The organism is Roseateles sp. GW835-FHT13E02, from assembly GCF_058794035.1.
Genome location: NZ_JBXAGJ010000010.1, coordinates 1 through 57,223, shown reverse-complemented (window position 1 = coordinate 57,223; position 57,223 = coordinate 1). Strand labels below are relative to the sequence as shown.

The following is a 57,223-nucleotide window of genomic DNA, read 5'->3' as shown; positions in this document are numbered from 1 at the left end:
GCGTCGCACTCCTTGTCGGCCTGGGCATGCCAGGTCTGGCTCTGGCCCAGACGGTCTACTACCACAACGACACCGCAGGATCGCCGATCGTTGCGACGGACGAGGCTGGAAACCTGCTATGGCGGGAGAGCTATCGCCCCTATGGTGAGCGCATGCTCAAGCCGGCGGCAGCGAACAACCAGTGGTTCCACGGCAAACAGGCGGACCCGGACACGGGCATGAGTGATTTCGGGGCGCGCAACTACGACCCCGTGCTGGGGCGCTTCTTGTCGATCGATCCAGTGGACTTCACCGAGAAGAACATCCACTCGTTCAATCGGTACAACTATGGGAACAACAATCCGCTCAAGTACAAAGATCCCGATGGGCGTCAGAGTATCGGGATAAATGGATTTCCCAATATTGAGGCGGAGATTAATTCATATAAGAGCGCTATGATCAGCGTCTATAAAGAGGCAGCTCTTTTTGTCGGAGGTAGTGCGGTGATTAGGGGGGGGGCGGCTCTATATAGATCCTTTAGAGCAACCCAAGCTGCTCCAAAAACTTTGGAGGCTCTGTCCGATATGACGCTTGCTGAAAGGGGTAGTGGTGGTGCGGCTTCCGAAATGAGCGTTGGAGAACACGTTGTTAGAGGTGTAAGCGGAGAGACTAGTGTTGATTCGCCGCGGGTACTGGCAAACCTAATGGGCAACCGCTCAAAGGCTAGCCGTGCTCCATGGCATGGGGGGTGCTCGGAAGTTGTGTGTGCTAATAAGTTGCTTGGCCAGGGGGTTGACCCCGCCGGTGGGACAGTTCGTACCGTCAATATTGGTGGTGAATTTCATAATCAGCCAAAAATGCCGTGTCCGAGTTGCCAGGATTTGCTTAAAAATTTAGGGGTCACCTGGTGAAGATATCAGATATAAAGTGGCCAGATGATCCGGCTGTTGCCGCTCGGCTGCTGTCGACGTATATGTTGGCTGTGGTTTCGAGTAATCTGGCGATTGCATCTGATCTACAGCTCGATATAAGCCTTCTTCGTGATTTTATTGAAGGCAATATTGAAGCGGGTAATTGTGTTGAGCGACGCGAGCAGTTGTGGGAATTTATCGAGAGCAATAATGGATTGTCCAATTTTTCAAGGCCCGATTTGTTGAGGGCGAGACTCTCGTTGTCAATTCTTGCTATTGAGCCGAAGAGTTTGGATGAGCTGAGGGAGCATCTGTCTTGGTTTTGGCAAATGCTCAGGGCATTGAATGGGGACGTGGATCATGCAATTGCATTGGCAAATGATCATTTTCAGACTATTTCCTAGTCGCGGTCTTCTTACGGGCCTTTTTGGCCTATGAAGTCCATGCGTCATTTCAAGGTCTGTGGGTTTACGCTTCTAGAGCTTTTGGTTGTTGTGGCGATTATTGGCTTGCTTGCTGCTTATGTCGGCCCAAAGTATTACTCTCAAATCGGGAGATCCGAACAAGGCCTTGCCAAGTCCCAGATAGAAGCCTTTGCCCGAGCTGCCGGGACTTATCGCGTGGATGTCGGCCGATTCCCGACGGGAGAGGAGGGCTTGCTGGCTCTACGAGTGAAACCCGCATCTGCCGCGAAGTGGAATGGCCCCTATCTGGACCGAGATGTGCCATTGGATCCATGGGGCCGCCCCTACTTATATCGCTGGCCTAGCACCCGCGGAGGCGACTTTGATGTCGAGTCTCTTGGCAAAGATGGTCAGCCAGGAGGCCTGGGGGAGGACGCGGACATAGGCAACTATTGAAGCCGCAATCAGTCCGTCTCTAAAGAGTTCTAGTAGGTGTGAGCCTCGGTTCGATTGAGTGGTCCCGATCGGGAACTGCGCAGAGTTTGTCGCCGGCTGGTTGACTAACTGGTGTAAGAGAAATACGCAGAAGCAAGGCCAGGGAGGCCATGAGTGCAGTTCAGAGTGCGCGCCCTTGATGCGCAGCAGCAGTTCGTCACATTGACCTTGGACGCCCCGGATGAGGCAGGCCTGCGTATGCGGCTGCAACAGCGCGGGCTCACGGGTGTGCAATGGCAGGCCGCCGATGTGCGAGCCCACAGCGCCCGGTTCCCCTTGCTGCTGTTCGCGCAGGAGCTTCACGCCTTGTTGGTCGCAGGGCTTAGCGTCATCGAATCCCTCGATGTCCTTGCGCGAAAGGAACGATCGGTTCCCGTGCAAGCGGTGTTGTTGCGCTTGACTGCGGGCCTGCGGGAAGGCCTGCGGCTGTCGGCTGTGCTGGGACGCGAACCGCAACTGTTTCCGCCGCTGTTCGTCGGTATTTTGCAGGCGGCCGAGGGCAGCAGCGATTTGCCGCGAGCGCTGGCCCGCTATGTGGACTACGAAACACGGCTCAGCAGCGTGCGACAGAAGATCGTGGCAGCAACCATTTATCCGGCCATCCTGATGGCGGTCGGTGGATTGGTGGCGGCCTTCCTGTTGGGCCACGTTGTGCCCAAGTTCGCCTTGGTCTATCAAAGCAGTGGGCGCGCGCTGCCCTGGGCTTCGCAGTTGCTGCTCGATTGGGGCAAATTCGCGAGTGCGCACGCGGGGCCGCTGCTGGCGTGTGTCGGCCTGTCGGTCGGGGCCATGCTCTGGTGGGGACGACGCCAGCTTCGTGAAGGGGCCTGGTGGCGCCTGCTGGCCGTCATCCCGGGGACGCAGTCTCGCCTTGAGCTGCTTGAGCTGTCCCGGCTTTATCTGACTTTGGGCATATTGCTGGAGGGCGGGTTGCCGATCGGGCAAGCGCTGGATCTGGCGTCGGCGGTGCTGACGCAATCACGGCGAGGCGTCATGGTTGAAGTGTCCCGCCGCATATCGCAGGGTGAGCCGCTGTCTGAAGCGTTTTCTGCGGCCGGACTCAGCACCTCGGTGTCTGAGGGCTTGTTGAAGGTGGGTGAGCGCTCGGGCCAGCTGGGTTTGATGCTGGTTCGAACGGCTGAGTTCTATGAAGGGGAGACCACTCGCTGGATCGAGCGCTTCACCAAGGCGTTTGAGCCCATTTTGATGGCCGTTATCGGCCTTGTTGTCGGCATGATCGTGCTGCTTTTGTATATGCCCATCTTTGATCTTGCGGGGAGCCTGAGGTGATCGCTCCAGAGACCCTGGAAGCAAGCACTTCCCCAATTGCGCTGTCTGCTGATTTGTTGGCGCAGGCTCGCGTGAGTCGCTCGCCCGTGACAGTGTTGGCACAAGCGTTGTCGCTGCCCGAGCGCGACGCCGCGCAGGCTTTGGCGGTTGCATTCGGCATGGACTGCTGGGAAACCGCCCAGATGCTTGAATGCACCGCCTTGTTCGAGAACCTGAGCCTGACGCGCGGGCAGCAACTGGGCGCGATACTGCTGGCTGCACCCGTCGATGCGGTGGGCGTGATCAGCAATCCCTTCGACGCGGATCTGCAGACACAGCTCGATAATCTGACTCAAACGCCCGTGCGTTTCGTGCTGGCAACGGCGGCAGACATTCATGCCTGGTTCAGCCAACAAGAGGCGCAGTCCCGTGCGGTTGATGGCTTGGCGGCTCATGCCGGCAGCCTTATGGCCGACCAAGAGTCCGGCTTAGAGGTGCTGTCGTTTGCTGCGCTCTCAGAGGCGGGCAGCCATACGGTGCGCATCGTCAATTCGACGCTGTATGACGCTTTGCGCGCGGGCGCAAGCGACGTGCATTTCGAAAGCACCGCGCAGGGGCTGGCGGTCAAGTACCGCATCGATGGGGTGCTGGATGCCATCACGCAGGTGGACAGTGTGGCGGTCGCCGAGCAGGTGATGTCCCGGCTCAAGGTGCTGGCGGAGCTAGATATTGCGGAGCGACGGGTGCCGCAGGACGGCAGCTTCCGCGTCTCGGCGCAAGGCCGGGAGATCGATCTGCGTGTTTCCATCATGCCCAGCATCCACGGCGAGGACGCGGTCATCCGCATTTTGGACAAGCAAGCCTTGCTGGCGGCGCATGGGAGCCTCAGCCTCGATGCCCTGGGTTTTGATGCGTACTCATTGAGTATCTTGCGCGACCTGATGGAGGCACCCTACGGAATGCTCTTGGTCACAGGTCCTACAGGCTCTGGCAAAACCACAACTCTTTACGGCGTGCTGTCCGAGACTCATACGGGACGAGACAAGATCATCACTATTGAAGACCCCGTTGAGTACCAACTGCCGGGCGTGCTGCAGATACCGGTCAACGAGCGCAAGGGCCTGAGTTTTGCGCGGGGGCTGCGCTCCATCCTTCGACATGATCCCGACAAGATCATGATCGGAGAGATACGCGACAGTGAAACCGCCGAGATTGCGGTGCAGTCGGCCCTGACCGGCCACTTGGTGCTGACGACCGTGCACGCCAACAATGTCTTTGATGTGTTTGGGCGCTTCCTGCATATGGGGCTTGACCCCTATGCGCTGGTGTCCGCCCTCAACGGCATTTGGGCACAACGCCTGCTGCGCCTGAACTGTCCACATTGCAGCGTCCCCTACGGTCCGAGTGAAGCCGAGCTGCTGAAGACTGGAGTTAAACCGCAGGACAGGACGCTCTACCAGTTCATGCAGGGTCGTGGTTGCGGAGACTGCCGCGGCACCGGCTTCAAGGGCAGGCGTGCAATCGCCGAAATTCTTCGACTCGATGATGAGTTGCGCGAACTGATTGTTGAACGTCACCCGATACGTCGCTTGAAGGAGCTCGCGCGAGCCAAGGGTACTCGCAGCCTGACGGATGCCGCACTCATGGTGGCGATGACAGGACAAACCACGCTTGAGGAGGTGCGCCGTGTCACGGTGGCTGCGTAAACCTGTTTATCTGGGGCTGGGGTCTACCAGTTTGGCGCTGTCCACCACGGACGGCGAGCAATTGTCATTGCAGTTGCCTTGGTTGCCTGAAATTAAGGCCAGGGGCGACGGCCAAATGCGGCTTGTCGCTGCCCTGACCGATGTGCTCGGCCGCCGACCAGGTGGGGCAGGGCGACCGCTGCGACTCGTGCTGGCCGACAGCCATGTTCGATACTGGTCGCAGACCGTACCTGTCGGCACCCGCTCACTTGCGGAGTTGCGAGCGGTCGCCATGGGGCGTTGCGTCCAGCTCTTCGGTGGTAGTGCGTTGGATTGGCGCCTCACAGGTGACTGGCACATGCAGGGGAGGCTGCTCTGCATGGCGTTTCCTGCCTGGATCGCTCGAGCGTTTGAGTCGGTGGGGAAGGGGTGGATTGATAGCGTGCTGGGACAGCAGCTGCACTCGGTCAAGACCGAAAGGTGCAAAGATGGATGGGTGTGCTTTGGGGGCTTGTCATCCGGAACAGTGGCGGCATTGCAGGCAGGGCGGGTGATCTCTGTGCGCGGCTTTGCACTTGATGCAGATCGACCGAAACGTGTCGAGCGGATCGCCTTGGAGCTTCAGCGTGCAAGCCTGCGAGAGGGCCTCGCTATTGGCGCAGAGGTTTCTTGGTTCGATGCGCTCAGCTCCTCGCCAGAAAGCATCGAGCTTGGCGAAGTCGTATTTGAGCGTCGCCCTCTTCTTTCTGGTCGGGCAGCAGCGAGTTGTGAGGCGGGGCTGGCTGCTCAGTTGGCGATGCCGGTGCCAGGGAAAGGCGGTGCCGCATGAGCTCGAGCCCATGGTCGGTGCAAGCAAGCTTTGCATCAAGCCTGTTCGGTCACGCGAGTAAGCGGTCGGCCAACCTGGCGGCGTTGATGGTTTTGATCGTCTGTGTTGCTTCGGCCGTGTTCACTGTTTGGCAGCACGAGAGTGCCAGTACCGAGCGCGCGAGCCGGCGTCAGGCTTTGCACCAAAACCAGGCTCGACTCGAGCAGCGAGTGAAGCCGGTCGCGAAGGCGCCTGTGCTGCTCAGCTCAGACGAAGTCGCTGCGCACAATCAGGCGGTCCAGTACTTGAACATCCCATGGTCACTGGTGCTGGATACGTTCGAGCGGCAAACACCCGGCGATGTCGGCTTGACGTTGCTGGAGCCTGACGGAAAGAAAGCATCGGTGCGTATCCAGGCCGAGGCCAAGCGGATTGACGCCTTGCTGGCGTACAGCAACGAGCTCGCCACTGATAGAGCCATCGAGGAAATGCGTTTGCTGCAGCATGAAACCAATGATCAAGACAGCAATCTGCCAGCCCGCTTGAGCTTCGATTTGCGCTTTGCGCCAGATGTATGGGCTGGGCGGCAATGACGAAGTTTGAAGAACAGCCCATGGGCAGGGCGCTTGCGGCCGTACGGCCACTGATTTACGGGCTCAGGCTGCGCGTCGAGGTGCTGGTATGGCGTCACGGCTGGATCTGGCCTTTGGCGACGTTGTCCGTCGTGACCGCAGTGGCAACCGCGTGCTGGGTCGATTTCGATGGCAGACGGTCCGAGGCGCTGTTGCAGGCAGAGGAGCGCAGGGTCGAGCAGTTGGTTGCCAGCAAGGACAGCGAGAGTCGACTGGAGCAGAGTTTGAACGCCGACGACGCGGCTCGCGAAGCGCCACTGTTGTCACGACACGATCGTCTACGGGCGGTGCTGCGTCAGCCCGATGAGGTCACGACAGAGTTGCGGCAGCTCTATGAGTTTGCTGAGAGCGTGCAACTGGTGGTTCAGCAGGCTGACTTCCAGCAAAGCGCAAGCAGCGGTGGTATTGGGCGACTGCAAGTCAGCCTGCCGATCAAGGGGTCTTATGTGCAGATGCGCGGATTCATAGAGTTGCTCCTGCGCAGCTTACCCAATGCGTCGGTAGACCGGTTGGTGCTCAAGCGCAATCAGGTCGGCCAAGCTCAGTTGGAGGCCAGCCTGCATCTGTCCTTGTGGCTCCGCGACAAGGCGGCGCGCTCAATCGAGCGCTACAAGACGGAACCAGCGCAATGACGGCGTCGCGGAGTACATGGCGCTGGTGGGTGCTCGGTCCCTTGCTCGCGGGCGCTGCATGGTTGGCTGTCTTTGGCGACAAGACCCCGACGGGTGATGCAGGCAAGCTGGCTCGGCCGATCCAACGAGTACCTGGCCCGACAACCCCGTCGGCCAGCGCGAGCGCCAGTAGCCCGGGTCTGTCACAGGAGTTGCTCGAACTTCGTCCTCGGGAGGAACTGATTACCGCTGCTGGTTCGCAGACTGGCGATTTGTTTCGCACCCACAACTGGACGCCACCGCCGCCGCCGCCCGGGCCAGTTGTCGTACCGCCCCCTACCGCGCCTCCCCTGCCTTACACCTATGCCGGAAAGAAGCAAGAGCAAGGCTACTGGGAGGTGTATCTGCTGCGGGGCGACACAGCGTTACTTGTGCGCGAAGGTTCGACCCTAGAAAACGCGTACGCCGTCGTGGCCATTCGGCCGCCGGTGATGACGCTGAAGTACCTGCCGCTGGGGCAGCAACAAACCTTGGCAATCGGAGAGGCTGAGTGATTCATTTTGTGAGTGAGGCCGGCGATCGTCATCGTCGTCGTCTGCTGCTGGGGGCACTGCTGGGATGCATGCTGTTGCTGGGCGGCTGTGCCGCGCAGATGGCGTACCGGGACGGTCGTGATCTTGTTGCCCAAGGTAAGGTGGTCGAGGGTATCGGGCGCTTAGAAGAGGCCAGCCGGCTTGAACCAGGTTCTGCCGAGTACCGATTGGCCTATATGCAAGCGCGGGAACAGTATGGCTTGCGCCTAACGACTCAGGCCGACTTGGCCTTGTCTGAGGGACGTTACGATGACGCTGTGCTCGGCTATCGAGAAGCGCAGGGTCTACGACTGAACCCCGAGCGTGCGGCTGCAGGCTTGCGCAAGATCGAGCAGATGCGCCGGCGCGATGCAGACATCAAGGAAGCCGAAGCGGCTGTGAGTCGCAAGGACTGGGACTCCGCAAGAGCCAAGCTCAGTGCCGTACGAGCAGAGGATCCGTCCAACGTCAGCGCAGCAAACTTGCTGCGATCGATCGATGATCAATTGAGTAAGGCCAAGCCTGAACCAGCCTTGGCTGCCGCCTATAAGCGCCCCATCAATATCGAGTTCAGGGATGTGCCGCTTCGAACGATCTTCGAGGTGATCTCTCGATCATCGAGGCTGAACTTCCTGTTTGACAAGGAAGTCAAAACCGATCACCGCACATCCATCTACCTGCGCAACAGCACCGTCGAAGCGGCAGTCAATTGGCTGCTCCTGACAAACCAGCTGGAGCAGCGCGTTCTTGACGGCAGCACTGTGCTGATCTATCCGGCAACACAGGCGAAGCAGCGGGAGTATCAACCGCTGATCGTTAAGAGCTTCTTCCTGACGAACGCTGATGCGAAGAACGTGGCCAACACGCTCAAGACGCTTCTGAAGCTCAAAGATGTGGTTGTGGACGAGCGTCTGAACCTCGTGATTGTTCGCGACAGTCTTGAGGCTGGTCGTATGGCTGAGAAGCTGGTGGCGTTGCACGACGCAGCTGAGCCCGAAGTGATGTTGGAAGTTGAGGTGCTGGAGGTCAAGCGCGGCAAGTTGCTGGATCTTGGGGTTCGGTGGCCAGATCAAGCCACGCTGGCATTGCTGCCGGCGAGTGCGGGCCGAGCCCTGACGCTCGAGGACTTCCGCCAAGTTACTCGCAGCGACGTCGGCGTGACTGTGGGCGCCACCACAGTGACGGCCAAGAAGCAGGACTCGGACACCAACATCCTTGCCAACCCACGCATTCGTGCTCGCAATCGCGAGAAGGCACGCATTCTGATTGGCGAGCGAGTCCCCAACATCACGACGACGTCGACGGCAGTGGGATTTGTGGCCGAGTCAGTGAACTATGTCGATGTCGGCATCAAGCTTGAGGTCGAGCCCACGATTTATCTTGATGGCGAAGTCGCAATCAAGGTGGCGCTGGAGGTGAGCAACATCATCAGTCAACAGCAGACCAAGTCGGGATCCCTGGCCTATCAGCTCGGCACTCGTTCTGCGCAGACGGTGTTGCGCTTGAAGGATGGTGAGAACCAAGTGCTGGCTGGGCTGATCAACAACGAGGATCGGCGTAGTGCGAACAAGGTGCCGCTGCTTGGCGAAGTTCCGATCCTCGGGCGCTTGTTTGGCAATCAATCCGAGGATGCTAGTAAGACGGAAATTGTCCTGTCCATCACGCCACGGATTTTGCGTAATGTCACTCGCCCTGAAGCAAAGGCGATGGAGTTTGATGCGGGCACTGAGGCCAGTCTGCGGGCTTGGCCGGCGGATGCTGGGCAGGCGCAGTTGGCGGGTGCCCCATCGTCACCGACCGCGCAAGCTCCAGCGACATCTTCGGGTGCGATGCCGGGAACTTCATCTCCTCCATCAGGGGTACAGCAACCAGACACAACCCTTGGCGCTCCAGAAGTCCAGGCACTGCCAAATGCCCTGCCTGCTCCCATGAGCATGGCTGTGACCAGCAACGCAGGGACTGTGACTGGGCTCAGTGTGATGCGCTGGGAAGGCCCAACGCGCGTGGCGCCGAATGAGGCCTTCTCCGTTCAGCTGTCGCTGCAAAGCGAGCAGCAGATATCCAATCTTCCCGTGATCGTCGGTTTTGACCCTGCGCTGGTCCAGTTCGTCTCCGCTACCGAAGGCGGATTCATGAAAGCTGGCGCAGCGCCAACGCGCTTCACTTCCAGGCTCCTCGGACCAGGTCAGCTGTCAATCACTTCGACTGCGACAGGAGCCGTGGGCGGCGCAGGTCCGGGTGTATTGGCAACGTTCAGCTTCAAGGCGCTGTCCGCGACCGCTTCCAGCACCCATATCAGGGTACTCAGCGCCTCGGGAACAGGGCCATCGGGCCAGGCTGTGAGCCTGCCTCTTCCCGCGCCATTGACCTTGAACATCGCCAAATGAACTGCGCCGAAGCGAATCGCATGCCTGGCGTGCGCAATGGATTCACGCTGATCGAGCTGATGGTAACTCTGGCAATTACCGCTTTGCTAGGAACCATCGTTGTGCCGTTGGCGCAGGTACATGTGCAACGACAGAAAGAGCTGGAACTAAGGCGGGCACTCTGGGAAATTCGTGATGCTATTGATGCCTACAAGCGCGTGGCGGATCAGGGGGGGATAAGGATTCGTGCTGGGCAGTCGGGGTATCCGCCCTCCCTGAGCATGCTCGTTGAAGGTGTGGAGGATCAGCGGGATCCAAAACGAAAAAAGATCTTCTTTCTGCGTCGGCTTCCCCGAGATCCGTTCGCTACGGATATTGAGATAGGTGATGAAGAGGCATGGGGGAAACGATCCTATGCAAGCGAGGCCGCCGCGCCGCAAGAAGGAGAGGATATCTATGACGTCTACAGCAAATCCGAGGCAATTGGATTGAATTCCGTTCCAATTCGGAAGTGGTGATGGATATGCACAAGAAGGGATTGAGGCTGGGATTCACACTAATTGAATTGCTCGTGGTCTTGGCAATTCTGGCAGTGATGATGACCCTTGCTGTGCCTCGATATTACAGTCAGCTTGATGCCTCGAAGGAGGTGGTCCTTCGGGAGAACTTGCGTGCTGTTCGAGAAACAATTGATCGCTTCTATGGGGACCGAGGAAGATACCCCGAGAATCTTGAAGAATTGGTTGAGTTGAAGTATCTGGCAGCAAAGCCTTTTGATCCCATCACCGAATCATCGTCGTCGTGGGTCACCGAAGCGGTGCCGGCGGGATATAAAGGAAGTTTGTACAACATAAGAAGCGGATCCAGTGCGCTTGATAAACAGGGGCGGCCGTATGCAAGTTGGTAGGTGCCAGGGTGGCTTTGGCTATATCTTCTTGTTGATACTGACTGCCATCTTCGGCTCGGCCAGTATTTGGTCGGTCCAGGTCGCCGAGAGTATGCAAAGACAGCATGCAGAAAAAGAGCTTTTGAGGATTGGTGATGAGTTTTCAAAGGCCTTACAATCATACCGATCGGCTTCAGTGATCGGCAGCTCAGGCGGACCAGCGGCCTTGACGGACCTTCTGATTGATCCTCGCTTTCCTTTCAAAAAACGGCATATTAGAAAGATCTTCTCTGATCCGATGACGGGGGGCGATGATTGGGGATTAGTACTTTCATCTGATCAGAAGATTATCGGAATATTTAGCAAATCAAATGAAAAGCCGATCATGCAACTGCAGCTACCCGGAAAAGATGATGGCCATGCGACAAGCTATGCGCACTGGGTTTTCGGGGCAACTGATGCTTGGTATGCGGAGCAGGGGCTCAGTAAACCTTGTCGCTGTAATTAATCGAGGCCGAAGGCTGCTGGTCCAGTAGGACTTTCATCAAGAGGTCGGCCATGAAAAGAAGTAAGTGCTAATCAATCGCATTGCGGCGATCCGCATATCATCGTCTTGCCCTTTAGTATGTGGCGTGGCAATTCTCTTTGGTTGCTTTCATGGGCTTCTGGTCGAAATTTGGTGCGCAATTTAAATCTAAAAGTCAAGTTTTCAAAAAAATTTGAAATGGTCGGGTAAGGCCGTGTTGGCCTGTTAACAGTTCATTGACGAAGAGTCGCCCTATGAAGAAATCTGAAAAACCAAAGGCTCGCTGCCTCACATTGTTTGTTGCAGCCATGGTCATTGCTCCTTTGTCTTTCGCCGGATCCCAGCTAGGGAGAATCACAAGCCTCGTCTTTCGCGCCTCGGATGGCTTGGTGTACTTCTATTTGGAGGGGAGTCCCAGCGCCAGGCCAGCATGCGCCCAGAGTCAGGTTTATTGGGTGATTCGCGACGAGAAGTCAGAGGCAGGCAAGCGGCAGATTGCCATGTTGCTCACTGCGCGAGCTCTGAACGCGCCCATTCATGTGAATGGGACCAATGCCTGTGAACGATGGAGTGATGGTGAAAGCGTGGATTCCATCAATTGGCTGACTCCCTAAGCGCACGCAATCTTCCTAATGAGAAGGCCTTATGTTTGACCGCAATAGTCTGAACGCCATGCGTTTTTTGAATGCCCAATCACTTCTTGTTTGCTGTCTTTTGATCGGTGGAGTGAAAACGCACGCCGCTGGTTATAGCGAGCCCGCAGTGCCCACCAGAATTGACATTGTCCGTTCCGAGGGTTTCATGCTTTTTGGTGCCTTTGGAAATCCAAGTGGATGCGTCGGATAAAACCAGTTGTTTATTAAATCAGACCATCCACAGTACAAGCACCTGCTTGCGCTAGCCATGATGGCCTTTAACACCAAGCAGAGAATTGTGGCTTATGTTCACGGCTGCGAGCCTGTGGTTTGGTACAGCGTTGCAAGCCATACCTATAACACTGTGATCGCCGCCAGTAGTTTGGCAATTCAGGACCCTTAACTGCTACATGAGAGACGCTATGCGGAATGATCGTTCAGTCTTATCGAAGGCAAATGCAACTGAGCCTAAATTAAATGTCGAGCGCAAATGGAATGTTCAATTCGTTGCGGGCTTGTTGTTTTTTGCTGGCCTGGCTAATGCGACGGGCCCAGGTTGGGTAGAGAACGTCGTCGTTGAGAAGATCGCCAACACGGCAGACGGTGGTGTCAATGTCTATGTCAAGCCGAGACTTGAGGGCTGTGTATCTAATTCCGGCTATGGGCAATACTATGCGTCGGTCTACCCCAATCACCCTGGGTTAAAAAATATAAAACTAGATCTAACCATTTCTTTGCTTACCCGTACACCCATCTCGATCTATTTCAATGACAGCACCTGCCGAGTGCAGGAAACAATCCTGGGTGGGTCGCATTGAATGGTTGCTCACTTATGAGTGCCCTGTACATAACGTCGCGCCGAGTACTAGCCACTGATTCGCATCTTGATTCGCTTGTTTATGGGAAAATTGGCTGGCTGAAGTGTGTGTATGTTGTTTAGTCTTTTTTGATGATGGAATTCGAGCCAAATGAAAGCCGCTAAGCCAAAGATGAACCGCTGGATCACCCTGACTGTGGCGCTGTTGACCGCCAGCACGGGTGCCCAAGCCGAACTCTATTGCGAAGGCAAAGTCCAGCGAGTGCTGATTTACGGCAATGGTGAATTGATGATCCTGACGGACTACGCCGGTAACTGGACGACGATCTGCAATGTAGAAGCCCCGCGCGCGGGCGTCAGCACCAACACCTGCAAAAGCTGGCAAGCCAGTTTGAATATCGCCCTGGCCGCCGATAAGACGGTCACCATTTACTACGGCGATGCTGCGCTCAAGTCCTGCGGCACCCTGCCCACCTACGGCGCTGCGCCAGCGCCGGGGTATGTGTCGGTCGTCAAGTAAACAGGTGGAAATCAATTGAAAAGGGGAGGGGTCTCGCCCTGGACACAGTGAAACTGCACTCGCCGGTTCGAACCGGGGCAATGATGAAAGTGATCCGCGCTTGGGCTTGCGTCATGTCGGCGCTCCTCGTGTCAATCCCTGCAGCGCAGGCGGGCAGCATCGCTGCAGCCCAGGTGACGAACATCCGGGTGGACCGCGATGGCCGGGCGATGGTGATGTTCGACAAGCCCGTGTCCAACAGCCCCTCTTGCATCAATGCGGCGGCTTACCCCAATGCCCTTGCCATTGACACCAACACCGCCGGCGGCAAAGCCGCACTCGCCCTCGCCATGCATGTCAAAGCCAGCGGCAAACGCCTCTGGGTGTATGGCACGGGTGCTTGTGCGATTTTTGGCGGTGCCCATGTTGAGGATTGGGATTACGGCGTGAGTGATTAATCAGCCGATTTAGCACTTAACGCGCAGTATTTGGAGAAGGTGATGCTGAAAGGAAAGCTTCCGGTCAAGTCCTTGTTGGGTTGCTTTGCCGGTGCACTGATGTGCACAACCCTTCCTGCATCTGCGGTTGTGGATTGCGCGGGAGAAGTCAGCAGTCTCAGCTTGCAACTCAACAACGTGGGCACGGTGACGCTGAGTTTGGCCGGAGGGCCCGCATACACCTATTTGTGCGATATCGACGGGCCTGGCAGGAATGGCGTTTCACCGCAGGTGTGCCGAACGATGTATGCCACCCTGCTCACAGCCAAGGCAACAAACAAAAAAGTCACCATCCGGTTTTACGACCACAACGCGTGTTCGGCCGTGCCGGCCTGGGCCAATTCTGGCGCGCTGGGTTGGACGGTTTTGTTGACCGAGTCATGAACAAGTACACCTGGAGAAAGTAGTGATGGTTTCGCCTTTTTTTCGTCTCTGCCTCAGCGCATTAAGTATTGCCCTTTTGTGCTCGGGCTTTGTGCCCGCCGCCACCGCGGCGGTTGCCGGTCATGCCCGGCAAATCACCGTGACGGGCTATTTTGTCTATCCCGAGTACGGCGGTGGCGATGTCTCGGTCACCGTGTCGGAACCGGTCGCAACGGGCTGCGAAGCGGGTTTTTGGCTGCGCCCCAGCGACCCCGGCTTCAAAGCCGCCATGGCCACCATCATGATGGCGTATATCAACAAGTCACCGGTCAGGGTTTGGGTGCTGGACGATCAAATCTGGCAAGGCTCGGGCGCGAAGTTCTGCAAGCTCTACACCCTCAATCCGGTTTGAGACGAGTCGTTAAGAGGATTTGTGCGATGGGCTTCAGGAACGCGGGTGTATGTTTATCGTTCTTAGGCGCTTTACTTTTCCCGTGCGTGGCATCGGCTGCCGTTGACTGTGTTGGTACCGTACATGCAGTATACAAATGGTATAACTTTGAGCGCCTTTCCATGCAGCTCAAACTCTTCGATGGCCGAATCACCCGCTGGATTGCTTTGCCCACTCGTTCAGATGAAGCTATGGCATTGGCTGCAATCAACAGCAGCAAGGCTGTGCATGTCCATTGGGCGCAAGCAGATGTGACGCAGTGTATTGATGGCTGGGAACATAACCGCCCGCTTGTTGGGTACTTTGTACTAACAACCAATTCCGGTCCTGGTTATTCCATGAATTGAAATGAAATCTACGGGAGATGAAAGCGATGGCCTTGCTCCGAAAATTGTTGGCGCTTGTGGTGTGTCTGGCATCGGCGCACAGTGCCTTTGCCATTGACTGCCCCGCAGCCAAAGTGTTGAGTGTGCAGGTGGAAAATAACGCAATAGTCATTCTTTTGGAGGGGCAGAACTGGCATTTGCTGGGTTTCAACGAGCATGTCGCCACCAAGATGAAACTGGCAACGGTGCTTGCCGCTCAGAGCTCAGGCAAGCGCGTGATGTTGCGTTACCCAGATGGCTACAACTGCACCGCGTATGAATTGGACACGCCGACCATGGCGGTCAGAACGGTCGACTAAGGTGGATTCAGGGCGAATTTGATTCCGATTTGAAGGGGCGGATATGCACGTGATGAATTCGACGCTGCAAAGAAGCGAGGCAAGGCGCTCGCGCCCGTATGCGCAGCGCTTGTTGGTGGCTGCAGCGGCGCTCTTGACCGCAGCTTCCAGCCAGGCCAACTACACCTGCGCTGGCCGCGTTCGGGGTGTTGCCATGGATGTGGTGACCGGTGACGTCCTTGCGGAAAGCCTCGGGCCTCTTGTTTGGCCTCGGCTCTGCAGTGTCAACACCACGGTCGGTGGGATCAGCCCCGAAACATGCAAGCGAACTCATGCCACCTTGATGTTGGCCCAGCAAACGCAGAAAAGCGTCACGATCTGGATCAACGACACGACTGGAATCAGCGAATGCAAGCCTCTCCCCGCATGGCAGTGGGTGACGGGTTTTTACTTTCTTCGGGTCGATGAGTAATCGATCTGGTTCAAATGAATCCTCGCCCGGGCGGCTCAAAGCGGCCGGTAAAAAACTCGGCGCTGATTGTTTAATCACTTCGCGCTGGCATTCGAATACGAGAGAAGGAACTTAAACATCATGAAAATGACATCATTCCGCGTTATTTTGGCCGTTATTTTGACGGTGCCTGCCTTAGGTGCACAAGCTAGTGGCTGGACAGAGCCCGTCACAATTGCCAGCGCCTTTGTGGAAGATTCAGACTATTTGATCGTCTATACCAAAGAGTCTCGTCAATATGCAGCAAATTGCGACGGGAAATCTTGGCATATTTACGCCGCCAATGACGCAAGAAGGTCTCGGATCTGGGCGACGGTTCTGACCGCCGCAGCGACCGGCAAGAAGATTCAGTTTTGGTACACCGACAATTGCGGAGTCTGGGGTTATCAAAGTGCGACCGCTGTGAAAATTGTGGCCGAGTGAAAATTATCAATTAAGCCCTGTTTGGGGTGATGCATATTGGATAGAAAAATGAAGTTCATTGCGCGCCCAAAGCTGCAGATTGCGGCAGCAGCGAGTCGCATCGCCAAGTCGATTCGGGGCTTGGCCTTGATGGTCCTTACGCTGTCTTTTGCAGGCTCGGTCTGGGCTGACTCCCGAGGTTCTCTGACAGTGCTACGCGTGTTCTCAGAAGGTGCGACCAGCGCTGGTTTCTATCCGAATGAGAATATTCAAGATGTCTGCAAGTGGAACCTGATGTACATCGACATGAGTACGCCGTCAGGCCGCGGCATGTTCGCCTTGCTGATGCAGGCCAAGGCGCAAAGCCTGAGCTTGGTGAGGGTGGATTTCGTCCGAAACAGTGACACCACATGCACTTTGACCGGTTTGCACATTCAATAGTGGGTCTTGGTGCAATTCATGAGGCGCCCCTTTGAGTGCCAAAGCCCCAGATAGGTTTTAGCCTCGAGTTTAAAAGTTTTCGAATAAGGTCGAGTCAATCCATGAGACAGATCATTAAGCAGTTTGCTCGTTTGGCGTTGTTTTCGGCAATGGCTTTCACTGCCTTCGCTTGCAGCGCGAATAGCCCCAATTTGTCGCAGAACTTATTGGCTGTTGCGATCCATGACTCCGGTCACTTGATTCTGACACTTGAGGGCAGAGCCAATACGGAAGGGTGTGCGACGCCTGGCCTCGAAAACATGGTGCTGATTCGCAAAGACCACCCAAATTTCAAGCTCTTTTACACCATGGCGCTGACTGCAGCGTTGACCGGTAGACAGGTTAACGGCTGGGTCAATGGGTGCACCGATGTGTGGGAGAACGGAAACACAAAAATTGTGAACGGAACCACGCTCGAGATTCGCAAATGAGCTGTGCGGCACGCTCCAATTTGCTTTCCATGGAGGTTTGAAATGAAGCGACAATTTGTCCGGCAATGTATTGCGCTGGCAGCGGGCTTGAGTCTGCTCGTTCCGGCGGTCCGGGCAGCGGATACTTATCAGCATGGAACCATCTCTGACACCACCAGCACGTCAGCAGGCTTGATGATCCGAATTGACAGTGGCCCGCCAGGCAACTGTGCATCAAGTCCGTATGGTTGGATGTTGATCAAGTCCGAGCACAAGGCCATGCTCGCGCTCACGCTGTTGATGCTTTCCACAGGAAAGAAGGGCTTCGTGGTCTACACAGCAGGCATCGGAAGCAGTGGCTACTGTGAGGTTTCGCAGATGGACCCCCACGAAGTCTGATGCGTCAGCGGGATTGAATCGACCCCGGGGCTAGAAGTGCGTGTGCCCCGATTCGGTGGCGGCCAAGCAAGCAATCGCTTGTGTCTGTTTACGGTAGGGCGCGTGAGTAGGCCCCCGGCGGATGCCATCGTCAGTAGGCTGCATTTCACGGCGATGAGTCAGATCGCCGCAAATGACTGCTACGACCTTCAGACACGCCGCTCCGCCAAGTCGGCGCCGAACCAGTCGATGACGGGTGATCGCCTGCAAGTGTGAGTTCGACTGCAGCGGGCGAGAGACCGGGCACGCTGCAGTGGCGACCGTAAACCCGGGAGTTGAACTGAATGGTCTCAATGCCGCCTTCTAAGCGCGGCATCTGAGAGGCTGCAACCGCTGCCTAGCGGTAGTTGCTGCACGCTTATGTCCATTGGCCTTGTCGATTCAAGCAGGCTCTGTGGTCAAAACTAGCCAGCTCTCGAAATCGAGCTCGGGCGGCTGCGCTAGCTGCTCGCTCGCAGCCGTTTGCGCGCGGACTTACGCGCTGCGGCCATGATGAGCCCCATCCATTCGGCCAAGCTCAAGAGAAAATTCAAACTACAACGAGACAAAACGCCGCGAATTCAATCTTCGGTGAGACACGGGTGTTGAGGCTCGCAGCGAACTGACCCGTGGTGCTCGTTCAATACTGACCCACCCCTGAAGGCTACCCGAGGGAGCCTGTGTCTGTGGATATCTCTGAGCTCTTGGGGGCTCCTTTCTTGCGTTGAGTAGGTCTGGCGCGAGCCGCCGCGACGGTCGTGCTGCTGTGCTTGAAGCGCCAGGACTCGTTGCCGGTCTCGACGATGTGGCAGTGGTGCGTGAGCCGGTCCAGCAAGGCCGTGGTCATCTTGGCGTCGCCGAAGACGCTGGCCCATTCGCCGAAGCTCAGGTTGGTGGTGATGACCACGCTGGTGTGCTCGTAGAGCTTGGAGAGCAGGTGGAACAGCAGCGCCCCGCCGGCCTGGCTGAACGGAAGGTAGCCGAGTTCGTCCAGGATGAGCAGGTCCACGTACATCAGCCGGTGCGCGATCTGCCCGGCCTTGCCCGCGGCCTTCTCTGCTTCAAGTGCGTTGACCAGTTCCACCGTCGAGTGGAAGCGCACCCGCTTGCCATGCCGCTGGATGGCCTCGATGCCCAACGCCGTGGCCAGGTGGGTCTTGCCTGTCCCCGGCCCGCCGATCAGCACCACGTTGTGCGCAGCCTCGGTGAACTGCGTCGTGTGCAGCTTGCGCACCAGTGTCTCATCGACTGCGCTGGCCTCGAAGTCGAAGCTGGCGATGTCTCGGTGCGCCGGGAAGCGCGCCGCCGTCATCTGGTACGCGATGGAGCGCACGTTGCGCTCGGCGCCTTCGGCGTCCAGCAGCTGTTCGATCAGCTGCTCGGGTTCCAGCGCCGCGTGGCGGCAATGCGCCACCAGTTCCGGCCAGTTGGACGCCATGCCGTGCAGCTTGAGCGCCTTCAGCCGCGTGACGATCTCGGTGCTCATGGGCGGACCTCCTGCTGGTCTGGGTGGTGTGGGCGCAGCGCGTCGTAGCGCTGCACGTCGGCGCGGGGTTCTTCCTTCAGCGCCGGTGTGGGTTGGGCCAGTTCACGGATGGCCGTGGTGCCGTCCTTCAAGCGCGCCAGCACGTTGAGCACATGCTCGGCGCTGGGGCGTCCTGCTTCCAGCGCAATCTCTGCGGCCGCCAGCACCGCCTCCAGGCCATGCACCGGCACAGCCGCCAGCACCTGCGCCATGACGCGGTCGCCGCCCGCGTGTCGCAGCAGATGGCGCTGCAGCGTTTGCAGCACCTCGGGCATGGCCTTGAACGGCGCGCCGTTGCGCAGCGCCCCTGGCTTGGTCTGCACCAGCGGGATGTAGTGCTGCCAGTTGTAAAAGGTCAGGTCGCGCTCGAAGCTGCGGGTGTGCCGGGCCACCTCGACGCCGTCTGCCACCAGCACCAAGGTGTCGGGGTAGGCGCGCAGGCTGAGCACGGCGTTCACATGCCGCGTCGGCACGCTGTAGCGGTTGCGCTGGAAGTGCACCAACGCCGTGGCGGAGACGCGCACCGGTTGCTCGACGTAGCCGTCGAAGGGCTTAGGGCACGGCATCAGCCGCGCCTGCTCGTCTTGCAGCAGGTCGGCCACGGTCAGTGCCGGCCACTCAGGATGGGCGGTCTCGGTCCAACAGGCGCGGCAGCGCTCGGCGAGCCAGGTATTGAGCGTGGCCAGGTCCGGCCAGCGCCGCTCGCTGGCTTCGCGCCAGACCTGGCGGCGCCGGTCCTGCACGTTCTTCTCCACGATGCCCTTCTCCCAGCCCGAGGCCGGGTTGCAGAACTCGGCCTCGAACAGGTAGTGCGAACACATGGCCTGGAAGCGCGCGTTGACCGAGCGCTGCTTGCCGACGCCGACCTTGTCGACGGCCGTCTTCATGTTGTCGTACACGCCTCGACGCGGCACACCGCCCAGCGCCTGGAAGGCGCGTGCATGGGCATCGAACAGCATCTCGTGGCTCTGCGTCGGGTAGGCCGTGAGCCAGAAGGCGCGGCTGCTGGCGAGCTTGGTGTGCGCGACCTCCAGCCGTCGGCGCAAGCCACCGACGAAGACGTACTCGCAGCTCCAGTCGAACTGAAAGGCGTCCCCGAGCTCAAAGCTCATCGGCACGAAGGCTGCGCGCCGTGGCGCTGCGTCCTGCTCGGCGCGCCAGGCTCACACCCAGCGCGTCACACGGGCATAGCTGCCGGCGTAGCCCAGGGCGCGTATCTGCTCGAACAGCATCTTCACCGTGCGCCGGTCGCGCACCGGCCGGTGCTGGTCGGCTTTAAGCGCCGACGCCAGATGCTCAGCCCAGGCATCCACCGCGCTGGCGGCATCTCGCTTGGGGTACTTGGGTTCGGTCACACCTTCCTGGCGTAACCACCGCCGCACGGTGTTCCGGGACAACCCGGTGCGACGACTCACCTCGCGGATGGACAGCCCATCTCGCAGGTGCATCCTTCTGATCTTGGCCAACATGCCCACGCTGATCACTCCTGTTTCCCCTGCTCATCCATTGAGCAGGTCAGTGTGTTTTGCGTGGGTCAGTTTTGCGCGAGTATCACCCCGCTACGTGGGTCAGTTTTCGGCGAGCGTCAACACTGCAAGCGCTAGGTGGCGTTGACCAGCTTTGGTTGACGAACGGGCAGGCAACGATGGCCGCGCTCTATCAGCAGTATTTCAACCTGCGCGGCAAGTGGCACCTCATTCAGCGCCTGGGCGGCGAGTATGAATTGCTTGTGGGCGAGGGGGGGCGGCACGTCGATCGGAAGCTTGAGGCCTGGCGTTCCGCGCGAGAGTCGCGTGTAGCAGTAACAGGCCCTGCAAATCGATAACGAGATGGAGGTTTTGTTGCCGCTTTGAACCGACGTTAGATTCGAATCATCGGAGAAAAGCTGAATGAGTCGTGCGAGGCAAACTGGACCATGCGCGCATTGACAATGCCGATCGAGGAAGAAAAGAAATGACGGAAGAACCAGTTGCCAAGCTCGTAGATCGCTTGCGCCCCCTGTGGCTGCTACATACCGGCGGCGCCTTGGTAAGTTTCGCGGGCACCGCGCTGAAACTCCTCTATTTCTGGGGCGTCGGCGGCGTTCCCATTGGCCAGGCCGCCAGCACCGGCACTATGGTCAAGCTCGTTCTTTCGTCAGCAAATCAAGGTGGGTTGGGTGCGCGTGTATCGTGGTCAAAACCCCGAAGAATGTTCGCTCGGTCCATGTCCCGAATCAGCTGCAGAAGGCACTGCACCATGATGCTGCAGTCCACCAGCGCAGCGACATCTCCGGGATCGTTCACCTGCGCACCGAGCTGATATTCTGGGCACTTTGAGCCGACGCGCTCTTGCGTTACCCAGTGCATGTGCGCGTTTTGGGCAATCCAAGTGTCGATCCCTTCGCCATCTTCAATCATCGCGCGGGGGATGAACGGCGTTGGCAAAGGCAACATGGAGTCAATCTGCTGCTCAAACCTTTCCAGTAGTCCGCGAAGCTCGGTCATCCTGTCCATGAAGGACCAAGTGGATTGGACTTGCACCCGTGCAAGTTCGATCGATTCACGATAGTTCGAATAGCCCAGGCCGCCCATATCCGGCACGCCGTATTTAATGAGCGTCCTGCGAAAGATGTCGAAGGCTGCTCCGTTCACTTGCCGGCAGATTGTCGACAAGCGAGCAATTTCGCGCGACGGCAAGTAGCTCAGCACTAGGCTTACGAGCTCTATCGGCAGTCGATCTAACATTTGCCACTCCGTTTCCTCGCCAACCCAACCGTAACCAGTTGGACTAGCCGAATTCTTCAACGGCTGGATTGACTCGAACCAGAGGTTGCAAGCAAATGTCAGAGTTGACTTTGCTTTTGCATCGTTGAGAGTCTATGAGACGGCAGGCTTCTTTCAACCCCCTAGGCCCAATGTCGCCAATCGCATCGAATTGTCGTTCTCACGGCCCGTCGTCGCGCCCCGATTCAGGAGGGGCTTTTGGCCAACGCGAAGCCGGTGAAAGGTCTCGTTAGTCGAGTGGTCCCGCGGCATCATGTTTGCCATTTAGGGCAAACGTTGGGGCTCGAAAGACTGGTGCAAAATACTGCCTTCAGCATCCGCGCTGCAACGTCAATGCTCACGCGAGTCGCAGTGACTTTGCGCTTCACGCTAAAGAGTAGCTTGGCGCAAGGAGCGTACGCGGCTCCCGCGATGCGCATACACCGCCGCCAACATACTCAGGCCGCTGAGTAGTTGCATCCATGTCGTGGCTTCGGGCACGGCGGACACATCTTGGACCCGTACGCGTAGCATTTGGCCGTCAAAGTATGTGTTCAGCACATAGTTCGGGGTTTCCACCGAAGTGAATTCGCCACTGATGCTGGCACCGCTGAGAAACGCAAATGAGTCGCCGATTTGCGGGGAGTAGTTGCCGAAGTCCACTCGCAGCCTGCCGTTGAGGCTGACATGGCCATTCACCTGCATTAGATCGTAGACCAGCCCGCTTGTGCCGCCGAAGATCTGGATTTCCAGCGTCGAATCTGCCCCTAACAGTAACGAGCCATTGATGGTCAACTTACCAGGTGAGTTGCCGGGTGAAACAGTACCCGACCCCACAATCACTGCGCCGTCAATAGTTCCAGAGCCACTCAGAATGCCTGCCTTCAGGTTGAGGGTTCCAACAGTGAGATTGCCGTTCACATGTGTGACCGCTTGATCTGCGGTTTGGTTCAGTGTCTGACCTGCCATCTCAAGGGTGCTGCCGACAGCTATGTCTATCCGACCCTGGTTGTTCAGGACGGAACCGTTCTGCAGGTACATCTTCAGCACGGAGGTAGGGCCAGTGATCCCATCTCCTTCAACAGATATGCGTCCCTGATTCGTCAATGCTTGACCAAAGCCGTAGACGAAGCCGCCGCCGCGCAGCGTATGGCCGCTAGCCACGGTCAAAGCGAACGTGCCTAAGCTTACGTTCGTGAAGTCGTTGAGAAGCGTGGTTGTACCGGAACCACTCAAGCGTGTATCACCGTCGAGATGAATACTCGCAGGATCCATAAGACCGGAGCTGCGATCCGCGAGGCTGCCGACAATCAGCTGCCCGTGGTTATCTATAACACCCGCTGTTGTGATGCCATTGCCGCGGCCAATGGTCAGTACCGCATCTTGGGCGATAGAAGATTGGCCCTTTATCGATCCATTGAACATCAGGTTGCCAGTGAATCGAACATTCTCCGTGTCGCTCCTGAGCAAGCTGCTGCCTGCACCGCTAATCGTGCCGCCGCGGATCCCTCCACGCATCTGCCCCCACACGCTGTGCAGCTGAAGAACATCAACAAAAGCGTTGTCCGAAACCTTGATCAAACCTGATGAGTTTTCGAGTACGCCTCCCTCCTTGGCATAGAACCGCAGGCCGCTAGCGTCCACAGTCAACGTGCCCATATTGACGAGGTTGATACCATCGCCACCACCTATTGACGACTTGGCGTGGACAGTCTGGCCAGCTCCGATCGTTAATGTCCCTGGACCACCCATCAGATAGGTCGTGCCGCCATCAACAATCATGGGCGTCGAGAGAAAGGTTGTGCCGGTTCCAGCCAATGTGGTGTCACCAGTAATCCATACGAACGCCGAGCCGGTGACTGGCGCAGCGATGATTCCCTTGTTCAAAACCTCCCCTGAAAGCCGTAATGCCTGACTGGCGGCAACGTCGAGCGTTCCTTCATTGACAATGCGGTTGACGGTTGTATGACTCAGTGATGAGCCATTGAAACGGCTTCCCGCAGTTATAGCGAGTTCCCCTACGACTCCGCTCCAATCGCCCTGCTTCTGCGTGTAGCTGCCCCGGACTTCTACGCGGGAATTGGAGTAAAAATTCCAGTCGCCGGAGATGTTGCCCCCGTCAAGGATGAGATTCGCCTTCTGCTGGGCGCCTCCGTAAACACTGACCAAATTGTCGTTCCCGACCTGGGCCGGGATGTCGCTCGTTGCGTGTAGCAGGCCGCCAGCAACGATGCGGACCTGGGACAAGCCATCCCATCCAATGAGGCCGAAACCTTTGGCTGAAAACGCTTGATTCAGCACGGCCTCGCGGACTGGCACCCCAATGAAAGTGTTCGGCGGAACGCCCTCGCTGACGTCTCGGATCGGCGAGACCCAGACATTCAATTGCGGCAGAGGGGCAGGGTACTTGTCTCCTAGGTACCAGTTGTCTGGATCGAACCAGTTTGAATCCTTGGTTCCAAGCCATAGATTTGCGTTGATGATGTAGACATCTGCTCGCGCTAATGAACAAAGCCCGCATGACAGTGCAAGCATCGTCAAAGGCAGCAGTCTGAGCAGGCGACAAGTCGGGGTGAGGAGAGAGTTCATCGGTGTAGCTCCCTGGAATCAGTTTCGAAATGCCCGATTCGGCGATGAAAGGGCCTGATAGGGAACTCTTGGCGACTCGGCGCTCTACCTATTCCCTTCGTTCAAGGATGACAGGCATGTATGTCGGCTCAGTGCTCGTAGCGATGCAGCCTCATCAACTCGCAGGACGGAACTTGGATTGCACTGCCAGTCGATCGGTTACGACACTCAGTTCTGTAGCGGCCGGCGTCCGTTCGTTCATGGAACTTCGCTGGGCGTGCGGTTATCTGTGCAGTTGGAGAAGTCCTGGGGGCGCCTTCTACGAGGTCAGAGCTCCCCACAGCAGAGAGATCAACCATACCGCGAGCGGGACGACCGTGATGAGGAAGACGATGGTGAGTAGGCCCCCGACGACAGTGAACTCCTGTTGCGGGCCCTCGGGAGGCATCTGATCGCTCATACCCAACTCCTCGCGTCTACGCCCGTTGCAGCTCAGGATATCGAATCGCGCTCACGCCTGTCCTTGGTCGATGCCCTTGTGCAGTTCGGCGGCCATCCTGTTGGCCTTGTCCATCAGTTGGACAACCCCATCCACATTGACCCGCGTCGTGAGCGCCACCTCCAGTTCATTGCACAGGATCCTCAGCGCGTAGGCCGATTTACGAAGGTCGACCAGCGCCTGGAATCGCTTAGTCGATTCTTCATTGCCAACGAAGTTTGCCCCAGCGGTGATGATGGCTATCACGGCCGTCGAGACGGAGGCCAGATGAGCCGCTTGCGGCCTGTCGAGTCCAAGTGCCCCCAAGGTGGCAGCGCCAGTGGCAGCTCCAGCGATCACTATGGCTAGCCGCACTCGCCTCAGTATCTGCCGTCGGTTGAGCATCGTCAGCCAGCGTGCATCGAGCTCAACATTCACCTCCGTGGCAAGGAGCAGCGAGAAGCGGGCGCGGGGCTCCACGACGTCCCACGATGCGGGTGCCTTGCGGCTACCCGCACTCGGACCTTGGACGACTTCTTGCTCAAACTGAGGGAAGGTGCCGACTGCCGTCTGTAGGGCTTTGGGATCAAGCTTTTCAAGTAGCGCAGCCAGCTCGTTGAACGGCGAGCGGGCAGGATCGATGAGGGTCACGGGCATCCTCCAAACAAGCAGGGCAGGTCGACGCGAAAGAAGGCCGTGACGGCGCGAGCACCGTCCTGCGTGACGGAAGCTATACGTGCAAGAAGGCTTCGGCGTTGGTCCGGCAAGGTAGTGAGAAATCCGCTGGGCATGTGCACATAGAGACTCTCAGTGGAGAGGAGCTGCGTGAAGTCCTGAAGTGACTTGGAGTTGAGGCTCGCGGCAACCAATCGGTCGACCAAGGCGCGCGGTTGCAGCACGCTGAGCGTTGTGACTGGAAATCCCAACGTCGGTTGAGATTGTTCGGACTGCACTTGATAGTGTTCCGCGGTGTAGCAGCCCATCAGGTAGACGGGTCGGCCGGCCTTCGCAGCCATCTCCGAAACGGTAGAAAGTGGGATCGCGGTGCCGTTGCCTGTCTCAATGATGAAACTTCCATTGCTGACGTGCCCGATCACGACAACTGGCGAGCCGGGCGGTCCGCTAGCGAATACCAGCCTTAGCGCCTCGACGACATCACCGCTGATTTGATCGGGGTGGGTGAAGACGACATTGAGGCCGCTGCCTTTCAAGCCCTGCTGAGCTGTGTAGTCAGGAAAGAGTGATACCACCTGCATGTGCGATCGGTCGAACGGCACGCTGGCCAAGCGACGCCAGCTTGCAATGTCTGGCGGGATGCCCGCGTACACACAACAGGTGTTTAGGCGGCTTAGCCAGCGCGGCGGGCCGATCTCGCGCTCGACGCGCTCCAACGAATAGGCGCGGCCACCTGATATCTCCACGAGTTCGGCGAACCTGAAACGGTTGGTCGCCATGGTGAGTGCGCTGATGGCATTTTTTTGCGTGACTTCTTCTGCAAGAGAGCCATCCAGTAGCACCTTAAGCATGATGTTGGCGTTGGCGCTCCTATCTCCAAGCAATCCCTGTAAGCTGACCTCTAGGCGAACCGAGTCACGAAGCTCGGCGGGGGTTAGGGCGAAAAATTTGCGGTCATTCTCCGAGCCGCGCACTAGGTTGGTCGTCATCCAGGCGATGCCATCGCGTCCTATGTGTATGACGACGTATGCACCTTTTGTAGTGTCGGTTTCCGGCCCCAGTGCCTGAGTGACGGCCTCCCAATGCTTGCGGGCTTCGGCGGATGGCGTTTCTGCCTGTGCAGCTGATCTCTCCGATTGGGCTGCCCTTACTAGATCGTCACGGGTGGGGTGGACGTTTTCGGGTGGGACGTGAGGGATGGGTTTGTAGGGCTCGACTCGTGTGGGCGGGCGCGGCCTTGCTGCCGAGGGTGCTGCGCTGGCGTCACTCCATATGCCGAAAAGTACGAGTCCGGCCAGCGCTACCCCAGTCAGCGATCTCCAGGCGATGCGTCGCATGGCGTTCTCCTTGAGCCCTTGGCATTACTGTCGTCAGCCTGGCGCGCTCGCCGCTTCCGCCGCTTCCGCCGCTGACGAGGCTTCGGGCTGGGGCTCGGCATCGCTCTCTCCAGGGGGCTGGATGTCTTCTGGCGGGCGTTCGGTTATGTCTGGACGGATAGGTGCTGCACGTCCTGCAGCGGTACCGACATCTCCTTCACGCGACCCGCCAGCCGACGGTGGATCGAACGCAACTGGAGCAGCCTCGAAAGTTGGTTCGGGCTTTTGGCCGCAACCGGTGAGCGCCGGCGCTCCGAGCAAGATCGCTAGCGCCCAGGTGGCGCCGCGGCTCCTAGTTAGGTATAGCCTCATGACGCTCCCTGTCGCCGCTTCAGGTGCAGCGCTGTCGGATGCTAGGAGCCCATACCCGCGGATGCATCCATTGAAATGAGGATGCCTTGGGATGTTGGATCAGCAGGAGCCCTTGTCGATCTTCGATGAGCGTCTGGCCGTCCGACCTTGACGGCGCTTGGCAGCTCAGCCCTGCGCAGGCGTCCAGCGATGCGGTAGCAGCTCTTCGAGCCGGGAGTTGCGCAGAGGGCCGGCCTGTTGAGTGAGCGTAGCGTTCATGTGTTCACTAAAGTTGAGATGGACACGAAACCCCCATGCGCCTAACGGCTCTTCAAGATGGTTGGACTGGCCGCTCACGCTATTACGCGAAGCGAGGCCCAACATCCTGGCGCGGACGCGCTGCCAACTGAGCCAGTGGCGCCGGCCGCACGGCATGGCTTACAGATTCCAAGGTAGGGATGCATTCATAAACACGATTACGCGACTTCGAACCTACGCCTGCAATTCGTTCTTGAAAAACGTCACGTCGTCGGCGTTGCTGCAACCTATGTAGACGGTCTTGCCGTCGTCAACGAGGCGAGCAATTTCCTCTGCAAGCATGAACTTCCTGGAACTCATGCGCATGTTGGTGGTGTCCGCGTAGAGCGTGGCGCAGCCGGTGGGGATATCAAGGACTTCCCGCCGGCCATAGGGCACCCCCAAAACGCCCTTCCTGCTACGGGCCGCGCAGAACTTGCGTGCCGCTGCAAGAACGGCCGATGCCTGCGGCAACTCGATGCGATACCCATTGCCCTTTGCCTGCTTCAAGGGAGTGAATACAAGCGTATTCGGAATAAACGAGGCGGCGCTACAGCGCACCGCATTTGCTTACGCCTTGCGCTTGTTCGAAAGCTGTATCCTCGGTTTCTACGTGAGCTTCTATGGCGCGGGACTGACCAGTGTCTCCGGCGCATTGCGATGTGCCATCCGGCCCAATGTTGATATGACCGAGGGGCTCGACCTAGAAAACCCGTGGCTGGCCGAAGGCATCGCTCGCAGCATGCGCTCGGTCAAGCGCGCAACGGCCATGATGAGCGCCTGCCTGTCGGCCAAGCTCAAGCGAAAATTCAAACTTCAACGAGACAAAAAGCCGCGAGTTCAAACTTCAATGAAACACGGATTCAGCCCTCGATGGGACAAAAATCGCTAAGTACTGGATTTGATGGAAGCCGCAGTTCAACCTTCAGCGCAAACCGACAATCTGTTCGACCCATGGGGCGTGGCCAAACCTTCATCGGCGGTCGATAGCCTGGGTGGCATTCCTCCATCTCCACAGAAAGACTCCTCGTCATGAAGTACCGCGCACTCTTCCCCTTGGTCTTGGCATGCAGCGTGTTCAGCTGCCAGGCGGCTGACTTCCAGCTGCGCCTGATCGGCAGCACCGCCCTGCCCACGGGCACAAAGTTTCAAGGCGTGGAGTTCGGCGGCATTTCAGGGCTGGATCGCGCAGCCGATGGCAGCTACTTCGCCATCTCGGACGACCGAGGCGGTGAGCGCGGCACGCCTCGCTTCTACAAGCTGCATCTGGACTACGACGCCTCGGGCTTCAAGGCCGTGACCATTGACAGCCAGACCACGATGAAGCGCCCCGATGGCAGCGCCTTCCCGTCCAACGCCCGCACGGTGGACCCCGAAAGCATCCGCGTGGCCCCCAATGGCAACCTCTACTGGTCCAGCGAGGGCAACTGGAACGCCAACCCCCAACTGCGCTACCAGCCCTTTGTGCGCGAGATGAAGACCGACGGCAGTTTTGTGCGCGAGTTCAACACGCCCGCCATGTTCAATTACGTGGACAACGCCACCACGGGCGGCCGCAGCAACAAGCTGTTCGAGGCCCTGACCGTGGCGCCCGATGGCACGGTGTGGACGGCCAATGAAGACGCACTGATCCAGGATGGCAACATCACCTCGCTGAGCAAGGGCAGCACGGTGCGCGTCACCGCGCTGAACCCGCTCACCGGCCAGTCCGGCGCGCAGTACGCCTACCAGCTGCCGCCCATCCCCGTGGATGCCGCCCCCGGCGCGCCCTTCGGCCCCGACAATGGCCTGCCGGAGCTGCTGGCCCTGTCCGACACCCGTTTCCTGGCTGTGGAGCGCGCTTTCGCCTCGGGCGTGGGCAACACCATCCGCCTGGTGCTGACCGACACCACCGGCGCCACCGATGTGAGCGGCATCGCCAGCTTGAATGGCGCCAATGGCGTCACGCCCATGAGCCGCGAAGTGCTTTTGGAAATGGCGATTCAGTACCAGGGCATCACCCTCGACAACGTCGAGGCCATCAGCTGGGGCAAGACCCTGGACAACGGCAATCGCACCCTGGTGCTGGCCGTGGACAACAACTTTGCTGCCAACCAAAGCACCCAGTTCATGGCTTTTGAAGTCAGCGCCGTGCCCGAGCCCCAAAGCTGGGCGCTGATGCTGGCCGGCCTGCTCGGCGTGGTGGCCCGCCGTCGCGCGCCGGGCCGCCATCGCAACGCGGTCTGAAGTGTTGATCTGGCCCGTCGCAACAAAGCCAAGGGCCGAGTGACACAGGGTCAGGTCTTGCGGCTTGACCGGTTGCCTGTTCATCGGAGTGGGTCTGCCGGCACGCATTGCCATTGCGCTCACTGTTTTTCGCCGAGACCTCCAGAGTTCCATTTTTCTGAGGTTCGGTTTTTATGGGCCAGGCGCCGGTGGGTCTCAGAAGCGCTTCGGTGCGTCGAGCAAGCAGTCGTGCCGGGCGCACCAATAGAAAGCCTTGGCTCGGTGTCATTGGATGGGCGCCGTTAGTGGCGCCACAAGTTTGCGCGACATAAATAGCTAGACTCCCGCTGCGGACTACGAGCGGAGAGTCGATGGCGAGGCGATTCTTTATCAGCTATGCGGCGAATGACCCAGATTGGCCGGAGGTCGATGTCTGGTGTTTGGCCGACTGGATTCGACGCCAACGCGTCCTAATGCTTCAAATGGCTAGACTCGCTGCAAACAAAATGCAAGTGAGGAGCCCATGACCTTAGGGGTCAAACTGCATCGAATATCGCCCAGAGACAAGGCCGACCAAGCCAAGCTGGATGTCGTGTTCATCCACGGCCTTGGCGGGCATTGGCAAGCAAGCTGGCAAGCGAAGCAGGGAGCGCTGTCTTGGCCGGAACTCTTGGCGACTGATCAACCCGAGCTCGATGTGTGGTCTCTGGAGTATCCAGCCATTCCTTGGCACTGGCGTGCGAGCAAGGCGCAAGACCAACTGAGCACGGCAGACATGGTGCCGCGCATCGCGCAATGCATGAAAGATGCAGGGATAGCCAACTCGGGCGGCCGGCCATGTGTTTTTGTGTGCCACAGCTTGGGCGGCATTGTGGCCAAACGCTTGTTGCTTGACGCCGAAGAGCAGGCTCGTGAGCAAAACAGCAAGGAGAGTCTTGACCCCGCCAAGGTTGTTGGAGTCCTTTTTCTTGGAACTCCCCATCGCGGCTCTGCCATGGCGGATTGGCTCAAGACGGCCGAGACTGGAAAGCAGCTCATAGCGTCAGCGGCGGCCAAAGCAACGGAGTTCATTGCGGCGCTTGCCGGCAGCGCTGAGCTTGCCCGCGCTCTGGTAGAGAACGTGGGCAACGCTGTGCTCGCCACATCGACCCTCATCGAGGAACTCACTGCCGGCAATGCTGACCTGGCTAGGTTGAACGAGCGGTTCATTACCTACTGGCAAGAGCGACATCGGGATGGCGCCACTTTGCGTGTTCGCATCTGCGCCGAAACCCACAAACTCCATCTGATCGATCAACTGGTCGTTGATCTCGACAGCGCTGATCCCAATCTGCGTGTCACCTCAACTGGCGTATCACTTCCTATTTTCAAGCTTCCGTACGACCACATGCAAATTTGCAAAGTGGTGGACCTGGACAGTGAAGTCAGCGGCTACCTGCGCGGCTTGATTCAGGAGTGCATGGATGAGCCGGAAGGCGTCGACCTGCAATTGCCGCCCCATCGTTATCAAGCTGTTTCAGCCGTCGGGCGCTTGATCGCCTCCAAGCGAGAAATCCAGGAAGCCTTGATCGACAAACTGCAGTTGCGGCCTGCTTGCTCGCACCGCGAGGTTCGCGACAAGTTGATGGGGCAGGCGGATATGCTGGCCGGCGCCAAAGCCGTCGACGTGCTTGCGGCTTGTCTTCGACAAGAGGGACACAAGCTGCACTTGAATACCTTAGACAAGATCGTCAGCTGGGCGATGGTCGCCGGGCTGGTCCCTGATGCCTGCTCCTTTGCTCCCAACAAGATTGTCGCCTTCGCAGTGCCCGGCGATCGGTTTACGCCCGGTACAGATGTAGACGCCGCCATACTGGAAACCGCTCTGGCCCAGGCCTTGCGCCGAATACCAAAGCTGCCGGCCCCGAATGCCCCAAGCGGCACAGACTTCTCCCCCCATCTCATCGCGGCGGGAGAGGTGATGGCCCGGGACATCGATCCTGGGCGTTTGCTTCACTACTTGGAGCGGCGCGTCTTGGACGAGGTGGAACTGGGGCCTAGTCAAGCACTCCGTGACGCACTCGATCCTGAAAAGGTCTCGCAGGCGTCTGCGCTGAACCCGTGGGATCGAGGAGATTTGCAGAGTCGCGTTTTCGGTATGGGTCTCGATGGTCGGGGCATTGGTCTCGATGATCGCGTTCGAGAAAGCTTCATGAAGAACCAGGATTTTTATGATGCGTTGCGGAACTCACCGCTCCAGCAGGTTTTGTTCATCATTGGTGCGGCTGACAAGAAACCGGGTGATTCGGAACTGGCGCAGTTCAGAGGCGCCCTGCGCCAGTACTTGAAAGACCGGCAGAGAGTGCAGCCGAGCAAACAGCCCTGAATCTCCCTCTGAACTCACTTTTGATCTGCGGCCATGACCAAACCATTCGCATTGACAGACCCTCTGCATCTGAGCTCCAGCCTGGAGCTTCCCGAGAACCTTCATTCACCGCGCAACTCAGACAAGCCTCATAGTTACGTGCCGAGGTACCTCTTGGAAGACGAGGTTCGCATGGCGCTTCGCTTGGCCTGGGTTCGTTCCCGCCCCCTATTGGTCTTAGGTGAGGCAGGGATGGGCAAGAGCCAATTGGCCTCGGCCATAGCCCACGAGTGGGGCGTGCCTTTGCTCAGCCATACGGTGCAGTCCACGACCACCGCACAGGATTTGTTTTGGCAGTACGACGCCGTGCAGCGCCTGGCCGAGGCACAAGTTTTGGGGGCTGTGCACAGAGACGGTGGTCTGAGTGAAAGTGAAGTTCGGCATGCGCTCGATCCCTTGAAGTACGTGACGCCTGGCGTGCTGTGGTGGGCCTGGGCTTGGCAGCAGCTGCGTGACCGGCGCAACAATGCCGGCGATGAGGCCGCATGCTGGCACACGGAGGAGCCCAGCCATCCCAAGGAATGGCGCCCTGCCAATGGCTGTGTTCTGCTGATCGATGAGATCGACAAAGCGCCGCCCGATTTGCCGAACAATCTTTTGGACTGCCTGGAGACCGGCAGCTTCCTCTTGCCCTGGAATGGTCAGCGCGTAAGCTTGGCTCGAGGGGTACGCCCGCCTCTCATCATCTTCACTTCCAACGGTGACAGAGACTTGCCCGCCGCCTTCAGGCGTCGTTGCTTCCAAGCTCGTTTGGAGTTCGGCGGGCGCGACCCTGACCCGGTCCAATGGTTGTGTGCGCGCGCGGCTGTGCACTTCGGCGAGGTGGAGAAGGACTCTGATCTCGCCAAAGCTGCAGCCAAGCAGATCCTCAGCTTGCGGAGCGAGGCTGCGGCTGGAGACTACCAAGCGGGTGTTTCCGAATTCTTGGACTTGCTCTACAGCGTGAAGAGCTTGGAGACGGATGCCGCCAAGCAGGTGGCCTTGGTCGAAAAGCTCGCACCCTTTGTGCGCAAACCTCGGGCATTGCGCTGAGGCAGGGGCAGAGCGTGCGCGTCAATTGCTCGTCCGATGTCGGCTTGGCAGACCTGCTGTGGCTGGCTCAAGCCTCAGAGCTGGATGATGCCGCTTGTCTGGCAGTGGCTGCCCGGGCAATGGATTGGCCATTTGCGCCGCAGCATGAACATACTTTGCCCCCAGGGCTGGGCGGCTCAGACCTTGATGACGGTGCTGACCCACCGCCTCTCCAACCACCGCCCCCACCCCCACCCCCACCCCTTGCAGGCGCCTCTCACAAACTGCCTTTGCGGGCGCCGCCACTTTTGACGGTTGAGGTCCACGTCGGATTGGAGCCATTGCGACAAGGCCCGACGATCGAGGGGGATTGGCGGCAGTGCGATCCTGCCGAGGTGGCCATCTGGTTCCAGCAGCCTGCACAGGCCGCAAGGCCGCAGTTGCGGCAGATAGATGCCAGCTTGAATCTGATGCACCAACTGTCAGTTGCTCTAGCTCGGGGCCAAGGCAGCAGGAGGGTGGACTGGGCGGCTTTGTGCGAGCGCTTTGCCCGGCTGGAGGCACTCCTTCCTTTGCCGCACCTCGCTCATGCGTTGCCGGCCAGTCATTGTGTAGTGCTGATTGACCAATCCGCGCACCTGCGCCTCTGGTGGGCGGATTGGAGGGCCCTGGTGCTGCATTGGTTGCGGTTTCGAGGTGAGACCGGCCTGGAGGTCTGGCGTTTGCCGCAAGGCCCAGCTGGCCCATGGGTGGCGGTCGGGTCTGAGGTCAGCAGGGCGCCTTGGTCAGCCGACACAGCCGTCTTGATCCTCAGTGACTTTGGGGCCTGCGCACCTGTTGCAGAAGGTCATCGAGCAAGCTTGCAGGAGGATTGGTACCAATGGCTGCAAGCGTATCGCGACGATGCCGTGCCTCTGGTGGGCTTGGTGCCTGCGGGTGCACCAACAAGCCCCAAACTCAGGCTGCGCCTCACCCATCTGCTGACTTGGGGAGCCCATCGCCCCACGCAGGCGGTGGAGCCGCTGGTGGACCGTTTGCTCCAAGCGCTCAGCGTCTGCCCATGGTTTGATGCTGGCTTGCTGAGGGCTTGCCGTGCGGAGCTGTGGCCAGAATCGGGTCCCGCGGCTGAAGCCCATGTATGGGGCAGTGATCATCTGACACCAACGGCTTGGGAGCGTGATTGGAAATCCTCCCGTCGGGATCAGTTTTCGACGGCGCTCAACGATCCCCTGCAGTGGCCAGATTCCCAACTGATGAGCTTGGTGGACTTGCACCTCCGGTTCTGCGCCTTGGCGCCGCCGGTGCACGCGGATGTGGTGGCATTGAACTTGTCCGCGTGCCTGGCCCTGCGTGGCTTGAGGCATTCGGCGCTAGAAGAACGTGCCAGTTTGGCCCGCGAGCGCCAAGCCAGGCTTGCCGGTCATCTGCTGAGCAATGCTTCAGCTCGGCGTGATGGTGGGGCTACTGTGGCCGGGAATGTGGCGGGCTTTGCGCATGCGCGCGGCGCAAGTTTGACTTCCCAAGCACGCCAGCACAACCGAGCTTTGGCCAGCCAGTGGTGGGCACTGGACGCGGCATTTGAAGTGCATGCAAAAAGGGCGGCACCCAAGCCAGTTGATGTGGACGACAGCGTGTTGCGCCGCCTGCTGGAGCGCAATTCTGGCGGCGAGGTCCGTAGCTTTGAATTGCGTCAGAGGGGCGCTGAGCTCTACTTGTACCAGTCACCAGCCACAGGCAATGCCGGGGCATTGTTGAAAGAGGGCATTGAGTTGGAGGGCGCGCTGTTGGGGCTGAAGTGGGCGAGCAAAGCCGAATGGCAATTCCTGGATCTTGGGTCTTGCGATCAGCAACGCGGCCTGATGCTCGGTCGATTGCCCGAGCCTGCGGCGACAGGGCAGCAGATCGAGCAAGTCATGCGCATGCAGGCCGCTATGGCAAGGTCGGCAACTTTCTTCCAGTATGTGCAGCGGCCGCATTGGGCTGCGGCATTCAAGGGTGGAAGGCGAGATGGTGCGATGGGGCTCATCCACTGGCCAAACGGTGAGGAATGCTGGATACAAGTCTCGAAAGATCAGGGGCGCCTGGAAGAACGTGATCCTCGATGGGTTTTGCACATGGACGCCTTCGGGCCTCGCTTGCAATGGGAAGAGATGGTGGAGCGAGCGCTTGCTGAGGGCTCCTCGCCAGAAGCCTGGGATCACTTGGCCTTCCGTTATCTCCCCCCCGCCACCTTCCTCATGGGCTCCCCCGAAGGCGAGGGTCATAGAGGCGAGCACCCCCAACACCCCGTCATCCTCAGCCGAGGCTTCTGGTTGGCTGAGACCCCCTGCACCCAAGCGCTCTGGCTGGCCGTCATGGGCAGCAACCCCAGCCATTTCAACAAAGGCCCGGAGGCGCCGCAGCGGCCAGTAGAGTGCGTCTCCTGGGACGATGTGCAGCAGTTCCTGACTCGACTTAATAAGCTGCTGCCCGATGGTTGCGAAGCCGTGCTGCCGACCGAGGCGCAATGGGAGTACGCCTGCCGCGCTGGTACCCAGACGGCCTACAGCTGGGGCGACGAGCCGGAGGACAGCAGGGCTAATTTCAACAATCGGGGAGACAAGGGCTGGGGCTTTGAAGAAGGCACGACCCCGGTGGACCGCTACCCGCCCAACCCTTGGGGCCTGCGCGATCTGCATGGCAATGTCTGGGAGTGGTGTGCCAATGATCGGCGAAGCTATGAACACAGCGCGGTTCGCGACCCGATGGGCGGCACCAGAGGTGAGGCCCGCGTGTTGCGGGGCGGCTCGTGGTTCGACCCCCCCGGTGACGCCCGCTCGGCCTACCGCGACCGGGGACCCCGCGGCGGGCGCATTCACGACGTGGGCTTTCGCTTTGCCCTGAGGTCTTCCAGCCACCAGGGGGGCGAAGCCCCAGCCCAGAGGGCATAGAAACGCGCGCTTGGAAGCTAAGGCGCGAGCGGCCGGAGGCCGAAGTGATGCCGCAAAGCGCAAGCCCGCACGGAAATCGAATGCCAAGAAACTGATGCTTGATCCATGAGTCTGCATTGCTATTTTTGTTTGCTTCCGGCGCGTGAGCCAGTACCTGCGCAGTCTGAACTGAATGTTTTCATGGCAGCCGAACGGGTGCTGGCCGTCCAGTGTGACTGGCTGTCCGACGGTGCCCACAGTTCTAGGGCCTTGGCCAGCCTGGCTTCTGCGAAATGGAGTGCGAGCTGATGTGGCCCACATCCGAAGCCTCGCGCGCCCCGGTGGGCGACTTTCCGCCACCCTGGGCCAGCGCCTGGGGCGATGACCACTTCGGACTCTGGGCCGACTTGACGGTGAACGGCGTCACGCAGCGGATGCGCTGGATTGAGCCCAGCGGGTCGGAGGGCTTCTGGATGGGCGCGCCTCAGGAAGAGCAGGACCGCTTGTCTGACGTGGCCTATCGAAACGTCTTGATGGAGCGCGAGGGAAAGAACGCGCGGCGAGTCGTGGTGCAAGCAGGATTTTGGTTGGCTGACACCCCCTGTACTCAGGCACTTTGGACAGCCGTTGTGGGCGGCAACCCCAGCCATTTCAAGGGCCGATCCGATGCAGCGCTGCGGCCCGTGGAACACGTGAGCTGGGACGATGTTGAACAGTTCGTGATTCGTTTTGCCGCCACCCCCGAATGGGCTTGCGAAGACCGTCTTTGCCTGCCGACCGAAAGCCAGTGGGAGTATGCTGCCAGGGCAGGCAGCTGCACGGCCTTTTGGTGGGGCGAAGAGGCCAAAAGCAACATGGGCAATTGGAATGGGGAGCAGCGCGGCACCACGCCGGTCAAGCGCTACCCGGCCAACCCTTGGGGCTTGTTCGATATGCATGGCAATGTATGGGAATGGTGTGCGGACCCATGGCGGCAGCGTCTGGATGCGCCGGAGGCGCAGTCAGATTCAGCGGCGGCTCGAGTGTTGCGGGGCGGCTCGTGGTTTTTCCACCCTGGCTTCGCCAGCTCGGCCTACCGCAGCGGGAGGCCCCGTGACAAGCGCTTACCCTACGTGGGCTTCCGCTTTGCCCTGAGGTCTTCCAGCCACAATGGGGCGGAGCCCCCAAAGGTCCAGGTGTGGCTCGGAGGGCTCGGAACTTAGCCTGAGCTGGCAAGGGGCAGGGGGTTGGGGCTGGGAGCGGAGCACCCAGCCCCGGCGGGCCTGGCGACAGGCCCGCATGCCTCTGTTTTCCTGTTCCGTTTCTGCACCGCTCGGCGCAGCGTGGCATGGAGCGCGCGCTGCGCCGTTCCTGCCCGGATCACGGCGTGTTGTTTGCGTCTTGCTGCGCGCCTTCCGCATCGCCATTCATCCAAAACGCCTCCCCCACAAATGCCCATCCGGGTCCGCCAGGTCGCGAGTTACGTCCCTTCTGGCGCAGTTTGCCTCGCTGCCGGCGCTTGCTGTCCTATCCGAGGCGCGCCGCGACGATTCGGGCAAATTCGTCTCTGGAGATGGGGCCGTGTGCGCCGTAGTTCTCGTGCCCCTCGTCGGCGGTCCATTCCGCGAAGTAGGCGCTGTTCGGCTCTTGCGCACGTTCCAGCGTGAAGTAGCGCCTTTCCTGCGTTGAGTTCCTGCGCCGGCACAGAGCGAGATACCTGGCTTCGGCCACGGCGATGACGGGCGGCATGACGAGGGGGCACACCTCGTGTCGATCCAGTGAAAGCAGATGGCGGCTGGAATTCGCCGCCATGGACTTGAGGTAGCTGTTGAAGTGGGGGGCGCTCAGGACTTCGAGCCTGGACCAGACTTTGAGTTCCATGCATCGGTCGGCTGCCCACCGCCACAGCTGGTCCATGAGCGCTGTTTCGCTCCAGCCGCTGTTGAACAAGGTGTCTGCCAGCCTTTGATTGCCGAGGTGGGCCGCCGGGAGGAAACGATGGGCCGAGCCGTAGTGCAAAGGGCGATAGAGCTTGCGGCCCGAGGGTAAGTTGGGGCGTTCAACCCAGTACTCGAAGGGCTCGATCGGCTGTGTTTGCTGCTGGGCCATGGCTTTCCTCTTTGCAGGCTCTGTTGCCATGGGTGGGCATGCATCCAGGCCCGTGGCACTGGCGATGCTCACATCACTTGATGTCGGTGCTGTGGCAAGCAGGGCCCATCATGCGGATGGCTCCGCGATGCGGAGGTGCTTCGCTTGTGCTCAATTCGCCGCTTGGCTGCTGGCCCAGCTGCGCGCGGTTTCAGGCGCTGTTCTCCGCTGCCGCCGCTGCCGCGGCCTCCGGGCTCATCCAAAATACCCCCCACAAATGCCCGTCCGGATCCGCCAGGTCGCGGGCGTACATGAAGCCCAGATCCTGTACCGGGTTCACATCGGCGCGGCCGCCCTGGGTGCGGGCCACTTCGTTCATGGTGTCCACCGCCTCGCGGCTGGCCAGCGAGAGGTTGAGCATGTGGCCGGCAGTGCCGGCGGGTGGCAGGGGCAGCTCGGTGAAGCTGCGCCATTTGCTGTGGCTGAGCAGCATGGTGTGGATGGTCTCGCTCCAGACCATGCAAGCGCCTTCGGCATCGCTGAACTGCGGGTTCAGCTCGAAGCCCAGGGCTTGGTAGAAGGCGATCGAGGCGGGCAGGTTCTGGACCGGCAGGCTGATGAAGATCTGTTTGAGGTGCGGGCTCATGGGGAGGGGCTCCGTGGGTGAAGGGGTGAGCAGGTGAAAAAGTGAACAAGTGAACAGGTGAACAGGTGAACAGGTGAACAGGTGAGGGGCTGGTGAACTCAGACGACGAAGCGGGGTGGGGGAAATCGACAAGACGCTGCCGCGTCATTGGATTGCTGCTCATCAACTCTGCGTAGGCGGGCCCGAGTCTCCGCGCTTCGGCCTGGTGCTGCCCTGGCACAAACGCGCATGACGGCGAAGGCGGGCGGCGCACAGAATCGGGCAGTGGACGCGAGGGGAGGCCGTTGGCGCGACCTTGGCCTTGATCTTTTTGTGTGAGGCCTGTCGAAGAAAGCCGCCCTCGTTCGTCGTGTTTGTTGTTCATTCCATTCAGTACGCCGCGGTGTCGGCCGCTCAGTTGCTCGGCCTGCCGCGCCCCATTCATCGCAAAGCCACCCAGAGCCAAGGAGACCCCATCATGAGCCCCAGCCGCACCGTCCGCGCCCCCGCATCCCGCCCGGCCTCCACTCGGTCGGCCCCCAGTCGGTCGGCATCCAGCCGCCCCGCGCGTCGCATCGTCGTGCTGGTGGCCACGCGCAAGGGCGCCTGGCTGTTCCACAGCGATGCCAAGCGCCGCAGCTGGACGGTGGACGGCCCGCATTTCCTGGGCCACACCATCAGCCATCTGGTGCTGGACCCGCGCGATGGCCGCACCTTGCTGGCCGCGGCCAAGACCGGGCATCTGGGCCCGACGATTTTTCGCTCCAGCAATCTGGGGCGCAGCTGGAAGGAGGCGACCCAGCCGCCGGCTTTTGCCGCGCCGTCGGCCGGCAGCACGCTGCCCGCCCGCTCGGTGGACCACAGCTTCTGGCTGACGCCGGGCCATGCCAGCGAGCCGGGAACTTGGTACGTGGGCACCTCGCCGCAAGGCCTGTTCCGCTCGGACGATGGTGGAGAGCGCTGGCAGCCCCTGCCCGCGGTCAACGACAGCGCGCAGTTCCGCGAATGGATGGGCTCGGCCCAGGACGGCACGCCGGACGGCCCCAAGCTGCATTCGGTGATCGTCGATCCGCGCGATCCGCAGCATCTCTATTTCGGCATGTCGGGCGGCGGCGTGCATGAGTCGCGCGACGGCGGCGCCAGCTGGAGCCCTCTGATCCAGGGCATGGAGGTGGTCGGCGGCTTCGACCCCAACACCATCACCTTCCACGACCCGCATTGCCTGCGCATCTGCCCCACGCAGCCGGATCGGCTCTACCAGCAGAACCACTGCGGCATCTACCGCCTGGACCGCACAGGCCGGGCCGAGGACGATGTCTGGCAGCGCATCGGCCGCAAGATGCCCAAGCGCGTGGGCGATATCGGCTTTCCCATGGTGGTGCACCCGCGCGACCCGGACACGGCCTGGGTCTTTCCCATGGACGGGCAAGACGTCTGGCCGCGCACCGCCCCGGGCGGCCAGCCCGCCGCCTACATCACCCGCAACGCCGGCAAGACCTGGCAGCGCCTGGATGAAGGCCTGCCCGAGAGCCAGGCCTGGTGGACCATCAAGCGCCAGGCCATGACGGTGGATGCGCAGGCCAAACCGGCGCTTTACCTCGGCACCACCGGGGGCGAGCTCTGGATCGGCCGCGATGAGGGCGCGAAGTGGCAGAACATCGCCCGCCATCTGCCCGAGATCTACGCCGTCGAGGTGGCCGAGCTGGACGATCCGGCATGAGGCTCATGCTGCCCGGTGCCCTGCGCAGTTATGCGCCGCAGCTGCAGTTCGAGCTGCCGCAGGCCGAGGCGCTGAACGCTCAGGGCGTGTGCACGCTGGACTCGCTTTTCGATGCGCTCGATCGGCGCCACCCGGGCCTGCGCTTTCGGGTGGTGGATGAGCAGGGGCTGCTGCGCGCCAATATGCGCATCTTCGTCAACGGCCTGGGCGTGCGCGATCTGCAGCACGCTCTCGCGGCCGAGGATCTCGTGGCCGTGGTGCTGGCGCTCAGCGGCGGCTGAGGGCGCTGCTGAGCCGACCTCGGGAAAGCCCGTCTGGCGCCGCCATGGCGCTTGCTGGAGGCTGTGCGCTCCGAACAAACAGGGCCCCTGCGGCCCGACGAGGAGGCGTATCCATGAGTTCCGTTCTCATCAGCGGCGCGCAGTACCTGGCCCACCCCGAGCGCGTCGATCGCAAAGGCCCTTTTCAACGCACGTACCTGGCCGAGGGTGATTCCTGGATGGACGCCAGCGCCTTGGCCCAGGGCTCGCTGCCCTACTACCTGGTGCAAGAGTTCAATCGGCGCGATCAGAGCTGTCTGATCATCAACATCTCCACCTCGGGCCAGACCCTGCAGCGCATCGAGCAGACCATGCAGAGCGATTACGTCTGGTGGCTGCGCCAGCAGCGTTTTGACGGCGTGCTCTTCAGCGCCGGGGGCAATGACTTCATCGACGCCGCACGCGACCCCAATCCGGGCAAGGGCTTGCTGCGCAATATGGCCGGCCAGCCCTTGCCCAGCGATGGCTATGCCTGCGTGCGCCCTGAGGCCTTGAGCCTGCTGCGGCATTACCTGGACGTCAATTTCAGCGCCATGGTGCAGGCCCTGCGCGAAAGCCCGCTTAATGCCGACACGCCGATGTTCCTGAACGGCTACGACACCCCCACCGCACGCAATGCGCCCGCGCTGGAGGGCGTGATCGGGCCTTGGCTCTACCAGGCCTATGTAAAAAACCAGATCGACCCCACGCTCTGGCCCACGCTCACCCGTGGCTTGTTCCAGGACATTCAGTCGGTGGTGCAGGGCTGGGCACAGACGCATGCGGGCGTGACGGCCGTGCCCACCACGGGTTTGCTGCAGCCTGCGGCGCCGGGCAGCACCGGCAGCAGCGGCGATTGGAAGAACGAGATCCACCCCAATGCGCGCGGCTGGAAAAAACAGGCGGTCGTCTGGGCCGATCTGCTGGCATGATCGCCGCCGACTGCAGCCCGGCGGATTGGCCGGGCCGGCAGACCTTTTGTCTTGAACCTCAAGGGCTTTGACCCCCCCCACATCATGACCTCACCCACGCCGCCCGCAGCGCCCACGACTGCGGCCAACCCTCCCTTGTCGCCGCTGGCGCGCGCGCTCAATGCCGTCGAGCGTCTGGGCAACAAGCTGCCCGATCCGGCCATTCTGTTTGCCTTGCTGATGGTGCTGGTCTGGCTGCTGTCCTGGTGGATGTCGAGCATGCAGTTCACCGACATCGACCCGCGCAGCCAGCAGCCCATCGCCATCAAGAACCTGCTCTCGGGTGCCGCCCTGGCCGCCTTTGCCTCGGGCCTGGTCACCAACTTCACCGGCTTCGCGCCGCTGGGTGTGGTGCTGGTGGCCATGCTGGGCCTGGGTGTGGCGGAGCACACCGGCTTCATCAACGCCGGCTTGCGGGCCATCCTGGCCGTCACTGCACGCGCCTTGCTGACGCCGGTGCTGATCGCGGTGGGCATCCTCAGCCATGTCGCGGTGGATGCGGGTTATGTGCTGGTCATCCCGCTCGGCGCGGTGATGTTCTATGCCGCCGGGCGCCACCCCCTGGCCGGTATTTCGGCGGCCTTTGCCGGGGTGTCGGGTGGCTTCTCGGCCACCTTTTTCATCCCGTCCAGCCTGGACCCCTTGCTCGCCGGCCTGACCCAGGTGGCGGCCCGTCTGTCGGCCGACCCGGGCGCGGCGGCCATCGTCATCAACCCGCTCAACAACTTCTACTTCACCTCCGCCTCGGCCCTGATGATCGTGCTGCTGGGCTGGGCGGTGACCGATCTGCTGATCGAGCCGCGCCTGCGCAAGAGCACGGCGGTGGACGGTGACCCGGCCGAGCTGCCCAAGATCGAGCCCCTGAGCGCCAAGGAAAAGCTCGGTCTGCTGATGGCTGGCTTGGCCACCTTGGTGGCCGCGGGCCTGTTCGTGGCGGCGGTGCTGCCGGCGGATTCCGCCTGGCGCAGCCCGGCGGGCGAGCTGGCGGCGGCCGCGGCCCCGCTGATGAAGTCCATCGTCGCGCTGATCTTTGTGTTCTTCCTGATCCCGGGCGTGGTCTACGGCTATGCCTCGGGCAGTATTCAGAGCCATGCCGACATCGTCAAAGGCATGAGCAAGGCCATGAGCGGCATGGGCTACTACATCGTCATGGCCTTCTTCTGCGCGCAGTTCATCTACGCCTTTGGTCAGTCGAACCTGGGGGCCTTGCTGGCCATCAAGGGTGCCAGCTGGCTCAAGGACATGGCCTTCCCCACGGGCGTGACCCTGATTGGCATGGTCTTGCTGACCAGCGTGGTCAATCTGCTGATCGGTTCGGCCTCGGCCAAATGGGCGCTGATCGGCGCCATCATGGTGCCGATGCTGATGCAGCTGGGCATCTCGCCCGACCTGACCCAAGCGGCCTACCGTGTCGGTGACAGCTCCACCAACATCATCACGCCCCTGATGCCTTACTTCCCCTTGATCGTGGTGTTCTGCCAGAAGTATGTGAAGGGCGCCGGCATCGGCACGCTGATCGCGCTGATGCTGCCCTATTCGCTGGCCCTGCTGGTCGGCTGGACGGCTTTCCTGCTGGGCTTCTGGGCCCTGGGCTTCCCCCTGGGTGTGGGCGCCAGCTACGCCTACCCTGTGCCTTGAAGTCAGGCGCCGCGCAAGCCCCGCCGGCCCGCGAGGCCTTGGCTTTCGCGCTAGTCTGCGGGGCGCTGTGGGGGTGGCATGAAGGCCGCTCCCGCAGCCCCGCATGAGGCCCCCGACCGCATCCACCCACCCCTCCACCCCCACCGCCCTGGTCTGGTTCAAGCGCGACCTGCGCTTGCGCGACCATGCGCCGCTGGTGGAAGCCACGCAGTTCGAGCGCGCGGCGGCCCTGCTACTGATCGAGCCCGAGTGGCTGCAGAGCCCCGAGTGCGAGGCCCGGCATGTGGAGTTCCTGCTGGCCTGTGCCGAGGCGCTGCAGCAAGACCTGGCCCGCGTCGGCCTGCCTCTGATCGTGCGCGTGGGCTCGGCCGTGGCGGTGCTGGAGCAGCTGCGCCAGGAGCTGGGTTTCAGCCATCTGCTCAGCCACGAGGAAACCGGCACGGGCTGGACTTATGTTCGTGACATCGAGGTCGCCCGCTGGTGCCGCACCCGCGGCGTGGCCTGGCAGGAGTGGCCGCAGACCGGGGTGGTGCGGCGCCTGAAGTCGCGCAGCGGCTGGGCCGCGCTCTGGGCCCAGCGCATGGATGCGGCGCCGCTGCCGCGGCCCCTGGGCTTCAAGCCCTGGCTCCATCAGCCGCATGCGCCACTGCCCCGGCTGCAGGACCTGGGCTTCACACCGAGCGCCGTGCCGGCCACGCCGCCCGGCGAGCGTGCCGCCTGGCAGACCCTGGGCAGCTTTCTCGATGGCCGGGGGCGCGACTACCGCAGCGCCCTGTCCAGCCCGCTCACCGCGCCCGAGGGCTGCAGCCGGCTCAGCGCCCACCTGGCCTTCGGCACCATTTCCATGCGCCTGGTGCACCAGGCCACCGAGCGCCGCATCGCCAGCACGGAGAATCGCAGCCTGGCCTACGGCTTGCGCGGCTTCTCCAGCCGGCTGCGCTGGCATTGCCATTTCATGCAGAAGCTGGAGGACGAGCCGGCCCTGGAGTGGCGCAATCTGGCACGTGCCGTCGATGGCCTGCGCCCCGGGGAGAGTGCGCCGTTGGAGGGCGCAGACCGCGAGCGCTTCGAGGCCTGGTGTGAGGGGCGGACGGGTTATCCCATGGTGGACGCCTGCATGCGCCAGCTGCGTGCCACCGGCTGGCTGAACTTCCGCATGCGGGCCATGCTGGTCAGCTTTGCGGCCTATCACCTGTGGTTGCACTGGCGCGAGCCCGGCCTGTTCCTGGCGCGGCAGTTCCTGGATTTCGAGCCCGGCATCCACTGGAGCCAGATGCAGATGCAATCGGGCACCACCGGCATCAACACCTTGCGCATCTACTCGCCCGCCAAGCAGGCGCGCGAGCACGACCCGCTGGGCGAGTACCAGCGCCGCTGGCTGCCCGAGCTGGGCACGGCGGCCTACCCGGCGCCCATCGTCGACGAGCGCGCCGCCCTGGCCCGCGCCAAGGAGGCGCTCTACGGCCAGCGCCGCAGCCCCGAGGCGCAGGCCGAGGCCGAGCGCATCCAGGACAAGCATGGTTCGCGCAAGAGCGGCCTGCCGTCGACAGCGCGGCCCCGCAAGGCCTCGGCCCGGCGAGAAGCGCCGTCGGCCGCCGAGCAGGCGCAGCAAAGCCTGTTCTGAGCGATCGGCCCGTGCGAGACTGCGGCCATGTGCTGCCGCCTGGACCTGCCCTCGCTTGCTTCCTCCCTGCGCCGTGGAATCCTGGCGTTTGGCTGGCTGCTGCTCGTGTTGAACTCACCGGCGGCGCAGGCGGCTGCCGCCCCCGATCGCTTCGAGCGCATCAGCGCGGCCGAAGCCGGCTACGACGCCGCGCGCCTGCAGGCGCTGGCTGACTTTCTGGCCCAGGCCGGCTCGCAATCGATGCTCTTGCTGCACGAGGGCCGGGTGTTCTTCGAGTGGGGCGATGTGCGCAAGCCCTTGCTGCTGCACTCCATGCGCAAGGCGGTGTTGAACGCCCTGGTCGGGCAATGCGTGGCGCGGGGCCGGCTGCGGCTGGAGGCCACGCTGGCCGAGCTGGGCATCGACGACAACGCGCCTGCGCTCACGGCCGAGGAGCGCCGCGCCACCGTGCTGCAGCTGCTGCAGTCGCGCTCGGGCATCTACCACCCGGCCGCAGCCGAGAGCGCCGCCATGCAGGCCGCCAAGCCGCCGCGTGGCAGCCATGCGCCGGGCGCGTACTGGCACTACAACAACTGGGATTTCAACGCCGCGGCCGCCGTGCTGGAGCGTGCTTGCGGGCCGGTGTTCGAGGCGTTTGATCGCGACATTGCCAAGCCCCTGGGCATGCTGGACTGGCAGGCCCGCATCGGCCGCTGGAGCGAGGGCGACCCGGAGCCCGATGCGGCATGGCTGGCCAGGCTGGATGGCTTTGTGCAGCAGGAGCCCTCGCGCTCGCGCTACCCCGCCCAGCACTTCCGGCTCAGTGCGCATGACCTGGCCCTCTACGGCCAGCTCTATCTGCAAGGCGGCGCTTGGCGTGGCCAGCAACTGTTGCCACGCGACTGGATCGAGCAAAGCACCCAGCCCGTGTCGGTGGTGCAGCCGCAATGGGGCCTGGCCTACGGCCGGCTCTGGGATGTGCTGTTGCCGGCCCGGCCCGAGGACCCGCCGGCCTTCTTCCACACCGGCGTCGATGTGCACATGCTGGGGGTCTATCCGCTGCAGCGCCTGGTCATGGTGCACCGGGTGGACACCGAGGCCGGCAGCCGCTTCAAGCCGCGCGATCTGGTGCAGGTGATCCGGCTGATGCATGCGGCGCGGCGGGCGCCGCCGCCATCGCCAGCACCGGCGACCTCGCCTTAGTGTGGGGGGCGGGCTCAGGGCAGCTTGAAGGCGTCCACCGCGCGGGCCAGTTGCTCCGCCTGCTGGCGCATGCCGCTGGAGGCCGCGGCGGTTTCCTCGACCAGGGCGGCGTTCTGCTGCGTCATCTGGTCCAGCTCGTGGATGGCTTTGCCGACCTGCTCGATGCCCAGGGCCTGTTCACGGGCACCGCTGGAGATGCCTTGCAGCAGGCTGCCCACCTTGCTGGTGCTTTCGACGATGGCGCGCATGGTGGTGCCGGCCTCGCTGACGATGCGGTTGCCCAGCTCCACCCGTTCGCCGCTGGCCACGATCAGCTGCTTGATCTCGCGCGCGGCTTCAGCGCTGCGCTGGGCCAGGGCCCGCACCTCGCTGGCCACCACGGCAAAGCCGCGGCCTTGTTCGCCGGCCCGGGCGGCTTCCACGGCAGCGTTCAGGGCCAGGATATTGGTCTGGAAGGCGATGCTGTCGATCACGCCGATGATCTCGCCGATGCGGCGGCTGGAGTCCTGGATCTCGGACATGGTGTTGACCACCTGCTCGATCACCTGCCCGCCCTGATCGGCCAGTTTGACGTTCTGGCTGGCCACGCCGGCGGCTTGCGAGGAGCCCTCCGTCGTCTGCGTCACGGTGGAGCTGATCTGCTCCATGGCCGAGGCGGTTTCCTCCAGATTGGCGGCCGCCTGCTCGGTGCGCTGCGACAGGTCCATGCTGCCGGTGGCCACTTCCTCGGCCGAGAGCTTGATCACATCGGCCGCCTCGCGCACCTCGCGCACGGTGCTGCGCAGGGCCAGCTGCATCTCGGCCAGGGCGCCCATCAGCAGGGCGGTTTCGTCCTTGCCCTTGGGGGTGAGGGTGTCGGTCAGGTCGCCGCCGGCCATGGCGTGCATGCGCTGCATCAGGGTGCGGATGCCCGAGTTCATCACCCGGTAGAAGCAGTAGAAGAAGTACAAGCCGGCGGCCAGCAGGGCCAGGGCCAGGCTGCTGCCGAACACGGTGCGCTGCAGCAGGCGGTCCTGGCGTGCGGCCAGCAGGCGATCCAGCTGTTCGGCCATGCTGCGCTGCAGGGCGACCAGGTCCTGGAGGGTGTTGCGGATCTGTTCGACGATGTCCGCGGTTTTTACACCGCTGAGGTCGTCTTGTCGCAGCAAGGCCTCGTGGCGTTCAATCAAAGCCTTGGCGCTGGCCATGCGTTCTTCGAAACGGAGCCTCTTCAGCTCTGAGTTGAACTCATTCGCGTGGTTCAGGTCTTCCTCCACATTGCGCAGCAGCTCCTTGTCCACTGCCACACGTGCGGCCGCCTCGGCCAGGCTGCTGTTTCTGGGATCCTTGATATGGCTGACCAAGGCGCCGCGACTCAGGCCCAAGTTTTCCAGCAGTTGGGGCAAGGCCACGGTTGACGCCAGCATCAGGTAGTAGGTGTCACCGTCCGGATCCAGGGCCAGACCGCTGGCATCACCAACATGCTTGACCAATTCGGCAAGCTGGGCGCTCATCTCGACGTAGGGCTTGCGCACCTCGGCGGCGCTCAAGCCAGTGCCGGCCTGACGGCTGGCAGCTTCGTAAGCGGTCATCAAGGGCTTCCAGTGCTCGTCGCCGGTGTCGGCAAAGCTGTCTAGGCGCGGTTTGGCCTCCTTGTGCAGCAGCTCAAAAGCCTTCTTGAACTTGTCCTGCAAGGCCGGCAGGTCGCCGCGCTCCACCCCCTGGGCCCGGTCCACCAGACCGCGGCGCAACTGCTGGGTGGCATCCATGGCCGGCAGGATGGCCTGGATGGTGGCCACGCCGACACGTTCCGATTCGGTGGCTTGCCAGGCGGCATGGCGGTCAGAGATCAGCACGCCCAGGGTCACCAGCATGGGCAGCACCAGCAGCACCAAAATGACAGCTGCTTTGGCCGGAAACATCATCTGGCGGAACCAGTTCACGCCGGGGCGGGCCCAGGCTGGGGTGCTGGATACCGGTGCGGAATGCGGTGATAGGCGCATGGCGGCGACTCGTCAGTTGGGGGGGGGGCAGTAGGTGAAGGTCGGGGTATCTGTCCGTCTGCCGATCGTTCGGCGCAGCGCGGACCAGAACCGGTCAGGCCACAGCGGGCGCAGCGCGTCTGCCGTGGTGCCTCGACCGAGCGCCGTCTGCGCCTCCAGGCGTCTGACGGGCGGAATCGGGTGCGTCCCTGCATGGTATTGCAATGGATTGCAATAAGCAGTATCGGCAGGGAGCCCGCAGGCCTTGAACGCAAGACGGGGCGGAAAAACTACCGATCTCCGGGCTTGCCCGTGGCAGCACCTGTGGGCGCCACGCCACGGGAATCACCGGCTTCTTCCTCGTTCGGTGCCGGTTCGGGCTTGCGGTTCACCACGGCCACGCCCACCGCCAGGGCCAGCAAGGCCAGGCCCAGGCGTGGGCTGATCGCCTCATCCAGCAGGGCGGCGCCGGCCAGCAGGCCGAACAGCGGCGTGGCCAGGGTGAAGCTGGCCAGGCGCGTGGCCGGGTAGTGGCGGATCATCCAGAACCAGAGCAGGTAGCTGGCAAAGCTGACGATCACCGCCTGGAAGAAAAACAGGCCGCTCAGGCGCAACGTCCATTCGGCCGGCAGCGGCTCGCCGACCCAGAGCGCCGCCAGGCTCAGGCCCAGTCCGGAGATGCCCAGCTGGTAGAGCAGGGTTTTCTCGGCGCTGGCGCTGGACAGGCGACTGCCGCGGATGGCCAGGGTGGTGCCGCCCCAGAGCAGGGCCGCCAGCACGCCCAGGCTGTCACCCAGCCATTGCAAGGGGCGGCTGGCCTCTGCTTGATGGAAACCTTCCGAGAAGGCCCAGGCCACCGCCGCGAAGGCCATCACCAGGCCGGCGATCTGGCGCGGCGCCAGGCGCTCGCTGGCCGAGATGAAGGGCATGCCCAGGGCCACGACAAAAGGGCTCAGGTAGATGAAGACGACCATGCGCGAGGCGCTGGTGTACTGCAGGCCGATGAAGATGCAGGCGAACTCCAGCCCGAACAAGGCGCCGGCCAGCAGGCCGCCGCGCAGCGTGCCATCGCGCTGGAACAGGGCGATGCCGCGCCACTTCGCCCACAGCGCTACCAGCCCCGCCGCCACCAGCGAGCGCAGTCCCGCCTGCCAGAGCGGCCCCATCTCGCTCATCGCCGCCTTGACCGCCACCTGGTTCAGGCCCCACATGACGCAGCAGATCAGCAGCAGGACGATGGCGCGCGGGTCGAGGTGGGTGTGGCGGGGCATGTGGGGGGGAGTGGGTGAATGGGTGAATGGGTGAATGGGTGAATGCGGCGTGGTGAGCGGTGGAGGGCGAGGTATTGCTTCACCCGTTCACTTGTTCACCTGTTCACCCCGACTCCGCCACCCAGCCACCAGCCCACACAAGCCCCCCGCCACCGACCCGCTGAAATGCGAAAACGGCACCACGGCGATGTCCCAGCCGGCCACCTCGCGCATGGCCGGGCCGGTCCAGGCCTGTTCGAGCCAGAGCTTGGCAATCAGGCCGGCGGCGATGGCCAGGCCGATGTGGCGATCACGGCCTGGGCGCTGCAGCAAGGCGACGGTGGCCACGGCCACGCCGGCGTGCAGCACGCCCGAGAGGCCGCCGAAATGATGCAAGGGGCCGGCCGAGGTGGGCAGTAGCAGCAGCCCCCACTGGGTCAGCGGCCAGGCGGCGAACCATGCCAGGGTCCAGATCGGCCCGAGGCGGGCACTCAGGCCCAGGGCGCCGAGCACGGCGCAGCCGGCCAGATTGGCGCCCAGGTGCAGCAGACTCCAGTGCACCCAAGCCGCGCTCCAGGCGCGCCAGGGCTCGCTCGCGGCCAGGCCGGGCTGCCAGTCGAGCACGGCGCTGGGCAGGGCGCCGGCCAGCAGGCCGCCGGCCGCCAGCAGGGCGCACAGGCCCAGCCAGGCGCGGGCCTGTGCGAACGCCGAGTTCAAGCGGCCTCGAAGACGGCGCGCCAGAGCGCCTGGATGGCATCGCGCTGGGCGCGCAGCCCCAGCTCGTCCAGGCGCGCCTCGTCAAAGGTGGTGGCTTGCTCGTCCAAGCGGGCGCGGTGCTGGGCGCGGCGCAGTTCACGGTAGGCATCGGCCGCGGCGCGGCCCACGCCGGCCGGCAGCAATCCGGCCGCTTCGGCCCGCTGCAGCAGGGCGATGACGCCGAGGTTGGGGATCAGCTCGGGGTGAGCGCCGGAATGGGCCAGCACCAGGTATTGCAGCGCGAATTCGGCATCCATCATGCCGTCGGCGCTGTGCTTGAGGTCGTACCAACCGGCGCGCACCGGCTTGGCCGCGCGCACCTTTTCGCGCATGGCCTTCACTTCCTCGCGCAGGGCGGCGTGGTCACGCGGCGCCGTCAGCACATGGCTGCGCACGGCCTCGAAACGGGCCGCCAGGCTGGCGTCACCAGCGCAGAAGCGGGCGCGGGTGATGGCCTGGTGTTCCCAGGTCCAGGCGGTGTTGCTGCCGCGGCCGGTCTGGTATTTCTCGAACGAGGCCAGCGAGGTGACCAACATGCCCGAGTTGCCATTGGGCCGCAGGGCGGTGTCGATGTCGAAGAGCTCGCCGGCGGCGGTGCGCACCGTCAGCCAGGTGATGAGCTTGCGCACAAAGGCGCCGTAGACCTCGGGCACCAGGTCCTTGTCGGCCTCGTCTTCGTCGTCGAAGAGGAAGACCACATCCAGGTCGCCGCCATAGCCCAGCTCCTTGCCGCCGAGCTTGCCGTAGGCGATGACGGCGAAGCGGGGCTGGGGCCGGTGGGCCTGCTTGAGGCGGGCCCAGGTCCAGGCTATCGTGCACTGCAGCACCGCGTCCGCCAGGGCCGAGAGTTCGTCGGCGGCCTGCTCGACCGTGATCTGGCCTTCGATGTCACGCACCAGGGTGCGGAAGACCTCGGCATGGTGGGCGCGGCGCAAGGTGTCGAGCAGGGCTTCTTCATGGGCCTCGCCGCTGCGCTCCCAGGCCTCGTGGCGGGCCTGCAGATCGCTGAGGAAGCCGGGGCCATCGAAGCGTTCGCTGAGCAGGCGGTTGTCGGCCAGCTCGTCGATCACGCCCGGGTGCTGCATCAGATAGCGCATGGGCCAGCGCGCCAGGCCCAGCAGGCGCAGCAGCCGGGTCTGCACGGAGGGGCGCTCGACCAGCAGGGCCAGATAGCTCTCGCGCCGCAGCAGCGGCTCCATCCAATCGACAAAGCGCAGGGCGGCGTCCAGGCTGCAGCCCTCGTCACGCACCGCCATGGCGGCGCGGCCGACCAGCTTGGCCAGGCGCAGGCGTGAGTCTTCGCGCAGGTTCTGCACCCGCGGCTGGCTGGCCCAGCGGCGCACGGCCGTGGCCAGCTCGGGCTGCAGCTTGGCCAGGAATTCCTCGGCGTCGACCGGCAGGGCCGGGCCGTTGCAGCTGCGGCAGCCCTTGGGGCCGCTGGAGGGGCCGGGGGCCTGGCTGTCGTGCAGCAGGGCGTCGAATTCGTTGGCGACGGTCTCGCGCACCTCGCACAGCTGTTCCAAGAGTTCGCATCCTTCGGGCCTGCACACCATGCCCAGGCTGTGGGCGATCCAGAGCAGGTCTTCGTCGGCCGAGGGCAGGCAATGGGTTTGCTGGTCGTCCAGGAACTGGATGCGGTGCTCGACGCGGCGCAGGAACTCGTAGCACTCGCTGAGCTTTTCGGCCGTGTCCGGCTTCATCAGGCCCAGGCTGGCCAGCCGGCTCAAGGCCTTGACGGTGGAGCGGGTGCGGATCTCGGGGAAATGCCCGCCGCGCACCACCTGCAGCAGCTGGACGATGAACTCGATCTCGCGAATGCCGCCGCGCGAGAGCTTCACATCGTTGGCCCGCTCGGGCCGGCCGACGGCGCGGCGCTGCGCCTCGTCGCGGATCTTGCGGTGCAGTTGCCGCAGGCCTTCGAACACGCCGTAATCGAGATAACGGCGGTAGACAAACGGCGTCACCAGCGAGCGCAGGGCCAGGGCGCGGCCGTTCTGCACCGATTCCAGCGGCGCCACGACGCGGCTCTTCAGCCAGGCGAAGCGCTCCCATTCGCGCCCTTGCACCAGGAAATACTCTTCCAGCATGGCCATGCTGACGGCCGCCGGGCCTGAGTTGCCATTGGGCCGCAGGGCCAGGTCGACGCGGAAGACCTGGCCGTCGTCCGTCACCTCGCCGATCAGGGCGTAGAGCTTCTTGGCCACGCCGGCAAAGTATTCGTGGGCCGAGACCGGGCGTGGGCCGTCGGTCTGACCTTCGTCTTCGTAGACGTAGATCAGGTCGATGTCGGAGGAGACATTGAGCTCGCGGGCGCCCAGCTTGCCCATGCCCAGCACCCAGAAATCGATCACCTCGCCGGCTTCGTTGCGCGGCGCGCCGGCCACCAGGTCCTGCTCGGCGCGGGCGGCGGCCAGGGCCAGGCAGAGGCTGACCTCGGCCAGGTGGGTCATGGCCTCGGTGATCTCGTGCATGGCCGCGCCTTGCTCGATATCGAACACCGCCAGGCGCTCCAGCACCAGATGGCGCGCCACCCGCAGGGCGCTGGCCAGGCTGCGGCCCTGGGCCTGCAGCGCCTCGACCAGGGTCTGCATGGCTGCGCGCGAGGGCAGGCCGGCGGGCAGCAGGGGCAGCTCTTTCTCGTAACGGCGCCGCACGCGTTGCACAAAGCGGCTGTGTTCGGCGCGGGCGGAAGGCGCTGCCACCAGGTCGGTTTGAGGCTCGGTCATGGGCGGAGACGGCAGAAAGGAGCGAAAGAGTGCTGTGCTAGATTCGGCGGAGCCAGGGCAGGCGTTCCGCAGGCGAGAAGGGCTGAAGTATGCAGAAACTTCAAAGCCCGCGGAAAGCAAGCGCTTAAAGTCATGCCAGCGCGAGCGGGCACCCTGCTGGGGCTTGCTGCGTGCGGGCTGTTTGAGCCTCGCTTTCTGCTGTGTTTTTTGCTGACCGCCACGTTCAACGCTTTGCCGTACCGCTGAGCCGCCATTCACCTTCTTCATGCCCGAGCTCAGCCGAGACCCCGCTGCCGCCCTCAGCCCCGCCTCAGGCCCCTCCGGCTTGATCGGCTGGCGTCGCCCTTTGCGCTGGCTGCGTGTGGGCGGGCGCTGGCTGCTGGGCTTGCTGCTGCTGGCCTGGGGCCTGGTCTTGCTGGCCTGGCTGGCCCTGCACTGGTTGGTGCTACCGCGCATCGACGACTGGCGCCCGCAGCTGGAGCAGCGCGCCTCGTCCGCCCTGGGCGTGCCGCTGCGCATCGGCAGCATCACTGTCACCTCGGGTGGCTGGGTGCCGGCCCTGGAGCTGCGCGATGTGCGCCTGCTCGACCCGCAAGGCCGCGAAGCCCTGCGCCTGCCGCGGGTGGCCGCCGCCTTGTCGGCCCGCTCGGTGCTGGCCTGGCAGCTGCGCTTCGAGCAGCTGCTGATCGATGCGCCGCAGCTGGAGATCCGCCGCGACCGCCAGGGCCATATCTTTGTCGCCGGCCTCAACGTCGATGCCGCGCCCCAGGTGCAGACGGCCGATATGGCCGAGGCCTGGGCCGACTGGCTGCTGAGCCAGCATGAGTTCGTCATCCTCCAGGGCCGCATCCGTTGGGTGGACGAGCGCCGCGCCGCGCCGCCGCTGGAGCTGTCCGATCTGAACCTGGTCATGCGCAATGGCTTGCGCGAGCATGGCTTCCGCCTCGATGCCAGCCCGCCGCCCGAGTGGGGCCAGCGCTTCAGCCTGCAGGGCCAGTTCCGCCAGCAGCTGCTCAAGCGTCCCTCCGAGCTGCGCAGCTGGAGCGGCCAGCTCTATGCCGACCTGCCGCGCGCCGACCTGCACCAGCTGCGCCGCCATGTGGACCTGCCCTTCGAGCTCAGCGAGGGCGATGGTGCCCTGCGTGCCTGGCTGGATTACAAAAAAGGCGAGTCCCAGGGCGTGACCGTGGACCTGGGCCTGCGCTCGGTCAAGCTGCGCCTGGACCCGCAGGCTGAACCCCTGGACCTGGCCCGCATCGAAGGCCGGCTGCAACTGCTCAACGAGCCGCAGCAGCTCTCGCTGCAGGCCAAGCAGCTGGGCTTTGTCAGCGGCGATGGCACGGTGTGGCCGCGCTCGGACTGGGGCTTGCGCCTGCGCCTGGCCAAGGCGGCGGGGGCAGCTGGCTCTTCCTCTTCCGCCTCGGCCGTAGCGCTGCCGCCGCTGCTGGGGGGTGATCTGCAGGTGCAGCGCCTGGACATGGCCTTGCTGGCCCAGCTGCTGCAACGCCTGCCGGTCGGTGAGGCCGCGCGCGTGCGCCTGGCCGATCTGGCGCCCCAAGGGGTGCTGAGCGATCTGAACGCGCGCTGGGACGGCCCGCTGGAGGCGCCGCGCAGCTACCAGATCAAGGCCCAGCTCGACGGCTTGCGCATGGCGGCGCGGCCTGCGCTGCCACCGGCCGATCCGGCCTCGCATGCAGCCGTGGGCCGACCCGGCTTCGACGGCCTGCGCCTGCAGCTGGAGGCCAGCGAGCGTGGCGGCCAGGCCAAGCTCAGCCTGGCCGAGGGCGGGCGGCTGGATGTCCCCGGGGTGTTCCAGAACCCCTTGCCGCCCTTCAAGCACCTGAGTGCCCGGCTCGATTGGCGCCTGGACCCGGCCGCCAAGCCCGGCCACCGCCTGGAGCTGCGCGTCAAGGACCTTCAACTGGCCAATGCCGATCTGCGCGGCGAGTTCGACGCCGTCTGGCGCGCCGGCTCAGACACCCAGCCTTTCGGCTGGATGGATCTGAACGGCAAGATCGAGCGCATCGACGCGCGCCGGGTGGTGGCCTACCTGCCCCTGGCCGTGGGCGAGCATGCGCTGCACTATGTGCGCGAAGCCATCCGTGGCGGCGAGGCGCGCGCCATCAATTTCAAAGTGCGCGGCCCGCTGCACGAGTTCCCCTTCGAGAGCAGCGAACGCGTGGGGCAGTTCCGCATCAGCACGCAGGCGCGTGACATCGATCTGGCCTACGTGCCGGCCGAGCCGGGCCAGGCCCTGAACTGGCCGGCGCTCGAGCGCGTCAATGCCGAGCTGGTGTTCGAGCGCGGCAGCATGGCGATCCGCCGCGGCCAGGCGCGGGTGTTCGGCTACGAGCTGAATGGCATCAGCGGCGGGATCAAGAGCCTCTTGCACGACCAGGTGCTGGACATCGATGGCAGCGGCAGCGGCCCGGCCCAGGAGCTGCTGCGTTATGTGCGCAGCTCACCGGTCCATGGCTGGACCAGTGGCATGCTGGCCCAGACCTCGGCCAGCGGCCCGGCCGCCCTCAAGCTGCACCTCAGCCTGCCCCTGCATGACATCGCCCATAGCAAGGTGCGCGGCGCCGTGCAGCTGGGCGGCAACGAGCTGCGCATCCGCCCCGGCGTGCCCCTGCTGGGCAATGCCCGCGGCCGCATCGAGTTCGATCAGGCCAGCGTCCGGATCGTCGGCGCCCAGGCCCGCGTGGCCGGCGGCGATGCCGCCATCGAGGGCGGCAGCCTGGCCGATGGCAGCCTGCGTTTCGTGGCCCAGGGCGTGGCCACGGCCGAGGCCTTGCGCCGCACGCCCGAGTTCAGCGCCCTGGCGCCCTTGGCCCAGGCCGCCAACGGCCAGGCGGCCTATCGCCTTCAACTGGGCCTCAGCCACGGCCAGCCCGAGTTCCTGCTCAGCAGCAACTTGCAAGGCCTGGCCCTGGACCTGCCGGCGCCGCTGCGCAAGGAGGCCGACAGCATCCTGCCCCTGCGCGTGCAGACCGTGCTTGCACCGCTGGCCGCCGGTGCCAGCCAGTCGGCGCGCGATGAGCTGCGCCTGGAACTGGGCAACACGGTGCTGGCCCACTACCAGCGCGACCTGACGGTGGAACCGGCGCGGGTGCTGCGCGGCGCCCTGAGCGTGCAGGACAATCTGCCGCCGCTGCCGGCCAGCGGCGTGCAGCTGCACGCCAATCTCGACAGCCTCAATCTCGATGCCTGGCGCCAGACCCTGGGCCGTTGGCAGAGCAGTAGCAGCGCGGCGGGTACGGCTGCTGCTGCCGCTGCTGCTGTTGTGACCCCTTCGGCAGAGGCCGAGGGTGCCGAGCTCAGCTATCTGCCCCAGCAGATCGCCCTGCGCGCCAGCAGCCTGCATCTGGCCGGCCGCACCCTGAATCGCCTGGTGCTGGGCGCCAGCCGCCTGCCCGGCGGCGATCTGCGCAGCTGGCGCTTCAGCCTCGATGCCGATCAGCTGAGCGGCTATGTGGAGCATCGCAATGCCGGCAACGGCCTGGTGTTTGCGCGCCTGGGGCGGCTCTCCCTGCCCAAGCAGGAGGTGGAGTCGGTCAGCCAGCTGCTGGCCGGCAAGCCGCTGGCGGACACGAGCAGCAGCGACACCCGCAGCGTGCCCGATCTGGACATCGTGGTCGATGACTTCGAGCTGCGCGACAAGCATCTGGGCCGCCTGGAAGTGCAGGCCCGCGCCACCGGCCCGCAGCGCGACTGGCATCTCAACAAGCTGCAGCTCAAGTCGGCCGACGCCGTGCTCAACGGCACAGGCCGCTGGATCAACGAGCCCGGCCAGGCGCAGCGCCGCAGCGAGCTGGACTGGAAGCTGGAGCTGCTGGACGCGGGCAGCCTGCTCGAGCGCATGGGCCAGGGTCGGGTCTTGCGGGGCGGCCGCGGTGAGCTGACCGGCCAGATCGGCTGGGCCGGTTCGCCGCTTTCGCCCGATTACGCGAGCATGAGCGGCCAGCTGCATGTGGCGCTGGAGTCGGGCCAGTTCCTGACCGTGGAGCCCGGTGTGGGCCGCCTGCTCGGGGTGCTGAGCCTGCAGTCGCTGCCGCGGCGCTTTCTGTTCGATTTCCGCGATGTCTTCTCGGAAGGCTTCACCTTCGACGGCATTCAGGGTGATGTGAAGATCGAGCGCGGCGTGGCCAGCAGCCAGAATTTGCGCACACGCGGTGTGCAAGCGGCCGTGCTGGTGGAGGGGCGCGCCGACCTGGCCGCCGAGACGCAGAACCTGCGCGTGTTGGTGGTACCCGAGCTGAACGCGGGCGGTGCCTCGCTGGCCTATGCCGCCGTCAACCCGGCCATCGGCCTGGGCACCTTCCTGGCCCAGCTGCTGCTCAGCCGCCCGCTGGCGGCGGCCAGCACGCGCGAGTTCCACATCACCGGCAGCTGGGTGGACCCCAAGGTGGAGAAGGTGGAGCACAAGGCCGAGGAGGCATCGAAACCCGCCAGCGCTACGGAGCGTCAGCCGTGAGCGGCGGTAAGCGGCACATTGCGGACCATCGTCGTGCCGATCTGCTCACGCACGCTGCGGTGTCTCGTCCCGCCGCCGGACTCATGGTTCGCGGGTCGGCTCTGCGAGCCGACTTCCCTCGCTGCTCGCTTCGCGGCTCAGCGGCGCCAAACTCCCT

The 57,223-nt window shown here is 62.4% G+C and carries 51 protein-coding genes and 1 pseudogene (1 of these 52 cut by a window edge); 39 read left to right on the top strand and 13 right to left on the bottom strand.

Annotated elements, in window-relative coordinates:
- From AC1Q6P_RS11525 to AC1Q6P_RS11400, 26 genes are all read left to right on the top strand, one after another.
- Positions 1-890, top strand: partial view of an RHS repeat domain-containing protein gene (locus AC1Q6P_RS11525; RefSeq protein WP_492664818.1) — the 3' portion only. It extends 76 nt beyond the left edge of the window; the window shows 890 of its 966 coding nt (coding positions 77-966); its start codon lies beyond the left edge, outside the window; its stop codon occupies positions 888-890.
- Positions 887-1,294, top strand: coding sequence for a hypothetical protein (locus AC1Q6P_RS11520; protein WP_492664819.1), 408 nt, complete (start codon positions 887-889; stop codon positions 1,292-1,294). Before AC1Q6P_RS11525 ends, AC1Q6P_RS11520 begins: the two co-directional genes overlap by 4 nt.
- A gap of 39 nt (positions 1,295-1,333) precedes the next feature.
- Positions 1,334-1,750: a type II secretion system major pseudopilin GspG gene (gspG, locus tag AC1Q6P_RS11515; RefSeq protein WP_492664820.1), complete on the top strand. Its 417-nt coding sequence runs from the start codon at positions 1,334-1,336 to the stop codon at positions 1,748-1,750.
- 165 nt (positions 1,751-1,915) lie between these two features.
- Complete coding sequence (locus AC1Q6P_RS11510; RefSeq protein ID WP_492664821.1) at positions 1,916-3,079, top strand: type II secretion system F family protein; 1,164 nt, start codon at positions 1,916-1,918, stop codon at positions 3,077-3,079.
- Complete coding sequence (locus tag AC1Q6P_RS11505) at positions 3,076-4,764, top strand: GspE/PulE family protein (RefSeq protein WP_492664822.1); 1,689 nt, start codon at positions 3,076-3,078, stop codon at positions 4,762-4,764. Before AC1Q6P_RS11510 ends, AC1Q6P_RS11505 begins: the two co-directional genes overlap by 4 nt.
- Positions 4,745-5,572: a hypothetical protein gene (locus AC1Q6P_RS11500; RefSeq protein WP_492664823.1), complete on the top strand. Its 828-nt coding sequence runs from the start codon at positions 4,745-4,747 to the stop codon at positions 5,570-5,572. The genes AC1Q6P_RS11505 and AC1Q6P_RS11500 overlap by 20 nt, the downstream gene beginning before the upstream one ends.
- Positions 5,569-6,144 (top strand): hypothetical protein, encoded by a 576-nt coding sequence (locus AC1Q6P_RS11495; protein WP_492664824.1) that lies wholly within the window; start codon positions 5,569-5,571, stop codon positions 6,142-6,144. The genes AC1Q6P_RS11500 and AC1Q6P_RS11495 overlap by 4 nt, the downstream gene beginning before the upstream one ends.
- Entirely contained in the window at positions 6,141-6,815 is a 675-nt protein-coding gene (locus AC1Q6P_RS11490) for a hypothetical protein (RefSeq protein ID WP_492664825.1), read from the top strand. The genes AC1Q6P_RS11495 and AC1Q6P_RS11490 overlap by 4 nt, the downstream gene beginning before the upstream one ends.
- Positions 6,812-7,348: a hypothetical protein gene (locus AC1Q6P_RS11485; protein ID WP_492703185.1), complete on the top strand. Its 537-nt coding sequence runs from the start codon at positions 6,812-6,814 to the stop codon at positions 7,346-7,348. Before AC1Q6P_RS11490 ends, AC1Q6P_RS11485 begins: the two co-directional genes overlap by 4 nt.
- Entirely contained in the window at positions 7,345-9,753 is a 2,409-nt protein-coding gene (locus tag AC1Q6P_RS11480; RefSeq protein WP_492664827.1) for a secretin GspD/PilQ domain-containing protein, read from the top strand. Before AC1Q6P_RS11485 ends, AC1Q6P_RS11480 begins: the two co-directional genes overlap by 4 nt.
- Positions 9,750-10,250, top strand: a complete 501-nt coding sequence (locus AC1Q6P_RS11475) for a type II secretion system protein (RefSeq protein ID WP_492664828.1) — start codon at positions 9,750-9,752, stop codon at positions 10,248-10,250. Before AC1Q6P_RS11480 ends, AC1Q6P_RS11475 begins: the two co-directional genes overlap by 4 nt.
- A complete protein-coding gene (locus AC1Q6P_RS11470) occupies positions 10,250-10,639 on the top strand; it encodes a type II secretion system protein (RefSeq protein WP_492664829.1) in 390 nt (129 codons plus the stop codon). The genes AC1Q6P_RS11475 and AC1Q6P_RS11470 overlap by 1 nt, the downstream gene beginning before the upstream one ends.
- 31 nt (positions 10,640-10,670) lie before the next feature.
- A complete protein-coding gene (locus AC1Q6P_RS11465) occupies positions 10,671-11,126 on the top strand; it encodes a type II secretion system protein (RefSeq protein ID WP_492703183.1) in 456 nt (151 codons plus the stop codon).
- Positions 11,127-11,398: 272 nt separating this feature from the next.
- Complete coding sequence (locus AC1Q6P_RS11460) at positions 11,399-11,758, top strand: hypothetical protein (RefSeq protein ID WP_492664831.1); 360 nt, start codon at positions 11,399-11,401, stop codon at positions 11,756-11,758.
- A gap of 443 nt (positions 11,759-12,201) precedes the next feature.
- Positions 12,202-12,597: a hypothetical protein gene (locus tag AC1Q6P_RS11455; protein ID WP_492664832.1), complete on the top strand. Its 396-nt coding sequence runs from the start codon at positions 12,202-12,204 to the stop codon at positions 12,595-12,597.
- A 150-nt stretch (positions 12,598-12,747) separates the two neighbouring features.
- On the top strand, positions 12,748-13,116 hold the full coding sequence (locus AC1Q6P_RS11450; protein WP_492664833.1) for a hypothetical protein: 369 nt from the start codon (positions 12,748-12,750) through the stop codon (positions 13,114-13,116).
- An 80-nt stretch (positions 13,117-13,196) separates the two neighbouring features.
- On the top strand, positions 13,197-13,553 hold the full coding sequence (locus tag AC1Q6P_RS11445) for a hypothetical protein (protein WP_492703181.1): 357 nt from the start codon (positions 13,197-13,199) through the stop codon (positions 13,551-13,553).
- Between the two features lie 42 nt (positions 13,554-13,595).
- Positions 13,596-13,976 carry a hypothetical protein gene (locus AC1Q6P_RS11440; RefSeq protein WP_492664835.1) on the top strand — a complete coding sequence of 127 codons (381 nt, stop codon included), beginning with the start codon at positions 13,596-13,598 and terminating at the stop codon, positions 13,974-13,976.
- Positions 13,977-13,998: 22 nt separating this feature from the next.
- Complete coding sequence (locus AC1Q6P_RS11435; RefSeq protein WP_492664836.1) at positions 13,999-14,367, top strand: hypothetical protein; 369 nt, start codon at positions 13,999-14,001, stop codon at positions 14,365-14,367.
- A 161-nt stretch (positions 14,368-14,528) separates the two neighbouring features.
- Positions 14,529-14,753 carry a hypothetical protein gene (locus AC1Q6P_RS11430; protein ID WP_492664837.1) on the top strand — a complete coding sequence of 75 codons (225 nt, stop codon included), beginning with the start codon at positions 14,529-14,531 and terminating at the stop codon, positions 14,751-14,753.
- 17 nt (positions 14,754-14,770) lie between these two features.
- A complete protein-coding gene (locus AC1Q6P_RS11425; protein ID WP_492664838.1) occupies positions 14,771-15,091 on the top strand; it encodes a hypothetical protein in 321 nt (106 codons plus the stop codon).
- A 52-nt stretch (positions 15,092-15,143) separates the two neighbouring features.
- Positions 15,144-15,542, top strand: a complete 399-nt coding sequence (locus AC1Q6P_RS11420; RefSeq protein ID WP_492664839.1) for a hypothetical protein — start codon at positions 15,144-15,146, stop codon at positions 15,540-15,542.
- Between the two features lie 120 nt (positions 15,543-15,662).
- The gene (locus tag AC1Q6P_RS11415; RefSeq protein ID WP_492664840.1) at positions 15,663-16,004 is read left to right on the top strand and encodes a hypothetical protein; all 342 of its coding nucleotides are present in this window, start codon (positions 15,663-15,665) and stop codon (positions 16,002-16,004) included.
- Between the two features lie 48 nt (positions 16,005-16,052).
- Positions 16,053-16,424, top strand: a complete 372-nt coding sequence (locus tag AC1Q6P_RS11410) for a hypothetical protein (RefSeq protein ID WP_492664841.1) — start codon at positions 16,053-16,055, stop codon at positions 16,422-16,424.
- 101 nt (positions 16,425-16,525) lie between these two features.
- A complete protein-coding gene (locus AC1Q6P_RS11405) occupies positions 16,526-16,894 on the top strand; it encodes a hypothetical protein (RefSeq protein ID WP_492664842.1) in 369 nt (122 codons plus the stop codon).
- A 42-nt stretch (positions 16,895-16,936) separates the two neighbouring features.
- A complete protein-coding gene (locus AC1Q6P_RS11400; protein ID WP_492664843.1) occupies positions 16,937-17,272 on the top strand; it encodes a hypothetical protein in 336 nt (111 codons plus the stop codon).
- Between the two features lie 682 nt (positions 17,273-17,954).
- Here the strand turns inward: AC1Q6P_RS11400 and istB are convergent.
- The 7 genes and pseudogenes from istB to AC1Q6P_RS11365 form a co-directional block, all read right to left on the bottom strand.
- Entirely contained in the window at positions 17,955-18,776 is an 822-nt protein-coding gene (gene istB, locus AC1Q6P_RS11395) for an IS21-like element helper ATPase IstB (protein WP_492664844.1), read from the bottom strand.
- Positions 18,773-20,284: pseudogene (gene istA, locus AC1Q6P_RS11390) on the bottom strand (IS21 family transposase). The gene istB and the pseudogene istA overlap by 4 nt, the downstream one beginning before the upstream one ends.
- Positions 20,285-20,959: 675 nt before the next feature.
- Positions 20,960-21,541 (bottom strand): F-box protein, encoded by a 582-nt coding sequence (locus AC1Q6P_RS11385; RefSeq protein ID WP_492664845.1) that lies wholly within the window; start codon positions 21,539-21,541, stop codon positions 20,960-20,962.
- 408 nt (positions 21,542-21,949) lie between these two features.
- Positions 21,950-24,148 carry an autotransporter outer membrane beta-barrel domain-containing protein gene (locus tag AC1Q6P_RS11380; RefSeq protein ID WP_492664846.1) on the bottom strand — a complete coding sequence of 733 codons (2,199 nt, stop codon included), beginning with the start codon at positions 24,146-24,148 and terminating at the stop codon, positions 21,950-21,952.
- A 490-nt stretch (positions 24,149-24,638) separates the two neighbouring features.
- Complete coding sequence (locus tag AC1Q6P_RS11375; protein ID WP_492664847.1) at positions 24,639-25,256, bottom strand: hypothetical protein; 618 nt, start codon at positions 25,254-25,256, stop codon at positions 24,639-24,641.
- Positions 25,253-26,269 (bottom strand): hypothetical protein, encoded by a 1,017-nt coding sequence (locus AC1Q6P_RS11370; RefSeq protein ID WP_492664848.1) that lies wholly within the window; start codon positions 26,267-26,269, stop codon positions 25,253-25,255. The genes AC1Q6P_RS11375 and AC1Q6P_RS11370 overlap by 4 nt, the downstream gene beginning before the upstream one ends.
- Before the next feature lie 1,170 nt (positions 26,270-27,439).
- Positions 27,440-27,754, bottom strand: a complete 315-nt coding sequence (locus AC1Q6P_RS11365; RefSeq protein ID WP_492664849.1) for a hypothetical protein — start codon at positions 27,752-27,754, stop codon at positions 27,440-27,442.
- 4 nt (positions 27,755-27,758) lie between these two features.
- On the opposite strand from AC1Q6P_RS11365, the gene AC1Q6P_RS11360 reads away from it, so the two are divergent.
- The 6 genes from AC1Q6P_RS11360 to AC1Q6P_RS11335 all read left to right on the top strand — a co-directional run bounded on the left by AC1Q6P_RS11360 (position 27,759) and on the right by AC1Q6P_RS11335 (position 36,975).
- Positions 27,759-28,136, top strand: a complete 378-nt coding sequence (locus AC1Q6P_RS11360) for a hypothetical protein (protein ID WP_492664850.1) — start codon at positions 27,759-27,761, stop codon at positions 28,134-28,136.
- 140 nt (positions 28,137-28,276) lie between these two features.
- Positions 28,277-29,470: an esterase-like activity of phytase family protein gene (locus tag AC1Q6P_RS11355; RefSeq protein ID WP_492664851.1), complete on the top strand. Its 1,194-nt coding sequence runs from the start codon at positions 28,277-28,279 to the stop codon at positions 29,468-29,470.
- A gap of 502 nt (positions 29,471-29,972) precedes the next feature.
- Positions 29,973-31,814 carry an esterase/lipase family protein gene (locus tag AC1Q6P_RS11350; protein WP_492664852.1) on the top strand — a complete coding sequence of 614 codons (1,842 nt, stop codon included), beginning with the start codon at positions 29,973-29,975 and terminating at the stop codon, positions 31,812-31,814.
- Between the two features lie 33 nt (positions 31,815-31,847).
- Complete coding sequence (locus tag AC1Q6P_RS11345; RefSeq protein WP_492703179.1) at positions 31,848-32,885, top strand: AAA family ATPase; 1,038 nt, start codon at positions 31,848-31,850, stop codon at positions 32,883-32,885.
- 782 nt (positions 32,886-33,667) lie between these two features.
- Positions 33,668-35,794, top strand: coding sequence for a formylglycine-generating enzyme family protein (locus tag AC1Q6P_RS11340; protein ID WP_492664853.1), 2,127 nt, complete (start codon positions 33,668-33,670; stop codon positions 35,792-35,794).
- A 287-nt stretch (positions 35,795-36,081) separates the two neighbouring features.
- Positions 36,082-36,975 (top strand): formylglycine-generating enzyme family protein, encoded by an 894-nt coding sequence (locus tag AC1Q6P_RS11335; protein ID WP_492664854.1) that lies wholly within the window; start codon positions 36,082-36,084, stop codon positions 36,973-36,975.
- 304 nt (positions 36,976-37,279) lie between these two features.
- Here AC1Q6P_RS11335 and AC1Q6P_RS11330 read toward each other — a convergent pair whose 3' ends face one another.
- On the bottom strand, positions 37,280-37,861 hold the full coding sequence (locus AC1Q6P_RS11330; RefSeq protein WP_492664855.1) for a hypothetical protein: 582 nt from the start codon (positions 37,859-37,861) through the stop codon (positions 37,280-37,282).
- A gap of 190 nt (positions 37,862-38,051) precedes the next feature.
- Complete coding sequence (locus AC1Q6P_RS11325) at positions 38,052-38,486, bottom strand: VOC family protein (RefSeq protein WP_492664856.1); 435 nt, start codon at positions 38,484-38,486, stop codon at positions 38,052-38,054.
- Positions 38,487-38,943: 457 nt separating this feature from the next.
- On the opposite strand from AC1Q6P_RS11325, the gene AC1Q6P_RS11320 reads away from it, so the two are divergent.
- The 6 genes from AC1Q6P_RS11320 to AC1Q6P_RS11295 all read left to right on the top strand — a co-directional run bounded on the left by AC1Q6P_RS11320 (position 38,944) and on the right by AC1Q6P_RS11295 (position 45,899).
- The gene (locus AC1Q6P_RS11320; protein WP_492664857.1) at positions 38,944-40,185 is read left to right on the top strand and encodes a WD40/YVTN/BNR-like repeat-containing protein; all 1,242 of its coding nucleotides are present in this window, start codon (positions 38,944-38,946) and stop codon (positions 40,183-40,185) included.
- The gene (locus AC1Q6P_RS11315) at positions 40,182-40,466 is read left to right on the top strand and encodes a MoaD/ThiS family protein (protein ID WP_492664858.1); all 285 of its coding nucleotides are present in this window, start codon (positions 40,182-40,184) and stop codon (positions 40,464-40,466) included. Before AC1Q6P_RS11320 ends, AC1Q6P_RS11315 begins: the two co-directional genes overlap by 4 nt.
- 113 nt (positions 40,467-40,579) lie before the next feature.
- A complete protein-coding gene (locus AC1Q6P_RS11310) occupies positions 40,580-41,416 on the top strand; it encodes a GDSL-type esterase/lipase family protein (protein ID WP_492664859.1) in 837 nt (278 codons plus the stop codon).
- A gap of 84 nt (positions 41,417-41,500) precedes the next feature.
- The gene (locus AC1Q6P_RS11305) at positions 41,501-43,093 is read left to right on the top strand and encodes an AbgT family transporter (RefSeq protein ID WP_492664860.1); all 1,593 of its coding nucleotides are present in this window, start codon (positions 41,501-41,503) and stop codon (positions 43,091-43,093) included.
- A 103-nt stretch (positions 43,094-43,196) separates the two neighbouring features.
- Positions 43,197-44,717 (top strand): FAD-binding domain-containing protein, encoded by a 1,521-nt coding sequence (locus tag AC1Q6P_RS11300; RefSeq protein ID WP_492664861.1) that lies wholly within the window; start codon positions 43,197-43,199, stop codon positions 44,715-44,717.
- Between the two features lie 27 nt (positions 44,718-44,744).
- On the top strand, positions 44,745-45,899 hold the full coding sequence (locus tag AC1Q6P_RS11295; protein WP_492664862.1) for a serine hydrolase domain-containing protein: 1,155 nt from the start codon (positions 44,745-44,747) through the stop codon (positions 45,897-45,899).
- A 14-nt stretch (positions 45,900-45,913) separates the two neighbouring features.
- Here the strand turns inward: AC1Q6P_RS11295 and AC1Q6P_RS11290 are convergent, their stop codons facing one another.
- From AC1Q6P_RS11290 to glnE, 4 genes are all read right to left on the bottom strand, one after another.
- Positions 45,914-47,881, bottom strand: coding sequence for a methyl-accepting chemotaxis protein (locus AC1Q6P_RS11290; RefSeq protein WP_492664863.1), 1,968 nt, complete (start codon positions 47,879-47,881; stop codon positions 45,914-45,916).
- A 269-nt stretch (positions 47,882-48,150) separates the two neighbouring features.
- A complete protein-coding gene (locus AC1Q6P_RS11285; RefSeq protein ID WP_492664864.1) occupies positions 48,151-49,131 on the bottom strand; it encodes a DMT family transporter in 981 nt (326 codons plus the stop codon).
- An 87-nt stretch (positions 49,132-49,218) separates the two neighbouring features.
- Positions 49,219-49,827 carry a rhomboid family protein gene (locus AC1Q6P_RS11280; protein WP_492664865.1) on the bottom strand — a complete coding sequence of 203 codons (609 nt, stop codon included), beginning with the start codon at positions 49,825-49,827 and terminating at the stop codon, positions 49,219-49,221.
- On the bottom strand, positions 49,824-52,592 hold the full coding sequence (gene glnE, locus AC1Q6P_RS11275) for a bifunctional [glutamate--ammonia ligase]-adenylyl-L-tyrosine phosphorylase/[glutamate--ammonia-ligase] adenylyltransferase (protein WP_492664866.1): 2,769 nt from the start codon (positions 52,590-52,592) through the stop codon (positions 49,824-49,826). The genes AC1Q6P_RS11280 and glnE overlap by 4 nt, the downstream gene beginning before the upstream one ends.
- 265 nt (positions 52,593-52,857) lie before the next feature.
- On the opposite strand from glnE, the gene AC1Q6P_RS11270 reads away from it, so the two are divergent.
- Positions 52,858-57,066 (top strand): YhdP family protein, encoded by a 4,209-nt coding sequence (locus AC1Q6P_RS11270; RefSeq protein WP_492664867.1) that lies wholly within the window; start codon positions 52,858-52,860, stop codon positions 57,064-57,066.
- Positions 57,067-57,223 lie beyond the last annotated feature (157 nt).

What these genes read in the sequence shown, in the direction of transcription:
- gspG (WP_492664820.1), top strand. Translation starts at nt 1,334, where the DNA reads ATGCGTCATTTCAAGGTCTGTGGGTTTACGCTTCTAGAGCTTTTGGTT.
- AC1Q6P_RS11495 (WP_492664824.1), top strand. Translation starts at nt 5,569, where the DNA reads ATGAGCTCGAGCCCATGGTCGGTGCAAGCAAGCTTTGCATCAAGCCTG.
- AC1Q6P_RS11490 (WP_492664825.1), top strand. Translation starts at nt 6,141, where the DNA reads ATGACGAAGTTTGAAGAACAGCCCATGGGCAGGGCGCTTGCGGCCGTA.
- AC1Q6P_RS11485 (WP_492703185.1), top strand. Translation starts at nt 6,812, where the DNA reads ATGACGGCGTCGCGGAGTACATGGCGCTGGTGGGTGCTCGGTCCCTTG.
- AC1Q6P_RS11475 (WP_492664828.1), top strand. Translation starts at nt 9,750, where the DNA reads ATGAACTGCGCCGAAGCGAATCGCATGCCTGGCGTGCGCAATGGATTC.
- AC1Q6P_RS11470 (WP_492664829.1), top strand. Translation starts at nt 10,250, where the DNA reads ATGGATATGCACAAGAAGGGATTGAGGCTGGGATTCACACTAATTGAA.
- AC1Q6P_RS11460 (WP_492664831.1), top strand. Translation starts at nt 11,399, where the DNA reads ATGAAGAAATCTGAAAAACCAAAGGCTCGCTGCCTCACATTGTTTGTT.
- AC1Q6P_RS11455 (WP_492664832.1), top strand. Translation starts at nt 12,202, where the DNA reads ATGCGGAATGATCGTTCAGTCTTATCGAAGGCAAATGCAACTGAGCCT.
- AC1Q6P_RS11450 (WP_492664833.1), top strand. Translation starts at nt 12,748, where the DNA reads ATGAAAGCCGCTAAGCCAAAGATGAACCGCTGGATCACCCTGACTGTG.
- AC1Q6P_RS11445 (WP_492703181.1), top strand. Translation starts at nt 13,197, where the DNA reads ATGATGAAAGTGATCCGCGCTTGGGCTTGCGTCATGTCGGCGCTCCTC.
- AC1Q6P_RS11440 (WP_492664835.1), top strand. Translation starts at nt 13,596, where the DNA reads ATGCTGAAAGGAAAGCTTCCGGTCAAGTCCTTGTTGGGTTGCTTTGCC.
- AC1Q6P_RS11430 (WP_492664837.1), top strand. Translation starts at nt 14,529, where the DNA reads ATGCAGCTCAAACTCTTCGATGGCCGAATCACCCGCTGGATTGCTTTG.
- AC1Q6P_RS11425 (WP_492664838.1), top strand. Translation starts at nt 14,771, where the DNA reads ATGAAAGCGATGGCCTTGCTCCGAAAATTGTTGGCGCTTGTGGTGTGT.
- AC1Q6P_RS11420 (WP_492664839.1), top strand. Translation starts at nt 15,144, where the DNA reads ATGAATTCGACGCTGCAAAGAAGCGAGGCAAGGCGCTCGCGCCCGTAT.
- AC1Q6P_RS11415 (WP_492664840.1), top strand. Translation starts at nt 15,663, where the DNA reads ATGAAAATGACATCATTCCGCGTTATTTTGGCCGTTATTTTGACGGTG.
- AC1Q6P_RS11410 (WP_492664841.1), top strand. Translation starts at nt 16,053, where the DNA reads ATGAAGTTCATTGCGCGCCCAAAGCTGCAGATTGCGGCAGCAGCGAGT.
- AC1Q6P_RS11405 (WP_492664842.1), top strand. Translation starts at nt 16,526, where the DNA reads ATGAGACAGATCATTAAGCAGTTTGCTCGTTTGGCGTTGTTTTCGGCA.
- AC1Q6P_RS11400 (WP_492664843.1), top strand. Translation starts at nt 16,937, where the DNA reads ATGAAGCGACAATTTGTCCGGCAATGTATTGCGCTGGCAGCGGGCTTG.
- istB (WP_492664844.1), bottom strand. Translation starts at nt 18,776, where the DNA reads ATGAGCACCGAGATCGTCACGCGGCTGAAGGCGCTCAAGCTGCACGGC.
- AC1Q6P_RS11385 (WP_492664845.1), bottom strand. Translation starts at nt 21,541, where the DNA reads ATGTTAGATCGACTGCCGATAGAGCTCGTAAGCCTAGTGCTGAGCTAC.
- AC1Q6P_RS11380 (WP_492664846.1), bottom strand. Translation starts at nt 24,148, where the DNA reads ATGAACTCTCTCCTCACCCCGACTTGTCGCCTGCTCAGACTGCTGCCT.
- AC1Q6P_RS11370 (WP_492664848.1), bottom strand. Translation starts at nt 26,269, where the DNA reads ATGACGACCAACCTAGTGCGCGGCTCGGAGAATGACCGCAAATTTTTC.
- AC1Q6P_RS11355 (WP_492664851.1), top strand. Translation starts at nt 28,277, where the DNA reads ATGAAGTACCGCGCACTCTTCCCCTTGGTCTTGGCATGCAGCGTGTTC.
- AC1Q6P_RS11350 (WP_492664852.1), top strand. Translation starts at nt 29,973, where the DNA reads ATGACCTTAGGGGTCAAACTGCATCGAATATCGCCCAGAGACAAGGCC.
- AC1Q6P_RS11345 (WP_492703179.1), top strand. Translation starts at nt 31,848, where the DNA reads ATGACCAAACCATTCGCATTGACAGACCCTCTGCATCTGAGCTCCAGC.
- AC1Q6P_RS11335 (WP_492664854.1), top strand. Translation starts at nt 36,082, where the DNA reads ATGTGGCCCACATCCGAAGCCTCGCGCGCCCCGGTGGGCGACTTTCCG.
- AC1Q6P_RS11330 (WP_492664855.1), bottom strand. Translation starts at nt 37,861, where the DNA reads ATGGCCCAGCAGCAAACACAGCCGATCGAGCCCTTCGAGTACTGGGTT.
- AC1Q6P_RS11325 (WP_492664856.1), bottom strand. Translation starts at nt 38,486, where the DNA reads ATGAGCCCGCACCTCAAACAGATCTTCATCAGCCTGCCGGTCCAGAAC.
- AC1Q6P_RS11320 (WP_492664857.1), top strand. Translation starts at nt 38,944, where the DNA reads ATGAGCCCCAGCCGCACCGTCCGCGCCCCCGCATCCCGCCCGGCCTCC.
- AC1Q6P_RS11315 (WP_492664858.1), top strand. Translation starts at nt 40,182, where the DNA reads ATGAGGCTCATGCTGCCCGGTGCCCTGCGCAGTTATGCGCCGCAGCTG.
- AC1Q6P_RS11310 (WP_492664859.1), top strand. Translation starts at nt 40,580, where the DNA reads ATGAGTTCCGTTCTCATCAGCGGCGCGCAGTACCTGGCCCACCCCGAG.
- AC1Q6P_RS11305 (WP_492664860.1), top strand. Translation starts at nt 41,501, where the DNA reads ATGACCTCACCCACGCCGCCCGCAGCGCCCACGACTGCGGCCAACCCT.
- AC1Q6P_RS11300 (WP_492664861.1), top strand. Translation starts at nt 43,197, where the DNA reads ATGAGGCCCCCGACCGCATCCACCCACCCCTCCACCCCCACCGCCCTG.
- AC1Q6P_RS11295 (WP_492664862.1), top strand. Translation starts at nt 44,745, where the DNA reads ATGTGCTGCCGCCTGGACCTGCCCTCGCTTGCTTCCTCCCTGCGCCGT.
- AC1Q6P_RS11290 (WP_492664863.1), bottom strand. Translation starts at nt 47,881, where the DNA reads ATGCGCCTATCACCGCATTCCGCACCGGTATCCAGCACCCCAGCCTGG.
- AC1Q6P_RS11285 (WP_492664864.1), bottom strand. Translation starts at nt 49,131, where the DNA reads ATGCCCCGCCACACCCACCTCGACCCGCGCGCCATCGTCCTGCTGCTG.
- glnE (WP_492664866.1), bottom strand. Translation starts at nt 52,592, where the DNA reads ATGACCGAGCCTCAAACCGACCTGGTGGCAGCGCCTTCCGCCCGCGCC.
- AC1Q6P_RS11270 (WP_492664867.1), top strand. Translation starts at nt 52,858, where the DNA reads ATGCCCGAGCTCAGCCGAGACCCCGCTGCCGCCCTCAGCCCCGCCTCA.